The following is a 56,849-nucleotide window of genomic DNA, read 5'->3' on the forward strand; positions in this document are numbered from 1 at the left end:
TCCCAATCGAGCACATCGATGCAAGCCGACGCCCTGTGCGCTCACCGATAGTGGCGGCAGCGCCCGTACCCACCCGCCGACGACCCGGGGGTGATACGGCGCCCCAATCGCCCCGCTGCGGGCCACCGCCACAAGGAGAAACACCATGTCCAAGCCCTACAACCGCCTGAACAAGGACGATGCGGTCGTCCTGCTGATCGACCACCAGTCCGGCCTGATCTCGCTGGTGCAGGACTTCACCCCCAGCGACTTCAAGAACAACGTGCTGGCCCTGGGCGACGTCGCCAAGTTCTTCGGCCTGCCGACCATCCTCACCACCAGCTTCGAGCAGGGCCCCAACGGCCCGCTGGTGCCCGAGCTGAAGGCCCAGTTCCCCGACGCGCCCTACATTGCCCGCCCCGGCCAGATCAACGCCTGGGACAACGCGGACTTCGTCGCCGCCGTGAAGAAGACCGGGCGCAAGCAACTGGTCATCGCCGGCGTGGTGACCGACGTGTGCGTGACCTTCCCGGCGCTGTCGGCCATTGCCGAAGGCTTCGAGGTGTTCGTGGTGACCGATGCCTCGGGCACCTTCGACAAGACCGTGCAGCAGGCCGCCTGGGCGCGCATGAACGCCGCCGGCGTACAGCTGATGAACTGGTTCAGCGTCGCCTGCGAACTGCACCGTGACTGGCGCAACGACATCGAAGGGCTGGGCAACCTGCTCTCCGAGCACATCCCCAACTACCGCAACCTGATGACCAGCTACTTCACTCTGATCGGCAAGTAAGCCGCGACGGGCGCGGGGCCGGGTGCTCGATGCCCCGGCTCATGCGCGCCCCGCTCTGCTCCCGCAGGCGCGCCAGCCGCCATTGGCTGGGCGGCGTGCCCACATGACGGACGAACACCCGGGCGAAGTGCGCCTGGTCGGTGAAACCGCAGGCCTGGGCCACCTCGGCAACGGTGCGCTCGCCCAGCAGCAACTGCCGGGCACGGTCCAGCCGCGCGCGGGTCAGCCACTGGTGGGGCGACAGCCCCGTGCTGCCCTGGAAGGCGCGGGAGAAATGACAACGCGACAGGCCGCACTCACGGGCCAGCCAGGCCACCGTCAGCGAACGGTCGAGGTGGGCCGCGATCAGCTCCTTGGCCCGTTGCAGCTGCCAGGGCGCCAGGTGGATCGCCGTGCGGGGGCGGTCCTGCTCCTGTGTCTCCATGGCCCCTCCTCCCTTTTTCTGCGGACGCCGAAGCCCCATCCGGAAGGGATGGAGGGCGGCGCGCAATCGTGGAAGCCATGATGCCGCCCGGCCCTGCGGGCGAAAACGAAACCATGGGGAGCCAGGCGGACAACGAGGGGCGTAATTCGGACATGCCCCGGGTGAGGCCACTAGCCGAACTGGTGGCGGTACTGCGCGGGAGTGAGCCCGAGGCGCTCAGTGAACAGCTCGCGCATACAGCGCACGCTGCCGAAGCCACTGCGGAAGGCGATGGTCTTGAGCGGCAGGTCGGTGCTTTCCAGCAGGTGCCGGGCGTGGTCGATGCGCGCGTCGTGGATGAACGCGGTGGGGGTCATGCCCACCTCGCGGGTGAACAACCGGGCGAAGTGGCGGCTGCTGAGCCCGGCGACCCCGGCCAGCGCCTCGACGTTGAGGTCTTCCGCCAGGTGTTCCAGCACATGGCGCTGGGCACGGGCGATGGGGGTGTCCTCCCGCGCCACCTCCGCCAGCAGTGGGCTGAACTGGGCCTGGCCGCCCTGGCGCTTCATGGCTACCAGCAGCACCTTGGCCACGTCCACGGCGATCTTGCGGCCGTGGTCGTCGGCGAGGATCGCCAGGGCCATGTCGATGCCGGCGGTGATGCCGCCGGAGGTCACCAGCTCCCCGTCCTGCAGGTAGATCCGGTCCACCTCGACCTGGGCCCGGGGGAAGCGCCGCGCCAGACGTTCGGTGTAGTTCCAGTGGGTGGTGACGCGACGCTCGTCCAGCAGCCCGGCCTCACCGAGGATGAACGCACCGGTGCAGATGGAGCCGTGCCGGGGCGTGCGCGCCACGGTTTCGCGCAGCCAGGGCAGCATCTCCGGCTGGTCGAAGTTGTAGGCGCCGGGACCACCGGGGACCAGCAGCAGGTCCAGCTCGCGGGGCGCATCGTCCAGCAGGTGGTCCGCCACCAGGCGCATGCCGTTGGAGGCCCGCACGATGGCCTCGCGGGTGCTGACGGTGAACACCCGGTACTGCTGCTCGGGCGGCAGGTAGCGGTTGGCGATGGAGAACACCTCGACCGGGCCGGAGACATCCAGCATCAGCACGTCGGGGTACACGAGGACAGCGACATTCTTCATGTTCTTTTCGGGGGAGCGTGTGCGACACAAGGAGCGAAAGCATACCTGCCCCGCGTGTTGCCGGCCTCCCCCGGTGTGGCCGCGCCGTGCCCTGCGTCACGGCACGCCCCCCGCTAGGCGCCGGGCGCCTGTCGATAGGCCAGCACCTGGACCTCCACCGCGTAGCCGCCCAGGGCACTGCCCACACAGGCACGGACCGGCTTCGGACCTGCCGCCAGCCAGGCGTCATAGACCTCGTTGAAGGTGTCGAAGTCGCGGTAGTCGGCCAGCCAGGCCTGCACCCGCACCAGGTCCCGGCGACCGAGGCCGGCCTCCGCCAGCAAGGCGTCGATGCGCGCCAGGGTCTGGCGCGCCTGGGCGCGGATGTCCAGCGTCGGGTCGTCGGCACAGATGCCCGCCGTCTCGAAGAACGGCCCGTAGGCAACGGCCTGGGCCATGCGCGGGCCCTCGTGGAATCGCGTGATCATGCAAGGCTCCCTGAAAAAAACGCACCGGGCGGCGCGGCGAGCGGCGTCGTCCGGTGCAAAGGACGACCGCAAAGGGTCGTCACCTGACGGTTCAGTTGAGGTCGTTGATGCAGACCACCTTGGGCTGCGTCATGTCCTCGTAGGCGAAGCGCACGCCCTCGCGGCCCAGGCTGCCGTACTTGAAGCCGCCGAAGGGCATGGCGTCGAAGCGGTAGTCGGAGGAGTCGTTGATCATCACGCCGCCGGCCTCGATGCGCCGGGCCGCCCAGAGGGCGCGACGCAGGTCGCGGGTGAAGATGCCGGCGTGCAGGCTGTACTCCGGTTCGTTGGCCAGTGCCACGGCCTCCTCCAGGGTTTCGAAAGGCTCCAGCACCACCACGGGCGCGAACACCTCCTGGCGCCACAGGCGGCTGCGATGGTCCACCCCTTCCAGCACCGTGGGGTGATACAGCGCGCCCTCGCGGCGTTGGCCGCACAGCAGGGTCGCTCCCTCGGCGAGGGCCTCGGCCACCACCTGTTCGGTGGTGCGGGCGGCCTGCTCGGTGATCATCGGGCCCATGTCGCTCTCGGCGCGGGCCGGGTCACCCACCACCAGCGCGCGGGTACGGGCGACGAAGCGCTCACGGAACTCGGCGTAGATCGAGGCCTGCACCAGCAGGCGCTGGGTGCCGATGCAGTTCTGCCCGGCGGCCCAGAACGCACCGGAGACACAGGATTCGACGGTGGCTTCCAGCTCGCAGTCGTCCAGCACCAGGACCGGTGCGTTGCCGCCCAGGTCCATCGCCAGCTTCTTGAGGCCGGCGTTGCGGGCGATGTGCTCGCCGGTGACGAAGCCACCGGTGAAGGAAATCATCCGCACCTCCCGGGCCGAGGTCAGCGCCTTGCCCAGTTCCGCGCCGCCGGTGGCGATGGTCACCACGGCCTCCGGCAGGCCCGCTTGGCGCAGGCAATCCACCAGCTTGCAGGCCGACAGCGGAGCCAGTTCGGACGGCTTGAGCAGCACGCCATTGCCCCCGGCGATGGCCGGCCCGAGCTTGTGCGCCACCAGGTTGAGCGGGTCGTTGTAGGGGGTGATGGCGACGATCAGCCCCAGGGGTTCACGGGTGAACCAGCCCTGGCGGGACTCGGAGCCCTCGTAGGATTCGAAGGGCACCACCTCGCCGGCATTGCGCCGCGCCTCCTCGGCGGAAAGCTTGAGGGTGTTGATGCAGCGCTTCACCTCCTTCTGGGCCTGGCGCAGGGTCTTGCCAGCCTCGGCGACGATCAGCGCGGCGAAGGCGGCGGCCTCCTGCTCCACCCGGCGGGCGGCCTCCTCCAGGATGGCGGCGCGACGGTGCCGGGGCAGCGCTGCGCACTGGCGTACACCCTCGCGGGCACTGGCCAGCAGGGCCGGCACATCGGCGGCGCCCAGGCAGGGCACGCTGCCGACGAGGCTGCCGTCGAAGGGGTTGTGGACGTCGATGCCGGAGGGCTCGACAGCGGTGGCCAAGGCCAGGGACGAAACGGTCATGGGCAGGCTCCTGGGCTTACGGACGGCCGTGGGTGGCATGGAGGGCGACGATGTCGGAGAGCAGCGCGAAGGCGGTCTCGATACGGCCGGCACCCGGTCCGGACACGGTGACCGCGCCCAGCAGTTCGGTGTTGAAGGCCACCGCGTTGGTGGCGCCGCTGATCCCGGCCAGCGGGTGGCCGAGATCCAGCTTGCGGGCCTCCACCCGCGCAGCCACCGAGCCATCGGCCTGGCGCTGGGCAGAGCCGATGAGCTTCCAGCGAGCCCCCTCCTCCCGGGCCTGGGCCAGGTCCGCCGGGGTCAGGGCGCTGATGCCGCTGCAGGCGACGTCGCTCACCGAGAGGTGGGCATCCAGCAGCTCGTTGGCGAGGATCACCACCTTCAGGCGCACGTCGTGGCCTTCCACGTCCGCCGTCGGGTCGGCTTCGGCGTAACCCAGTGCCTGGGCCTTGGCCACCGCCTCGTCGAAGCCGAGGCCTTCCTCCATGCGGGTCAGCACGTAGTTGGAGGTGCCGTTGAGGATGCCCTCGAAGCCGACCATGCCGGCTCCCGCCAGGGTCTGTCGTGCCATGCGGATCACCGGGGTGCCGCTCATCACCGCGCCCTCGTACTCGAAGGCCACGCCGTTGCGCTTGGCCAGGGCCTTGAGCTCGGCGCCATGCAGGGCAATCGGCCCCTTGTTGGTGGTGACCACGTGCTTGCCGCTCTCCAGGGCCCAGCGGCAGAAGGTGGCGGCGGGTTCGCCGTCCACCGGGTTGGTGAAGGTGGCCTCGGCGATCAGGTCCGCGCCGGACTGCTTGATCACGGCCTCGTTGAAGGCCTCGGCGGTGCCGCCCGGCAGGCTGGCAAGCGCCCCCTGGGTGGCGGGCAGGTTGGCGAGTTGGGCGGCGTCGAGGCCGTTGCGGTCGATGATGGAGCCGAGGAACAGGTCGGTGACCCCGACGATCTTCAGGCTGAAGCCCAGCTCGCGCTGCCAGGCCCCGTTGCGCTCGGCCACCAGGCGGGCCAGGCCACGGTTCACTCCACCAAAGCCCACGAGGGCGATCTTGTATTCGGTCATCAGGTGCCTCCAATCCGGCGTTTGCTCGATGGGGTCAGCCTAAGAGCCGGCCTGTGGCAGTTGAATAGGCCAATCTGCTGTATTCATTGGGCGTTCTGCACAGTGCCGGAGCGGCCCCACGGCCCGCCCCCAGGGGCTGCGGCGGCGTGCACCGGGCGCAGACGAAAAGGCCCCGGCACGTGTGGCGTGCCGGGGCCCGGGTCGTGGAGCGAGGGGGGTCAGATGACGGCGGAAAGCACGAACGAGGTGACGGTATTGGCCACGCCGGGGATCCCGGCGATCTGCCGCCAGACGCCATGGACGCGATCCGGCGTAGCGGCCTCGACCCGCAGCATCAGGTCGAACTCGCCACTCATCACGTCGCACTGGGTCACCTCGGGAATGGCCCGCAGGTCCCGCAGCACCTCTTCACCGCGCATGCGGTCATGGCGGTAGACGAAGATCACTGCGCTGATCAGCGCCGCTGCACGCCGCCCCTCGCCCACCTTGAGGGTGTAGCCCTGGATGACCCCGTCGCGCTCCAGGCGCTCGATGCGCTGGCGCACCGCGTTGCGCGACAGGTTCACCTTGGTGCCCAGCTCGGCGTGGGCGATCCGCGCGTTGGCGGTCAGCTCGGCCAGTATCCGCTCGTCCAGCGGGTCGAGGATGCGTTTCATCGCGGTCGCGTCCTCAGGCCCTGGCCAGGGCCTGGCGCAGGCCCTCCAGGTCCGTGCGGGCATGGCAGCGGGCGTGGGCGCGCGGCGCCGCCCGGGCCGGCAGCGGTGCCGGCCAGGCGCCCAGGCGGGCCAGCAGCGCGGCGGACTTCTCCGGCGCGATCTGGCCGAGGGTGACCATCGGGGTCACCACGCTGCGCCGGTAAAGCCGCGCGGCCAGGACGCCGGTGGCGGTGTGCGGGTCAATGGACAGGCCGGTGTCGCGGAACAGCGCGACGATCTCCGCCTCGGTCTGGGCGTCGTCCACGGCGTAGGAGTCGATCAGCATCCGCGCCTGCAGCCAGGGCGCGTTGGCGATGCTCAGTTCGCCACTCGCCTCCAGGTGCTCCATCAACCGGCGCACGGCCTGGTCGTCATGGTCATAGAGCTCCCAGACCAGCCGCTCGACGTTGGAGAACACCGAAAAATCCATGGCCGGCGACAGCGTCGAGCGGGCCTCGCAGGTGCCATAGCGGTTGCGGTGGATGAACTGGTGCAAGGCGTCGTTGCGGTTGGTGGAGACAATGATCTGGTTCACCGGCAGCCCCATCTTCTGCGCCACGTAACCGGCATAGACCTCGGCGAAGCTGGCGGCAGGAATGCTGAAGCCGATGGGACGCTGGCCGCCGCCCAACTGCAGCGCAGCGTGGAAGTAGAAGACGATCTGCGCCAGCACGCCGACCCAATTGGAGGAGTTGAAGCCGATGGCCAGGTGCTCGCTGGGCCATTGGCTGAAGAGCCGCGACACCAGGCGCTGGCAGTCGTCGAAACTGCCCGCCACGGCGATGCCCTGCACCCGCGCGGACTCGGCCGCCTGCAACGCCACCAGGCGATCGCCTGGCACGCCCTGCTCGGGATAGAGCATCACCACCCGGCTGCGCGGGCACTCGCCGAAGGCGGCAACCGCCGCCAGGCCGGTGTCGCCGTTGGTGGCGCCGAGCACCAGGGCTTCACGCCCTTCCCGTTCGAGGAAGTGACGGGCCAGGCGCGCGTGCAGCTGGGCGGCGAAATCCTTCGAGGAGCGGGTGGGCCCATGGAACAGCTCGAGCACCCATTCGTTGCGGTCCACCTGGCGCAAGGGAGCGATGGCGCGGTGGCCGAACCCCTGGTAGCAGGCCTTGAGCAGCCCGCGCAGGTCGTCCTCGGCGATGGCCTGGCCGACGAAGGGGGCGATCACCCGCCAGGCCAGCTCCTCGAAGGGCAGCCAGGACCAGGTGGCGATCTCCTGCACGCTGAACACCGGCAGGCTAGCCGGCACGAACAGGCCGCCGTCGGGGGCCAGCCCCGACAGCACGACGCTGCGGAAATCCGCGCGCACCGAGGCGCTGCGGGTACTCACGTAATGCATGTTCACTCCAAGCTCAGGTGGAACGGTGGGCCTGGGCCACCAGCCAGGTGGCGAAGGCCTGGGCGTCCGGATGCAGGTCGGTGCCGGAGCCGCTGACCAGGTAGAAGGATTCGCTGGCCTCGATGCGGCAGTCGAACAGCTCCACCAGGCGTCCTTCGCGCAGCAGGTCCTCGACCATGGAGGAGCGCGCCAGGGCGATGCCCTGCCCCAGCTCGGCCAGGCGCAGGGTCGACACCAGGGTGTCGAACTGCGGGCCGGTGGCGTAGTCGACGTCATCGGCGCCGGCGCGCTGCAACCAGTAGCCCCAGCCCTCCTCGTAGCCCAGCACGTGCAGCAGCGGGTGGCGGGCCACGTCGCGCGGCTCGCGCAGCGGGCCCTGGGCCAGCAGCTCCGGCGCGCACACCGGGAACAGCGTGTCCCAGGTCAGCCGCTGGGAGACCAGCCCCGGCCATTGGCCGTGGCCCCAGCGGATCTCCACGTCGTCCTCGCCGTCCAGCTCCTTCACCCAGAGGTTGCTGATGTAGCGGATGTCCAGCTGCGGGTGGGCGCGGCGGAAGTCCGCCAGCCGGGGCGCCAGCCAGAAGTGCAGGAACGACAGGCTGCCACGGACCTTGATCGGCCGGCGCTTGTGCTGGCCGAAGATCTCGTTGGTGCCCACCGCCAGCCGGGTGATGGCGTCCTGCACCACCGGCAGGTAGGACTGGCCTTCCTCGGTCAGCCCGAGGCCTCGGGGCAGGCGCTTGAACAGCGCCACCCCGAGGTGGCTTTCCAGCTGCCGGATCTGCTGGCTGACCGCACCCTGGGTAAGGTGCAGCTCCTCCGCCGCGTGGGTGAAGTTGAGGTACCGCGCCGAGACTTCGAAGGCGCGCAGCCAGTTCAGGGGAGGCAGGGCTTTCGGGTGCATGGTCGGGACCTCGGGACGGCGCAATGGGAAGGCGTGGTTCAGGCCGCCCCCGGTACCCTTGCCGGGGCAACGGGCGAAGCCTGGCGCCGTTCGCGCAGCTTGCAGGTCACCCAGTAGACGAAGTAGCACCAGGCAATGAACGGCACGCCGAAGTAGAGCGCAACTCGCTGGGCCGGATCAAAGGCAATCCCGATGCACGCCAGGGCACAGCACAACAACGCGCCCAGCGGCACCCAGGGGTAGCCACGCACGCGGAAGCCCAGGTCCTCCAGCCGGCCGCCGTTGGCCAGGTAGTGGCGCCGGAAGGCCATCTGGCTGGCGGCGATGCTCATCCACACCACCACCACGGCCAGGCCGGAGATGGACACCAGGGCGAGGTAGACCGTGTCCGGCGCGAACACGCTGCTGAGCAGCGAGGCGATGCTGCCGGCCATGCTCACGACGATGGCGTTGAACGGCGTACCCATGCGGCTGAGGGTGGCGAAGCGCTTGGGCATGTGGCCCTGGTCGCTGAGGGTCCAGAGCATCCGCGAGGCGGCGTAGAGCCCGGAGTTGGCGGCCGAGAGCAGCGCGCTGATGATCACGAAGTTCATGATGTCCGCCGAGTAGGGAATGCCGATGGACTCGAACACCGTGACGAAGGGGCTCTCCACCAGGCCGGCCTGCTCCCGGGGCAGCAACGTCGCCAGGACGAAGATGGTGCCGACGAAGAACAGCGCCAGGCGAACCACGGTGGTGCGGATCGCCTTCGGTACGTTGCGCTTGGGGTCGCGGGTCTCGCCCGCGGCTATGCCGATCAGCTCGGTACCGGAGAAGGCGAACGCGACCGCCAGCAGGGTCATGGCGATGGACCAGAAACCGGTGGGGAACAGCCCTTCGCGGGTGAAGTTGGCCAGGCCCGCGCTCTGCACGTGGCGGGTCTCGAAGACACCGAAGATGGCGCCGGCACCGACCACCAGGAAGGCCAGCACGGCCAGCACCTTGACCAGTGACAGCCAGAACTCGGTCTCGGCGAACAGCCGCACCGACACCACGTTGCTGATGAAGACGGTCAGGGCGAACAGCGCGCTCCAGATCCACACCGGGGTGTCCGGGAACCAGCGCACCATGAGGATGCCGGCGGCGGTGAACTCCGAGCCGATGGCCACCGCCCAGGTCAGCCAGTAGAGCCAGGCCACGGTGTAGCCGGTGCCCGCTCCGAGGTAGCGGGAGGCGTAGCTGCTGAACGAGCCGGTCTCGGGCATGTGCACGGCCAGCTCGCCCAGGCACATCATCACCATGTACACCATCACCGCGCCGATGACGTAGGCGATGACCGCGCCCAGCGGCCCCGCCTGGTTGACCGTGTAGCCGGAGGTGAGGAACAGGCCGGTGCCGATCACCCCGCCCAGCGCCAGCATGACGATGTGGCGGGTCTGCATGTCCTGTTTGAAATCAGGCCCCGATGTCGCTTTGTCGTTTGTTGTATGTAGGGACATAAGTTGAATCTCATGAAAGTGTGCGGACAAGGACGTTTCTGCGAACAACTTCAAGGCAGAACCAAACTGTTTGCCGTCAGGTTTTTCTTGTTATTCCTTTTCATGAAGGACTCGCTGACTCTCCGGCCAGGAGTGGGGCGAATGTCAGAGTTCCACCTCGGTGCGACATCCGGTCAGTGAAGGTTCGCCCTAGCGAGGTGCCACGGCGGCGAGTTCGGCGCGAACGCCGGCGAATGCGTGCTGCAGGTCGGCCAGCAGGTCCTCGGTCTCCTCGATGCCGACGGAAACCCGTACCAGCCCTTCGGAGATGCCCAGGGCCAGGCGCTCCTCCAGGGTGTTCTCCACGTGGCTGGTGGTGCGCGCGGGACCGTAGATGGTCTCCACCGCGCCGAGGTTGCCGGCCCGGTGGGCGTAGCGCAGGCGTGGCAGCAGGCGGGTCACGGTGTCCATGCCGCCCCGCAGGACGAAGCTGACGATGGCGCCGAAGCCGCGCATCTGCCCACGGGCGATGGCGTGCCCGGGGTGGCTGGGCAGGCCCGGGTAGTTCACCGCTTCCACCAGGGGCTCGGTGAGCAGGTACTCAGCCAGGGCCTGGGCACTGCGCTGCTGCTGGCGCAGGCGCAGGGCCAGGGTCTTGATGCCGCGGATGATCAGGAAGGCGGAGAAGGCATCCAGCGCGGCACCGTTGATCTCGCGGTAGTGCCGGACGCTGGCCATCAGGTGCTCGGCGCCGCAGGCGATGCCACCCAGGGCGTCACCGTGGCCGGAGAGGAACTTGGTGGCGCTGTGCACCACCACGTCCACCCCCAGGGCCAGCGGGTTCTGGTTGAGCGGCGTGGCGAAGGTGTTGTCGGCCACCACCAGGGCGCCGACGCGCTTGGCCGCTGCCACCAGGCGGCGGATGTCCAGCACCTTCAGGGTCGGGTTGGTGGGCGCCTCCAGGTACAGCAGGTCGCAGCCACGGGCGATCTCCGCCTCGATGGCCTGGGTGTCGAGGGTGTCGCAGAGCACCACGTCCACGCCCATGCGCGGGAGGAACTCTTCGAAGATCTTGTTGGTGCCGCCGTAGCTGTCGCGGGTCGAGACCACGCGCTTGCCCTGGCAGAGGAAGGTGTGCAGCACCGCGCTGATGGCGGCCATGCCGCTGCTGAAGGCGACCGCCGATTCCGCCTGCTCCAGTTCGCAGAGCTTGGCCTCCAGGGTGGTCACCGTCGGGTTGCCCATGCGGCTGTAGATGTAGCCTTCGCGCTTGCCCAGGGCGACGTCGTACCAGTGGTCGACGTCCTGGTAGCCATAGGCGGCGCTGAAGACGATGGGCGTCTGGGTGGCGTTGTAGGGGTGGCCATCCTGCTCGCCCGCCCACACCACCTGGGTTCCGATACCCGCGATGGCGTCGCGGGGGCTTTCTAGGTTCTTGCTCATTTCCATTCCCGATCCGGCTAGACAAGGTCAGCAGCAGTGCTGTGTGCCGGCGAATATAGGGAATGGGCCACCCCCTGAAAAACGATGTTATCCGGGCCTGAGACCCGCTTTTTTTAATGGCTCCACGCCCGCCCCCCGGAATGAAAAAGCCCCGCACGAGGGCGGGGCCTGGAGGCACGTCCTGGCCTCAGAAGGCGAAGCAGGAGCAGCCGAAGGCACCCCAGAAGGCGGTGAAGTCGCTCACCGGCACCTTCGACTGGCGGGCCCGCTCGTGGCTGTGGGCGTGGACGCTGCAGGCGCCGGCGCACTGATGCACGGCGGCGACCGTCGGCGCGCCCGGCCGCCAGTGGCCCGGAACACGGGCCACCGGGGACCAGTCCGGCAGCACCGGCAGTTGCGGCGGGCCGAGTCGGTCGAACTCGGCGGCGGCGTGCACGACCTTGCCGTCGACGACGGTGAGGACCGATTCCAGCCACTTGATCTGCTCGTCCTCGATGCTGAAGAAGTCCGCCGAGAGGGCCACCAGGTCCGCCAGCTGGCCCACCTTGATCTGCCCCTTCTTGCCCTGCTCGCTGGAGAACCAGGCACTGCCCTGGGTGAACAGCTGCAGCGCGGTTTCCCGGGGCAGGCCCTGGGGCTGGAGGGCCAGGCCGCCGACGGTCTTGCCGCTGACCAGCCAGTACAGCGAGGTCCAGGGGTTGTAGCTGGAGACGCGGGTGGCGTCGGTGCCGGCACCCACCGGAATGCCCTCGGCGAGCATGCGCTGGATCGGCGGGGKCTTCTCGGCGGCCTGGGCGCCGTAGCGCTCGACGAAGTACTCGCCCTGGAAGGCCATGCGGTCCTGGATGGCGATGCCGCCGCCCAGCGCCCGCACCCGCTCGATGTTGCGCGGGCTGATGGTTTCGGCGTGGTCGAAGAACCACGGCAGGCCATTGAAGGGGATGTCGCGGTCGACCTTCTCGAACACGTCGAGCATGCGCGAGATGGACTCGTCGTAGGTGGCGTGCAGGCGGAACGGCCAGCGCTGCTCCACCAGGTGGCGCACCACCGGCTCCAGCTCGGCCTCCATGCTGGCGGCGAGGTCCGGGCGCGGTTCGAGGAAGTCCTCGAAGTCGGCGGCGGAGAACACCAGCATTTCCCCGGCGCCGTTGTGGCGGAAGAAGTCGCTGCCCTGGCCGTACTTCACCGAGCCGGTCCAGCGCTTGAAGTCGTCCAGCTCTTCCTTCGGTTTCTGGGTGAACAGGTTGTAGGCGATGCGCACGGTGAGCTGGCCGTCGCGGGCCAGTTGCTCGATCACCTGGTAGTCGTCCGGGTAGTTCTGGAAGCCGCCGCCGGCGTCGATGGCGCTGGTGACGCCAAGGCGGTTCAGCTCGCGCATGAACTGGCGGGTGGAGTTGACCTGGTACTCCAGCGGCAGCTTGGGCCCCTTGGCCAGGGTGGCGTAGAGGATCATCGCGTTGGGCCGGGCGATGAGCATGCCGGTGGGTTCGCCGTTGCCGTCGCGGACGATCTCGCCGCCGGGCGGGTTGGGTGTGTTGCGGTCGTAGCCGACCACCCGCAGCGCCGCGCGGTTGAGCAGTGCGCGGTCGTAGAGGTGGAGGATGAACACCGGCGTGTCGGGCGCCGCGCGGTTGATCTCCTCCAGGGTCGGCATGCGCCGCTCGGCGAACTGGAATTCGTTCCAGCCGCCCACCACCCGCACCCACTGCGGCGAGGGCGTGCGGTCGGCCTGGTCCTTGAGCATGCGCAGGGCATCGGCCAGCGAGGGCACGCCCTCCCAGCGCAGCTCCAGGTTGTAGTTGAGGCCGCCCCGGATCAGGTGCAGGTGGGAGTCGTTGAGCCCGGGGATGACGGTGCGGCGGTTGAGGTCGACCACCTGGGTGGCGGGCCCGCGCAGGGGCATCACCTCCGCTTCGCTGCCGACCGCGACGAAGCGCCCGTCGCGGATGGCCACGGCGCTGGCGGTGGGTTTCTCGCGGTCCACGGTGTGGAACCGGCCGTTGTGGAGGATCAGATCGGGATGCATGGGGGAAGCTCCTTTGCCTTCGCCCGCGAACACCGGGAGCGCGGGCCACAGCGCGCCAGCGGCGCCGAGGATGGACGAGGCGGCAAGAAACCGCCGCCGGCCATTGGGGGTGGATTCATCGGTCATGGGGACCTCCGGGGCCGGGGCCTTCCAGCCAGGGCGCGAGCCAGCGGGTCACGCGCGGCATGAACAGGTAGACCACCAGCAGGACGATGCTGAGGGTGATCACCACGTTGCTCGGCAGGTAGCCACCCAGCCAGGGCCAGGCAGCGAATGCCGGCTGCCAGGCCCAGGGCACCAGCAGGCTGAGCGGCAGGATCACCAGGAAGCTGACGCAGGCCTGCTTCCAGCGTGGGGGCGGTGGCTGTTCGGCGCTGGCCGGGGCGAACCAGAACTCCCGCGCCGGGTTCAGCTCCAGGGCCTCGTCCTCCAGCAGCAGCGGCGAGATTTCCGCCACCAGCTGGCGTCGGGTCTCGGAACCGAGCCAGTCCTGCAGGCACTCCGGCCCGGTGAAGCGCAGCACGCTGGTGAACAGCGGCACGCCCTGCTCATGGCTGCGGATCACGTCCACCCCGAGGTGCCCGGGGTAGCCCTGGGCGACACCGACGATGCGCCGCAGCCAGGCTTCGTACTGCGTGGCATGGGCGGCATGGACGCGATGGCGGATGAGCAGGGTGACCGGGTCATCGGCCCCCTGCCCTTCACCGGGCCGGAGGGCGCTCATTGCAGGTGCCGCCGCAGCTCGACCCCGGCCTGGCGCAGCGCGGTGTGCACCGTCGGCACGTGGGCCAGGGGGTTGAGCAGGCCGTAGTCGTGGATCATGCCGTTGTAGCGCACGGCGGTGACCTCGACGCCCGCCGCGTCCAGATGGCGGGCATAGGCCTCGCCCTCGTCGCGCAGCACATCGAACTCGGCGGTCTGCACCAGTGCCGGCGGCAGGCCCTTGAGCTGTTCGGCGCTGGCGCGCAGCGGCGAGGCATGGATGTCGGCGCGCTGCTGGGCGTCGGTGGTGTAGTTGTCCCAGAACCATTTCATCATCGGCTGGGTGAGGAAGTAGCCCTGGGCGAACTGGATGTAGGACGCGTTATCGAAGCGGGCATCGGTCACCGGCCACAGCAGCAGCTGGAAGCGCAGTTCAGGCGCCCCCTGCTCCTTGGCCTTGAGCGCCACCACGGCGGCCATGTTGCCGCCGACGCTGTTGCCGGCCACCGCCAGGCGACTGCCGTCCACGCCCAGCTCCTTGCCATGCTCGGCGACCCAGCGGGTGGCGGCATAGGCCTGGTCGATGGCGGTGGGGAAGCGGGCCTCGGGCGATGGGGTGTAGCCGACGTAGACGGCCACGGCGCCGGAGTTCACCACCAGGTCGCGGATCAGCCGTGCGTGGGTCGGGTAGTCGCCCAGCACCCAGCCGCCGCCGTGGAAGTACATGAACACCGGGGGCGTGCCCTTGGCGTCGGTGGGCCGTACCACGGTCAGCTTCAGGGGCTGGCCGTTGGCCTGGATGGCCTTCTCCTCCACCTTGATGCCGGAGAGGTCGACCTTCACCGAGTTCTGCGCGCCCACCAGCACGGCGCGGGCGTCCTGCGGGCTGAGGGTTTCCAGCGGTTTGCCGCCGCCCTTCTCCAGGGCTTCGAGAAAGGTCCGGGTGTTGTGTTCCACGCCGCTGTAGTCAGCGGCCTGGGCCTGGCCGACGGCCAGGGCGATCAATGCGCTCAGCAAGGCTATGCGGGGCATGTTGTCTGCTCCTTCAGTCGACCAGGGTGAGGGTCACGTCGATGTTGTTGCGCGTGGCGTTGGAGTATGGACAGACGATGTGCGCCCGCTCCACCAGGGTGCGCGCGGCCTCGGCATCGAGCCCCGGCAGGCTGATGCGCAGCTCGGCCTCGATGCCGAAGCCATTGGGAATGGCACCGATGCCGACCACGCCCTCGATGGACACGTCGGCGGGGATGGCCAGCTTGTCGCGGGCAGCGACGAACTTCATCGCCCCCAGGAAGCACGCCGAGTAGCCGGCGGCGAACAGCTGCTCGGGGTTGGTCCCGACGCCGCCGGCGCCGCCCAGCTCGCGGGGCGTGGTGAGGGCGACGTCGAGCACGCCATCGGAGGAGATGGCGCGACCGTCACGGCCACCGGTGGCCTCGGCGGAGGCGCGGTAGAGAACCTGTTCGATGCGCATCTCAGTGACCTTCCGAGGCATTGAACATGGTCTTGGCGTAGATCAGGCCGAGGCCGTAGGCGCCGCCGTTGGCGATGGCGGTCTTCACGGTCTGGTCGTAGGTCTCGCCACGGGCCCAGTCACGCTGCAGTTCCAGCAGGTATTGCAGGGCGGTCATCGGGCGGGCGCCCAGCTGCACCATGCGCTGGATGGCCATCTCGTGGGCTTCGCTGGAAACGTCGCCGCAGGCGTCGGTGATGACGTACACCTCGAAGCCCTGGTCCAGCGCGGACAGGGCCGGGCCGACGATGCACACTGAGGTCCACAGGCCGGCGAGGACGATCCTCGGCTTGCCGATGCGGTTCACTTCCACGGCGATGCGCGGGTCTTCCCAGGTGTTCATGGTGGTGCGGTCGATCACCTGATGATCCGGGAACACCGACTTGATCTCGTCGAAGATCGGGCCGGAGAAGCTCTTCTCCGCGACGGTGGTAAGAATTGTGTCCACCCCGAACTCACGGGCGGCCTTGGACACCAGCGCGGCGTTGTTGCGCAGGGTCACCGCGTCGATGGACTTGGTGGCGAAGGCCATCTGCGACTGGTGGTCGATGAGGATCAGCGTGTGGTTCTTCGGGTCCAGCAGGGTCTTGCCGGGGGCGGCGATGGCGACGGCCATGGGGGTTCTCCAGGGAGGGATGAATGGAGACTCAAGCTTCCCCCAGGCCGTTTCCCGGGAATTGAAGGCGCGTGCTCGGGTTGCAACGGTGTGCGGTTTTGTTTGAAAGGGCCGGGCCAGAGCGGCTGCACGCGTTCATCGAGCACTTGCGACCCGGCGGCGTCGTACCGAGCCCGCTGCGTAGGCATTCAGCCCGCAGGCATGACAGACATGCGGAATAGCCTTCGGGGTTCTTTCTGATGACCTAGCCTTGGCCAGGTGCCGTCGAAAAGCCCCCGCATTCGGCTGACAGGCCAGTGCGACGGACATTCCGCAGGAGTAACGGCGAACGCAGGGCGCGCCCGGGACCGTCACCGGTCAATCCTGGCCCCGCCTGTTTCGGTTAGCCTTCGCCGCTTGTTTTTTGCACACGACGGCGTGGATCGCACGGCCCGGCCCCTGTCCGGCGCCACCAGAACCGCGCTGCCTGCCGGGAGACCCTGATGCTTGAACACACCCTGGAGATTCACGGTTTCATCAGCTTCACGCTGGCGATCATGCTGCTGTTCGCCGGCAAGGCCGTCTGCTCGCGCTATGAACTGCTGCGCCGCTACAGCATTCCCGAGCCGGTGATCGGCGGGCTGATCTGCGCCCTGGTGGTGGCCATCCTGTACTGGGCGCTGGACACCCAGGTCAGTTTCGACCTCAAGGTCCGGGACTGGCTGCTGCTCTACTTCTTCGCCGGCATCGGCCTGAAGTCCGACGTCCGCACCCTGCTCAAGGGCGGCCGGCCGCTGCTGGTGCTCACCGCGCTCGCCAGCCTGTTCATCATCCTGCAGAACCTGCTGGGCCTGGGGATGGCCGGCCTGTTCGGGCTCGACCCGAAGGCCGGGCTGATGACGGGGTCCATCTCGCTGATCGGCGGGGTCGGCACCACGCTGGCCTGGACGGACACCTTCATCCGCGACCTGGGCATCGGCAACGCGCTGGAGATCGGTGTTGCCAGCAACACCGTGGGCCTGATCGCGGCGTGCGTCATCGGCGGCCCCATCGCCAACTACCTGATCCGCCGCGATCGCCTGGCCACCTCTCCGGACCATGACCTGGCCATCGGCGCCACCTACGAAGACACCTCCCAGGTGAGCGTGAGCTACTACGACATCCTCTGGGCCTGGATGTGGCTCAACCTCGCCATGATGCTCGGCTACGGCCTGGACCAGTTGCTGACCTCGGCCGGCCTGCGCCTGCCCATGTTCGTCAGCGCGCTGATGGCGGGGATCATCCTGCGCAACGGCCTGCAATGGCTGAGCCCGCGCCGCATCCAGAGCTGGGCGGGGGCCGGGCGCGGCATGTCGCTGATCTCCGATATCTGCCTGGGCATGTTCCTCACCATGGCCCTGATGAGCCTCAAGCTCTGGGAACTGCACGGCATGCTCGGCTTCATCCTCAGCACGCTCGGCCTGCAGGTGGTGCTCTCCATCCTGTTCACCGTGTGGGTGGTCTACCGCCTGCTGGGCAGGAACTACGAGGCCAGCGTCATCTGCGCCGGCTTCGGCGGCATCAGCCTGGGCTCCACCGCCACGGCCATCGTCAACATGAGCGCGGTGACCAAGCAGTACGGCGCCGCGCCCCAGGCCTTCCTGGTGGTGCCGCTGGTGTGCGGGTTCTTCATCGACCTCATCAACGCACTGGCCATCGGCTTCTTCGTCGGCCTCTGACCCGGGGCCGCCCGGAATCCCCTGGGCTGGCCGGGGGATTCGAGCGGGGCTGAAGCTTGCGAGCCGCCGTTTCCGGCACTACATCGCCAGGTGATACACCCGCAGGCGGTGGCCGTCCGGGTCGAGGCCGGTGAAGGTGTAGCCGAAGTCCATGGCCAGCGGTGCCTGGACGATCTCCACGCCCTGCTCGCGCCAGCGCTGGTGCAGGCGGTCCACGTCTTCGTCGCTGTCGACATGGACGCACAGCTCGCTGCCGCCGCCGCGCACGGTGGTGGCCGGCTCGACGCCGGTACGGCCCCAGAGGCCGAGCTTGAAGCCATTGGGGAAGACGAAAAGGGCGAAGGTCGGGGATTGCTCGACGATGTCCCCCGTCAGCAGGCGCCGGTAGAAATCGGCGCTGCGGGCCGGGTCGTCGACGTACAGGTTGAGCAGGCTGGGGGCGATCATGGGTGGGGCTCCTTGTGTGGAGCGACGGGCGTCGTCACTCGATGCGCACAGGCTAGGCCCCTCCCCTGTCAGTTTCTGGCAGCAGCCTCACTGCTCGGCGATGCCTTCCTGCGCGCGCCACTCACGCAGCAGCACCTGGCGCCGGCGCGGGTAGCGCTGGCCGAGGTCCTGCAGGGCCTCCACCCGGTCGAGGCGGAAGTGCCGCGTGGCCTGGCGCAGCTCGCACCAGGCCACCAGCACGCGGGCCTGCTCGAAGTAGCCCAGGGCGAACGGCCAGACCACCCGCTGCGAGGCCTGCCCGTCGGCATCGCGGTAGCCGAGCTGCACCCGATGCTCCCGTCGGATGGCATCGCGGACCTGCTCCAGCAGCGCGTCGGGCACGTCGCTGGCCGGCGCCGGGCCGATCAGCAGGGTGCTGGTTTCCAGTTCCTCGCGCAGGGCCGGTGGCAGCACGGCGCCGACCTTGGCCAGCACGTCCCGCGCCGCCCCCATCAAACGGCGGTCGCCACGTCGGCCGACCCAGCGCATGCCCAGCACCAGGGCTTCGATCTCCTCCAGGGAGAACATCAGCGGCGGCAGCTCGAAGCCGGGGCGCAGCACGTAGCCCAGCCCCGCGCCACCTTCGATGTGGGCGCCCTGTTGCTGGAGGGTGGCGATGTCGCGGTAGAGGGTGCGCAGGCTGATGCCCAGCTCGTCGGCCAGCACGTGACCGGCCACCGGGTAGCGGTGACGCCGCAGTATCTGCAACAGGTCGAGCAGGCGCTGGCTACGGGACATGCAGCGCTCCTTCGGCGACCTGCCCCTTGAACAACGCGCGGACATGCCCGGCGAGCGCGAGCTGCAGGGGATGGGACGAGCGAACCCTGGCGTTGGCCCCCAGTGCCACCGCCGCTTCCAGCTCGCGCTCGGCCCCGGCCTCGTCACCGCTGAACAGTGCCTGCAAGGCTCGGCAGCGGGCCGGCAGGGTCGGTGAGTACCAGGCCACCTCGCGGTTGTTCAGCACGGCGTCCAGGCCGTCGGCACGGCCACTGGCCATGGCCTGGCTGAAGGCCAGCTCGCCCCGCAGCAGGGCCACCACTGCCGCGCACTCGGTACGCGCCTGGGGGTGCGCGGCGAGCAACGCCTCCAGCTGGGCCTGCATGGCCGTCGCCGCCGCCCAATCACCGGCCGCCTGCGCGCGGTCCAGGCGGTAGGCCAGCGCCACCAGCGGCATGGGCATCGGCTGCTGCTCCAGGCTCGCCAGGTCCGCCTCGGGCAGGGCCTCGGCGGGCACACCGGCCACGCTGAGGGCCAGCAGGCGGGCGTAGGCGAACGCCGGGCCGGACTCGTCGGCGCCCCGCCAGGCCATGAACAGGCGAGCGCCATCGCTGGGCATGGGGCGCAGGGTGGGTACCAGGTTGGCCAGGCCCATGCTCAGGTTGCTGCTAGCCATGCCGAGGGCGATGCCGAAGGCCGGCGGCGAGTCGATGCAGAGCAGCGCGACCAGGGCCGCGAGCGCCGCCAGCAGCAGGTTGGCGCCGGGCCCGAGGGCGATCATGCGCAGGCGCGCACGGGGACCGCGCGGTGGCACGGCGTCGGCACAGAACACGTAGCCCCCCAGCCCGCGCAGGCGCTTCTGACGGGACCAGCGCACCCGCAGGCCACGGCGCATCGGCTGGATTTCCACCGCCAGCACCCGCACCAGCAACACCGTCAAGCCATCCCAGCGGGCGCCCAGCCAGTGGCCGCCCTCATGCACGCACAGCGCCAGGGCGAGGTGCGCGAGGGTGAGCGCCACGGCGGCAATGGGGCCGCCGCCCAGGGCGATGCCGGAAACGATCCCGGTCACCATGGCGCCGCCTAGGGTCAAGGCGGCCTGCAGCAGCTTCATCAGCCATTCGAACACCTGGGCCAATCGCGTCGGCATTGTCACGGGGAAGCCTCAGCGCGCCGGCGCATCAAAGGGTTGTCGACGCTCCGGCTGCACCGCGTGCAGGTACACGGTGTAGGTGTCGGCGGGATGGGGCACGCCAGCCAGGTCCAGGGCATGGGCGATGTTGCCCCGGTGGTAGGTGCCGTGGTTGAGCACGTGGAAGAGCATTTCCTGGCGGCTCATGCGCCCGGCCTGGCCGTCGGTGAAGCGGAAGGTGATCTCGCCATCGGCCGGGTCCTCGGCCTGGGCGGCGTACCACTGGCCGGACGCCAGGAGCCGCTCGCGCAGCACCGCGTAGGGCGGCACGGCCTGGCTGTTGGTGGCCGGGTGCGGCTCGGCCACGCCGCTCAGGCGGGCGCGGAACAGGTCTTCGACGATGACCATGTGGTTGAGCTGCTGCAGGGTGAAGGCCAGCGAATCGGCAAAGCGGCTGGCATCGATCAGGGCGATGGCGTCCAGGGTGCGCCGGTCCGCCCAGCATTTGTAGTGAAAGGCCTGAGCCAACATCCGTGTACCTCGCAGTCGCTGGGGAACGCGGAGGCCGCTCGCCCCCGCCAAGGTGCGGCAGTAGAGCGGAAATCCGCGCCCTCTGCCACCACCCCGTTCACGCCTGCGAGGTCCTGTGCGCCCTACCCGCCTGCCATGGAGCGGCGCACCTGGCCACGGGGCTCGCTGAGCAGGCCCTTGACCACCGCGACACACCCCACCAGCAGGACGAAGGTGAACGGCAGGCCGGTGGACACCGCCATCGCCTGCAATGCCGCCAGGCCGCCGCCGACCAGCAGGACGATGGCCAGCACGCCCTGCAGTACGACCCAGAACACCCGCTGCACCACCGGTGCATTGAGCTTGCCGCCGGCGGTGATGGTGTCGATCACCAGGGAGCCGGAATCGGACGAGGTGATGAAGAACAGCAGCGCCAGGACGATGCCGACGAAGGAAGTGATCGCACTCCAGGGCAGGTGCGCGAGCATCACGAACAGCTTCAGCTCCAGGGCCGCCTCCTGCACCCCGGCGAGGCCGCTGAACACCTGGTGCAGCGCGGCGCCGCCGAAGGAACTCATCCAGAACACCGACACCAGCGAAGGCACCAGCAGCACCGCGATGAGGAATTCACGCACGGTGCGCCCCCGGCTGATGCGGGCGATGAACATGCCGACGAAGGGCGACCAGCTCACCCACCAGGCCCAGTAGAAGGCCGTCCAGCCCTGGCTGAAGGCGGCATCGCTGCGCTCCAGCGGGTTGGACAGCGCCGGCAGGTACTGCAGGTAGGCGCCGAGGTTGTCCAGGGTGCCGGCCAGCAGCACGCGGGTGGGCCCGGCGAGGACCACGAAGAACAGCAGCGCCACGGCCAGGACCATGGTCAGCTCGGACATGCGCTTGATGCCCTTGTTCACCCCGGCGGCCACCGAGGACAGGGTCACCAGGGTGATGGCCACGATCAGCACCACCTTGGCGGTGAGCGAGGCGCCGGTGCCGAAAAGGAAGTCGATGCCCGCCGCCGCCTGTTCCGCGCCCAGGCCCAGGGAGGTGACCAGGCCGAACAGCGTGGCGAACACCGCGAGGATGTCGATCACGTGCCCCGGCCAGCCCCACACCCGCTCACCGAGCAGGGGGTGGAAGATCGAACGGATCGACAGCGGCAGCCCCTTGTTGAAGGAAAACAGCGCCAGGGCCAGCGCTACGATGGCGTAGATCGCCCAGGGGTGCAGGCCCCAGTGGAAGATGCTCGCCGCCATGCTCAGGCGCGCGGCCTCGGCGGGGTTGCCCGGCGCACCGGCCAACGGTGCCCAGTCGATGCGCGCCCCGCCCTCGCCCAACTGCGGGCCGGCCAGGGCGGTCTGGTAGTGGGAGATGGGTTCGGCGACGCCGTAGAACATCAGCCCGATGCCCATGCCGGCGGCGAACAGCATGGAAAACCAGCTGCCGTAGGAGTAGTCCGGCCGGGCCTGGGTGCCACCGAGGCGCACCCGCCCCAGGGGCGAGACCACCAGGGCCAGGCACAGCACCACGAACACGTTCGCCGCACCGAGGAAGAAGCCGTTGAGGCGACCGGTGAGCAGGTCGCGCAGGCCGGTGAACAGCGGTTCCACCGCCTCGCGGAATACCAGCGTCAGCACCACGAAGAGCAGCACGGTGAGCGCCGAGGTGAGGAACACCGCGCCGTGGATGTCGAACGGCACCAGCCAGTGCCCACGGAGATTGTCCTGGCCGACGCGGTAGCCGGTGAGGATCGGGTTGGCGTCACCCGAAGGTGGCGGGATGTCGCTCGACGCGGTGTCGGTTCGGTGGGACGCGGTGGCGTGGCTCAAGGGGCTGCTCCGTGGTCGTCGGCCGTGGGCTCGGTCAAGGCCGTCCAACCTAGCAAAGCGCGTTGCCGGGCCAGGGCCGACAAGCGGCATGCAACCAACCAGAAGCGACACCCTGGCAGGAAGCCGGGCGATCAACAGCCACGTTCGCCCGGCCGGAAACGCCACCGCCGGCAGGGTGCCGGCGGTGGAAGGTACGAACTGGAAGGGCTCAGGCCTTGAAGCGCCCCACCAGCCCATGCAGCTGCTCGGAGAGCTGGGCCAGCTCGTGGGAGTCGCGCCGCGCCGATTGCGCGAGGTTCTCCACCAGCAGCGCATCGTCCTGGATCTGCGCGATGTGGCGGTTGATGTCCTCGGCCACGTGGTGCTGCTCCTCGGCCGCCGTGGCGATCTGGGTGTTCTGGTCGCGGATGTGGTCCACCGCGCCACGGATCTGCTCGAAGCTCTTGCTGGCGAGGTCGATGCGCTCGACGCTGGCGCGGGACATCTCCAGGCTGTTCTGCATCTGCCGGGTCACGTCCTGGGTGCGCCGGGCGAGGCCACCCAGCAGGCTGTCGATCTCGCCGGTGGACACGGCGGTGCGCTGCGCCAGGGCCCGCACCTCGTCCGCCACCACGGCGAAGCCGCGCCCCTGCTCGCCGGCCCGCGCGGCCTCGATGGCGGCGTTGAGCGCCAGCAGGTTGGTCTGCTCGGCGATGGAGCGGATGGTGTCGAGGATGGCGTTGATGTTCTGGCTGTCCTTCTCCAGCTCCTGGAGGGATTCGGCGGACTGCTTCAGGTTCTCGCTCAGGCGCAGCACGCTTTCGGTGGCGCCTTCGATCTGGGTCTGCCCGGTGTGCACCTGGCGCTGGCCGTCGTCGGCGGAGGTGGCCGCCGCGCTGCAGGAGCGGGCCACTTCGTTGGCGGTGGCCACCATCTCGTTGAAGGCGGTGGAGACCATCTCCACGGCGCCACGCTGACGCTCGGCGACATCGTTCATCTCGCGGGCCACGCGGGTGCTGCCCTCGGAGGTGTGCCGCAGGGCCGCCGAGGCCTCGACGATGCGCTGCACCAGCTGGCGGATGGCGCCGAGGAACTGGTTGAACCAGCCCGCCAGCACGGCGGTTTCATCCTTGCCGGTGACCGAGAGGCTGCGGGTCAGGTCGCCCTCGCCCTGGGCGATGCCTTCCAGGCCATCGGCCACGCTGCGGATCGGGTTGACGATGAGGTTGGCGAACACCGCGCCGACCACCGCGAACAGCACGGCGAGCACCGCCACGATGATGCCGATCTGCCAGGCCAGGGCGTTGGCCTTGGCCATCACCTCGCCGTGTTCGATCAGGCCGATGAAGTGCCAGCCGAGCCCCTGGGAGGCCCAGACGTTGGCCATGTAGCGCTTGCCGTTGAGCTCTACCTGCACCAGGCCCTGGGCATTGGCCAGCTTGGCGTAACCCTCGCCAAGGTCGTTCAGGGACTTGAAGTTGTGCGCCGAGTCGCTCGGGTCGACCAGCACGTTGCCGCTCTCCTCCACCAGCATCAGGTAGCCGGTCTCGCCGATGCGGATCTGCTTGACCAGGTCGGTGAGCTGCTTGAGGGAGACGTCCAGCCCCACCACGCCGGCCAGGTTGCCCTGGGCATCGTTGACGGAGCGCACGGTGCCGATCAGCACCGCATCGTCGGGCGCCCAGTAGTAGGCAGCGGTGCGTACCGTGCGGCCGGGGTTGGCCAGCGCGGTCTTGTACCAGGGGCGGACGCGGGGGTCGTAGCTCTTCAGCCCCGGGTCGGCCGGCCAGATGGCGTAGCCGCCGTCGACCCGCCCATAGGACAGGTAGGCGGTGGTCGGGTGCGCCTTGGCGAAGCGGTCGAAGAAGGCTTCCAGCTTCTTGTTGGTCTCCGGCAGCGGGATGTTGGGCGCATCGGCGGAGCTGTAGTTCTTCAGCACCGGCGCGGCCACCACCTGGGGCAGCGCGGCCATGTAGTCCACGTTCTCGCTGATGCCCTTGAAGAACATGCCCATGGCGTTGTCGATCTGGCGGATCTCGCGGTTGCTGCCATCGAGGAAGTCCGCCTCGGCCTGGGACCGCAGGTTGTAGATCACCACCACGGCGACCAGCAGGATGGGCACGCACGCGATGGCCGCGAAGGCCCAGGTCAGCTTCTGCTTGATGTTCATTCCAAGTGCTCTCGAGAGTGGGTGTTCGCCACGTGCGGTACGGCGCGTCGCGGAGGGGAACACCCCGGCTATCGGCGCTGCCCTCGCCTCCTTGAGGTCGCATGTCGTCCGTGACAAAACGATGTCGTTTACCGACGACTACCGCTGGAGCATAGGAGGAAATGGCGGGGTTTCCACGGTGGCGCTCAGGACGCTTCCTCACGACGAAGACGCTGTAGAAACGTCTCGGCATCTGCAGCCCAATCACTCTGGGAATGCTGCTCTGGGTACAGATAAACGCCGTAGAGCGCACTTGCACGACAGGGAAGCCGCGAGTAGTCCCAGGCCTTGTCGTCGGAAAAAACAAAACCCTCGGTCAGCTCTGCCAACGCGCCGGCGTACAGACCATGAGCCAGCTGGATCAGCGCAGACGCCCCAAAATACCGGCTGAGGCGCCAGTAGTAACCGAGGGACAGGCTGTCCTCAATGCACGAAGTCAATGCCATGGCAGGCGGGTGCTCGGCACACAGCCCACGCCAATACTCACGCTCAACATCGTCGACACGTTCCATCGACAGAGAAAACGCACTTCCATCTCGCTCATCGCAAACCAGCAACTGCTGCCCCACGTTCATGACGGACGCATGAGTAGGCGCGACCTGTGCAAGCAAGGGCTCTCCACCCTCCCAGACAGTAGCGGTCAACGTCCGTATGGCGGGAAGCCCCAGGAGCGCGAGCCGCTCGCGGACACGTCGAGCACCCAACTCCAATAACTCCTCCAGGCAGGGCCGGTAGGGCGAGCCCGGATAAACCTCGAATGAGACAGCCATGAATGCTCCCAGGAACACGAACGCAGACGAAACCGTTACCCCTGCGGCACGGTCCCCGGCCGCAGGTAGGCGAACATGTGCGCGACGTAGTCGGCCTTGCCCAGCGCCACGCCGTGGTGACGAAGGATGGCGTAGGCGGTGATGGCGTGGAAGTAGAACTGCGGCAGGGCCCAGTCCCGGGCGTACTGCTCGGCGCCCATGTCGAAGACCATGCCGTTGGGCAGCTCCAGGGCGACGGGCGCGTCCATCCGGCCATCCAGCGCAGCAGGTTCCAGTGCAGCCAGTTCGGCCAGGGCATCGCGCAGGCACGCCTGGGCCTGCTCCAGCGTGCCGGGGTGGTCATGGGCGGCCCAGGCCTGGCGACGGCGTTCCAGCCAGCCTTCCGGGATCGACTGGCCGCGCAGCCGGTAGCAGGGTTCCAGCGCCTGGAAGGCAGCGAAGCGCACCTGGGCAGCCAGCGGGTACATGTCGGGGGCCAGCTTCAGCGCCAGCCAGGCGTCGGCGTCCTCGCCGTGCTCACGGGCATGAAGGGAGGCCTTTTCCAGCCATTGGGCCAGGCTGTTCAGCTGGTTCGAGAAGGTCGGGACGAGCAGGTGCGTCAGTGACATGGCGAACTCCTGGTGCAGGGGTTCGCCACTCTACGACGCCCGCGCTGCCCCTGACCATCAGGCAGGGGCAACGGCTCAGAAGGCGCGCACCACCTGGGCCCAGACCCGCGGCGTGCGTTCCACGTCGCTCTCGGCTTCGGCGTTGCCCAGCTTCCAGGCCGCCACGGCGTTGACCTGCCAGCCATGGGCCGCCCACAGGGCGCCGAAGCCGGCGCCGGAGAGGCTGCGGTGGTTGTCGTCCGAGGTCCAGGTGTCCTTGTTCAGGCGCACTTCGCCGTGGTCGACGAAGGTGGACAGCTGCCAGGCCTCGGTGAGGGCGTAGCGCAGCTCGACGTTGGCCAGCCAGCCCTGGTCGCCGGAGGCCTCCCCCTGGGGGTAGGCGCGAACGCCGTAGGCGCCGCCCAGGTAGAGCTTCTCGGAGCTGTCCAGGTTGCCATCGGCCCACTGGCCCTGGAGCTGGGTGTAGAGGCTGAAGCGGTCGCTGAGGCGCTGCAGGCGCACCAGGCTGGGGTTGAGCTTGTGGAAGCGTCCACGGGTGCCGGCGGTGGCGTCGTCGGTGCGCTGGGCCTGGGCGCCGTCGAGGGTCAGGCTGCCCTGGCTCCAGCCGAGGGCGAAGCTGTTGACCCCGCCGCCGAGCAGGTCGTCACGGCTGTTGCCGTTGAGCGTCAGGGTGACGACGCGGGCGTGCTTGTCGCTCTTCTCGTCGAACAGGTCGATGTCGTCCTTCAGGCGCTTGTCGTCGAACTGCAGTTGGGTGAACAGGCTGAAGTCCCGCGAGCGCACCAGCGGCTGGATGGCGTAGACGCTGGCGATGCGCGCGTTGCCGTGGGCGCGCAGGTCGTCGAAGTCCTTGCCCAGCTCGTAGTCCATGTCCGAGTAGGCGACGCCGAACTGGGTGGCCCAAGGGCCGAGCGGCAACTGGTAGGCCACGCGGCCGTAGTGCTGGTCCTGGTCGCTGCCCATGGCCCGCAGGCTGAGGCGGTCGCCAAGGTTGAGCGGGTTGTTCAGGTTCAGGGTGCCGCCCAGGCGGTACTGGCCGACGAAGCGGTTGCCGTAGTTGTCCATATCCACCGAGCCGGTGACCAGGGGCGCCTGCTGCAGGCCCACCAGCAGGTCGGTGGTGCCGGTGCGGGCGCCGGGGCGCAGGGTGGACTTCACCTCCACGCCGGGGGTGTCCTGCAGCAGCAGCAGGCTGCGTTCCAGCGGCTGGCCTTGTACCGCGTCGCCGGCCTTCAGCGCGGACAGCGGCGCCAGGGCGCTGCCGCCCAGGCCCATCGGGTTGTCCACCTTGATCTCGCCGTAGCGCCCTTCCAGCACGGCGATCTTCACCACGCCGCCGTCGATCTCCTGGGCCGGCAGGTAGGCGCGCGCCAGGGGGTAGCCCTGCTCGCGGTATCGCCGGGTGATACGGTTGGCGGCAGCCTGCAGCTGGCCGACGCTGAGCTCCTTGCCGGGCAGGTCCGCCAAGAGGCCCAGCAGCTCCTCGCTGCCCAGCGCGCTGTTGCCTTCCAGGGTGAAGCCGTTGACCTGCAGGCGCGGGCCGGCGTCCGCCGCCGGGTCGGCGGGTGCGTCCGGCAGGTTGAGCGGCAGGGACTGCCGGGGGCTGAGCTGCAGGGGTTGCTGGTCGAGGCCCTGCTGCACCTGGCCGGCATCCGGCGCGGTGGCGGCGGAGACGGACAGGCTGATCAGTGAGGCGGCAAGGCCGGCCAGCACGGGTGTCGAACGCATCTTCAGATTCCTTCGGGAAGACGAATGCCGTTGTTGACGAGGTTGAGCTGCGCGCCGAACTCGGCCGGTGCGAAGAGTGCCGGGGTGACCACCACCAGGGGCCGCTCGGTTTCGCTGCCAGGCTGTTTGCCGGTCATCTGCGCCACCTGCACGCGCGGATCGCTGACGGTGCTGGAAGGCAGGGTCCCGGTGACGGTGAGCAGGCCGTCGACATAGCTGATGTCGTAGTTGGCCAGGCCACTGCCCAGGGCGTTGCTGGCGACGATGGCGTAGTTGCCGGCCGCAGCCCCTGCCCCAGCACCGCTGCTGGCCAGGCTGACACCGCTGACCTGGTCCCCCGCCACCAGCCCGGCGGTGGTGAAGCCGCTGAGGTTCGCCACCTGGCCGGCGGTCTTGCTGGCGTCGCTGGCGGTGATGGTCAGCGCGGCCTTGTCGATGGTCAGGGTGCCGTTGCCGTAGGTGATGTCGTAGTTGCCCAGCCCACTGCCCTGGGCGTTGCTGGCAACGATGGCGTAGTTGCCGACGCCAGCATTGAAGACGGAGCCCAGGCTGGTGAGATCCACGCCACTGACCTGGTCGCCCGCAATCAGGCCCGAGGTGGTGAAGCCGCTCAGCGAAGCAGTTTGGCCGTAGGTCTTGCTGGCGTTGCTGGCGGTGATGGTCAGCGCGGCCTTGTCGATGGTCAGGGTGCCGGCGAGCATCTCGATGTCATAGCCGAACTGGCTGGAATAGAGTCCGCTCGCGCGCAGGTTGGCGCCGCTGTAGGTGCCGGCGTTGGCGCTGTTGGCGGTGTAGAGGGCGCTGCCGGAAACCAGGGCCGGGTCGTAGCCGATGGGGTACACCAGGGCGCCGGTGCTGCTGGTGGCGCCGCCGTCGTAGGTCTTGCTGGCGTTGCCGACGTTGACGCTGAGGGCGGTCATGAAGCTGCGCAGCAGCGGCGCGCTGTGGCCTTCGTACATGCGCCAGGTGGCGCCCGTGCCACCGGCATCATCGATGCTCCAGCCGGCCGCCAAGAAGGGCGTCAGGCTGGTGAGCTGGGCGCTGGTCAACCCGGAGATGCCGCTGCCGTTGCCGGCCCCGGCGCCCTGGGCCAGGCCGCTGGTGGTGGTGTTCCAGAAGCTGCCGGTGGCGGTGCCGACATTGCTGCCCACCAGGCCGCCGACCGCGCCGACGCTGGAGCTGGCCGTACCCGTGGAATAGACACGCAGCAGGCTGCCGTCGTTGAACCCGACCAGGCCGCCTGCCGTGGCGCTGCCCTGGGCGCTGCCGGTGGCGTAGCTGTCGCGGATGGTGCCGGTGCTGGCGTTGCTGCCGGCCAGGCCGCCGCCATTCAGGCCGCCGCTGGCACTGCCCGTGGCCAGGGACTCGCTGAGGGTCCCGGCGTTGGTGCCGACCAGGGCGCCGACGTTGCCCGTGCCGGTGACGGCGGTGTCGCTGCTGACCCGCTCGACCACCCCGGCGGCGGCGTTGTAGCCCACCAGGGCACCGGTGTAGCTGCCACCGGCCACGCTGCCACCCACCAGGTTGAGGTTGCCGACGTAGCCGGCGTTGTAGCCGAACAGGCCGCTGTAGGTGCTGCCGGGACGGTTGATGGCCAGGCCGCTGATGCGATGCCCCTGCCCGTCGAACCGGCCGGTGAAGGGGGTGGCCAGGCTGCCGATGGAGAGGAAGCCGGTGCCGCTGTTCCACAGCGCGCTGCTGGAGGCATTGATGTCGTTCGCCAGGACGAAGCGGCTGCCCGCCAGGCTGGTGGAGGCCAGGCCCTGCAGGCCATAGACATCGGCGATGCGGTACGGCGTGGCGAGGCTGCCGTCACCGCCCAGGGCGCGTACGAAGGTGGCACCGGGGCTGAGGCGGAAGTCGGTGACGCTGAAGCTGGGCAGGCTAGCGGCCACCTGGCTCCAGGTGCCGCCGGTGAGATTCAGCACACCGAGGTTGACGCCCCCGTTGCTGGTCGCGGTGCCGGCAGCAGAGAGGGTCAGGCTGCCGTTGGCGGCGTCGATGCCATCCCCCAGCAGGACGTTGCCGCCATTGCTGGTGCTGAGGGTCAGCCCGGCGTTGTCGCCCCAGGTCAGGCGGTCGGCCACGTTGAGGTTGCCGCCTGCCGACAGCTGGCGGGTGCCGCTGATGCCGAAGGCACCGCCGCTGTCGAGGCTGAGCAGGCCGCCGGAGCCGAGGTGGGTGTCCAGGCTGTAGTTGGCAGCGCTGGCAGCCAGGTAGAGGCCGTAGCCGCTGCTGGTGAGGGCTGAGAAGTCGCTGGGCGAGAGAAACGCCAGGTCGGCATCGGCATAACTGCCGCGCGCGGCCAGGTAGCGGCTGCGGGTCGCCGAGAGGCTGCCCTGCCCCGTGGCCAGGCGCGCGGCGGAGCTGTAGACGTCCAGCCCCTGGATGCCGTTGATGCCGATCACGTCGCCGAAGCCGGCGCCGGTGTCGGCGTTGCCATCCAGGTAGGCGATGGCGCCGTTGGCATCCAGACCACTGGCATCGCTGAGGATGTAGTAGTAGCCGTCCGCCCCGCTGCTGCCGCTGCCGATGGCCACGCCGCCGGATACGGCGGTCAGCGTCGCGCCCGCCAGGGCCGTGCTGCCGCCATTGCTGAAGGCCTTGCCGCTGATGGCGATGGGCGTGGTGCTGTAGCGCCAGGTGAAGTACGGGTAGAGGTTGGCGCCGGTGCCCCAGATGGACGAGGAGAAGCCGGACGGCAGCCCACCCTGGAGCTGCGCGGTGGTACGCCCGGTGATGCCGTTCACCAGGCCACCGGACGCGGCCTGCGACTGGCCACTGGTCTGGGTGTTCCAGTAGGCGTTGCTGATGGCGCCGTTGGTGCCGTTGTTGTAGCCGACGAAGCCACCCAGCTGGGTGCCGCCGGCGACGTAGCCGGTGGAGTAGCTGTTGCTGATGGTGCCGTTGATGAAATTGACCCCGGCGAAGCCGCCGATGTTGCTCGCAGAGCCCTGACCGATCACCGCGCCGGTGGCGTAGGAGTCGGTGATGCTGCCTTCGTTGTGCCCGACGAAGCCGCCGACCGGCCCCGATGACGCCCTCACCGTGCCGGTGGCGTAGGACTGGCTGATGGAGCCGCCATCGCCGCTGTAGCCGTTGGCGCCCACCAGCCCACCGACATAGCCGAGGTTGGCGGTCGTGTTGGTGCCGGTGACGTTGCCGGTGGCATAGGAGCGGGTGATGCTGCCGCCGTTGACGTTGAAGCCGACCAGGCCACCGACCTGGTAGCCGGCCCCGGTGACATTGCCGGTGGCGGAGGCATCGGCGATGGCGCCGCTGTCGTTGGTGCCCACCAGCCCGCCGGTGTTGGCTTCGCCGGTGCCGGTGCCGCTGACCGTGGTGCTGGCCGACGCGTTGCCGAGGGTGCCGCCCTGCATGTAGCCGACCAGGGCACCGACGTTGTCTCTGCCGGTGACGTTGCCGCCCACCAGCTTGACGTTGGCCAGGGTCGCGCCGGAGGTGTAGCCGAACAGGCCGACATAGTCGGTGGCCGCGCGGTTGATGGCCAGGCCGCTGATGCTGTGGCCCTGCCCGTCGAAGCTGCCGGTGAATTGCTGTGCGTTGCTGCCGACCGGGCGGAAACCCGACGCGCCCCATACCTCGCCGTAGTAGCCGCCGCTGGCGGCCATGGCGCTGGCCAGGCTCAGGTCGGTGCCCAGGCGGTAATTGGCTGTCAGGTCCAGCCCCATCAGTTGCAGGGCGTGGGGGGTGAAGAGGGTCGTGGAGTATTCGTTGCGCAGCATCGGCCGGGTATCGCCTTCGAACATCACCCACATGTTGGTGAAGTCGAAGCCGGTGTAGGCCGACTGGTTGCGCACGGCGCTGGTCAGGCCGGTACCGCCACCCAGGGAGCTGGACTGGCCGGTGCTGTTGATGTCCCAGTAGCTGGTGTTGACGGTGATGGTGGGCAGGTAGCCGCCACCGATCAGGCCGCCCGTGGTGGTGTAGCCGGTGACCTTGCCGCTGGCGTAGGTGTTGGTCAGCGTCGCGCTGGAGATCACCTCGCCCAGCAGCCCACCCGCAAACGCACTGGTGTTGCTGACCGTGGCGGTGACCGAGCCGGTGGCATAGGAGTCGGCCATGGCAATGCTCTGCACGCTGCCCGCCAGCCCGCCCACCACGGTCAGGCCGGTCACGTCGGCGGCTGAGGACGAGTAGCGGATGATGCCGTTGTTCACCGTGCCGGCCAGGCCGCCGACGAAGGCCCCGGAGCCGGACACGCTGCCGGTCATGTGGACGTTGCTGAGGGTGCCGCCAAGGGTGGCGGCGATACCGCCGACGTTCATCTGGCCGGTGATGCGGGCATTCGACAGGGTCAGGTCACGGACGTTGCCGCTCACGGTGCGGAACAGCCCGACGTCGCTCTCCGACCCGCGGTTGATGGTCAGCTTGTCGATGCTGTGGCCAAGGCCGGCGAAGTTGGTGCTCGCCCCATCCAGCGGGTTGAAGCCGGCGCCACCGTTCCAGCCCGCGGTGGCGCTGGCGTCGATGTCGTTGCCCAGGGCGTAGAAGCCCGTGCTGGTGATGTTCTGCAACGCGCCGATGTCATGGATCAGGACGTAGCCGGTGCCCGCCAGGCTGAGGCTGGCATTGCTGCCGGACAGGGTCACGCGGGCGCCCTTGTTCAGGCTGTAGCTGCCGCTGTAGGACATGGACAGCCCGGCGTTGTTGCCGGTGGCGGTGATGTCCTTGTTGATGATGATGCTGCCGGCGGCGTTGAGCGCCAGCACGGTGTTGGCGTTCCAGCTGATGGGCGCGTCCACGGTGATGTTGCCGGCCTGGCTGCCGCCGACGCCGGTGGTCACCGTCACCCCGGTGCTGGCCAGGGCGTTGGTGAGGGTGGTGACGTTGAGCACGCTGTCGTTGGCGTTGCCGTTGAAGCCACCCATGCCGGAGCTTGTGCCGTTGGAAATGGTCACGTTGTAGGGGTCGATCAGCCACTCGCCGGTCTTGCCTTTGGGCGCCAGGGTGGTGACCTTCACGTCGTCGGCGATCTGCACGTGGGCACCGCTGGTCTCGATGAAACCGCCGTTGCCGCCGTTGGGCGCGCTGGCGTCGAGGGTGCCGGCCACCTTGACCACGCCGCCGTCGAAGTCGCCCATGAGCATGATCTTGCCGTCCTTCTGGCCCAGGGTGCGGGCCTCGATGACGCCGGTGTTGTTGACCACGGTCTTGAGCAGCGCATCGCCCGCGTCGGCGGTGAGCAGCACCTTGCCGCCGTCGGCGCGGATCAGCTTGTGGTTCTCCACCAGCGCATCCGCTGCCGCCTCGTCCACCTGGACCTTGAGCAGGCCGTCACCGGCGAAGTCCAGGGTCATGGCATTGCCGGCCGCCAGGGCCACGCTGCCCTGCTGGGCGACGATCACCCCCTGGTTGCTGACGGTGCCCCCCAGCAGCGCCACGGCGCCGCCGTCGGCTGCGGTGAGGGTGCCCTGGTTGACCACGGCCGCCGGCGTGCCGTCGCCCTTGAAGCGGTAGTGGCCGCGTTCGAAATCCTGCGGGTCGATGTCCAGGGTCGAGGCCACCAGGCCGCCGACCTGGACCTGGGCACCGCTGCCGAACAACACGCCGTTGGGGTTGACCAGGAACACCCGGCCGTTGGCATCCAGCTGGCCCATGATCTTCGAACCGTCGCTACCCACCACGCGGTTGAGGGCGATGGCGTCACTGCCGGGCTGGTTGAAGGTCACCCGCTTGCCGGCGCCGATGTCGAAGCTCTGCCAGTTGATCGCCAGCTTGTTGCTGGACTGGTCGATGACCATCTGCTGGGCGTTGGGCTGGCTGATGGCACCGCTGCCGGAAACCACCTGGCCACCGGTGGGCAGGTCGGCCGCCAGCGCCGCCACCGGAGCCAGCAGCGCGCACGCCAGGACCGCGCCGGACCCCGCCTTGCGCCGCCGGGCATGCTCATCGGCGACACACCAGGCACGCAGACGGGGATTCCAGACCAGCGAGAAGGCTCGATTCATGGCAGCAGTCCTTTGACGGCAAGAAAGGGCTCGGGAAAACCGCCGCTGTATACCACGCCGACTTTTGTGTAGGAATTGGCTGTCAGAAATTTTTTACAGCGAGTACTTTTGACGTCAACTGATTGACTCGAACGTCAGTGTCTCGTCCGCCATGACCCGGTTGCGCCCGGCCTGCTTGGCCTGGTAGAGCAAGGCGTCCGCGCGCTTGAGCACGTCCGGCACGCTGCGCCCGCCCTGGGGTGCCCAGTGCACCACGCCGAGGGACACGGTGATCTGGCCAACGGGCGCAATCGGCGTGGCCTCCTGTCGGGCGCGGAAACGCTCGGCCACCTCCACCGCCGTGCGCAGGGGTGCGTCGGGCAGCAGCAGGATGAACTCCTCGCCACCGACACGGCACGGCAGATCCCGCTCCCGGCAGCTCTGGCGCAACAGCTCGGCGAACTGGCGCAGCACGTCGTCACCCGTGTCGTGGCCGAAGGTGTCGTTGACCCGCTTGAAGTGGTCGATGTCCAGGCTGATGACGGAGAACGGCGTGCCCAGTCGCTGCCAGGCCAGCAAGCGCTCCTCCATGGCGCGCCGGTTGGCCAGCCCGGTGAGGGGGTCGCTCTTGGCCTGCAGGTCCAGTTGGCCGAGCTTGGCGCGGGTCACTTCCAGGCCCGCCAGCAGGGCCCGCTTGATCATCCAGGCCTCGGCATACCAGGCCTTCACCCGCAGGGCCTTCTCCGCCCGCTCCGGTTGCGCCGCACTCTCGGCCAGTTGCCGCAGGGGGCGGCTGATGCGCGCGGAGATCCAGAGAATCAGCCCCACGCCCAGCAGGCTCATGGGCAGCAGCCCGGCCAGCAGGCGCATCATCAGTTCCTCCAGCGCCGCCTGGGCTGCAGCCAGGGGCTGCTGCGCCACCACGCCCCAGCCACTCAACGGCACGCTGGCGTAGCCGGCGAGCATCTCCACGCCCCGTGTGTTGACGGCCTGCATGGCGCCGCTCTCGCCCTTGAGCACCGCGTCGACGATGGGGTTGGCACCCAGGCGCTCGCCAACGCGGCTGGCGTCGGGGTGGAACAGCACCTTGCGGTCCGGGTCCACCAGGTAGACGTTGGAGGCGTCGTGGTGGAAGTGCTGGCTGACAAGCGAATCCAGGGCATTGGGCTTGCCCAGGTAGATGGTGCCGCCGATCAGCCCCAGGTACTGGCCGTCGCGCCCCCAGATGGGGTGGGAGACGAAGACGATGAGGTTGCCCGCCAAGGAGCGGAATGCCGGGCTGACCATGGCCCGGCGCTGCTGCAGGGCCTCCCGCGAGCGCAGGGCCTGGCCGTTGATGCCCAGGCTGTCCGGCTTGGAGGCCACCACGGTGCCCTCGGCGTTGGCCACCAGCACGGTGTTGAAGCTGTGGTCCTGCATCAGCAGGCGCTCGGCCTCCAGCGCCATCTGATTCGTGTCGCCCGGCACGTTGCCCAGCAGGGTGGCGCTGAAGCGCAGGCGCTCCAGGTCACCGGCCAGGTTCTCGTTGATGCTGGCGGCGAGCTTGGCCGCATAGGCACGGTTGGCCTCCAGGGCGTTCTGCACCAGCGCCTGGCGCTGGATGCCATAGGTCACCAGCAGGTTGTTGGCGAGCGTCGCCAGGGTCGCGGTGAGGGCGAACAGCAGGATGAGGCTGCGCAGGTTGAGCTTGGGGGGCGGCCCGAACGGCATGGGTCATGTCCCGATGGGCGATCACTCGAAGGGGACTGCGATCCGTGCAGCAGGTCCTTGGGGCAATCGCATCGTAAAGGTGGGCAAGCGGGCTTTGGACGAGGCCATCACAGGCCCGGTAAAAGCCCGGAAAACGTGTGGATTTTACGCTTCGGCCAAGGCGAAACCAAGGCCGAAACAGCGCAATGCCATCACCCACGTGCCACGGGAGCCGGCGCTGCCGCTGCGCTCGGCGCCGGGCCGGCAGGCCGGAGGCGGGACACACCGAACAGCACCAGGGCCAACCCCGCCACCTGGTAGAGCGACACCGCCTCGCCCAGCACCGCCCAGGACGCGAGGATGGTCAATACCGGCCCCAGGTTGCCCACTGCAGCCGTCTGGGTCGCGCCCATGCGCTGGATCGCCAGGGCCATCCAGTAGATCGGCAGCACCGTCGAGAGCAGCGCCATGAGCGCGGCATAGAGCCACACCTGCGCCGGCAGGTGCGTCAACTGGGTGATATCGGCCGTGATTGCGTAGTGCACCAGCACCATCAGCGCCGAGGCGCTCCCGGCCAGGCCGGCCAGGCGCATCGAGCCCAGGCGCCGCAGCATCATCCCCGCCCCCAGGTAATAGAGGGCGTAGGTCACCGCGCTGGCGAACACCCAGGCCGAGCCCACCAGCACCTGGCTGCCCAGGGTCGAGGTGCTCACGTCGTGGAACAGCGCCACCCCCAGCCCGGCATAGCAGATGCCCATGGCCAGCAAGGTGCGGCTGCCGGGGCGCTCGCGCAGGGCAACCATCTGGAACAGCATCACCAGGGTCGGGTAGGTGAACAGGATGAGTCGCTCCAGGCCGGCGCTAATGGACTCCAGCCCATAGAAGTCGAACAGGCTGGAGAGGTAGTAGCCCACCAGCCCCAGCAGCAGGATGCGCCCTCCATCGGCGGGTGACAGGCGTGCCTCGCCCGTCCCGCGGCTCAGCCACAGCAGCCAGGCGAACAGCGGCAGCGCCAGCCCCATGCGCAGCGCCAGCACGGTGATCGCATCCACCGAGGCGGCGGCGTAGGACAGCTTGACGAAGATCGCCTTGAGGCTGAAGCCCGCCGCCGAGAGCACGGCGAACAGGCTGCCGTTGCGCAGGCCGCGCTGGTACAGGGAAAACAGAGCGTTCATGAGGCAGGCCATCAGCAGGTAGAGCCTTATTCTGGACAGAACGCGAGAGGGCTAGAATCGGTTTTTCCAGAACCACCCCTTATGGAAATCAGAACGCCATGCACTTCGACCTGTCCGACCTGCGCCTGCTGAGCGCCATCGCCGCCACCGGCAGCCTGAGCAAGGCGGCGGCCACCTTCCCCGTGGCGGTCTCTGCGGCGAGCACCCGGTTGCGCCAGTTCGAATCCCGCTGCGGCATCACCCTCTTCACCCGCCGCGCCGACGGCATGACGCCCACCCCCTCGGGCCGCCTGGTGCTGGAGCGTTGCCACGCGCTGCTCAACGAAGCCCAGGGGCTCAAGGTGCTGCTGGAGGAACTGGCCGGCCAGCAGCGCGTCGTCGTCCACCTGGCCGCCACCACCGTGGCCAACAGCTCCTTTCTGCCGGGCGCCCTCGGCCCCTTCCTGGCGGACTACCCCGAGGTGGACCTGCAGCTCACCGAGCAGACCAGCCGCGACGTGCTGCGGGGCGTGCAGGCTGGCGACATCGACATCGGCGTGTACGACGGCAACCTGCCCACCGGCGGGCTGATCTCCCTGCCCTTCCGCGACGACCGCCTGGTGATGCTGGTGCCTGCCGGCCACGCCCTCGCGCCGCTGCGCAGCGCCCACCTGCGGGACACCCTGGGCTACCCCTTCGTGTGCCTGCCGGCGGAGCGCTCCATGCAGCGCTTCGTCGAGGAAATGGCCCGGCAGAACGGCCTGCCGCTGATGGTCCGGGTCCGCGCACCGAGCTTCGACGCCATCGCCCAGCTGGTGGCCCAGGGCGCCGGCATCGCCATGCTTCCGGAAGCCGCCGCCCACCGCCTGACCCAGGAGCTGCCGGTGGCCATCGTCACCCTGGAGGACACCTGGGCCACCCGCGAGCTGCGCCTGTGCATCCGTGGCACCGATGGCCTCGGCTCCCACGCCCGGCAGTTGCTCGGCTACCTGTCGCCGGGGTGAGGCGCAGTTGCCCCGGGTGGGCTTTTCTGCTGGGATGCCGCCTCACTTTCAACGGAGCATCCCCATGGCGACCTATCGCGAGCTGTTCGACATCGGCCAGTCCTACACCGAGTTCGTCGGCAGCGGCCTACCGGCCGAGACCGCCGCAGCCGCCGCCATCGCCCAGCGCCTCGAAGACCAGGGGCCGGCCGCCCCGCTGCTGCAACGCATCGAGCAGATCGAACGCCGCTACCACCTGCTGGTGGTGGGCGAGATGTGGTGCCCGGACTGCCAGATCAACGTCACCGTGCTGGACGACCTGTGCCGCCGCCAGCCGCGCATCGACCTCGCGGTGATCACCAGGGGCCGCGCCGAAGACGACCTCAAGACCCGTCTGGGCCTGGAGCGCATCGCCATTCCCCTGGTGGTGGTGCTGGACGAGGCCTTCGAGCCCGCCGGGCTGTTCATCGAGCGGCCACGCCTCGTCCGCGAGGGTGACGAGGCCGTGCTGCGCGCCTACAAGGCCGGCGAACACCTCGACGCCACCCTGGCCGACGTGCTCGAACTCATCGAACAGGCCGAGCAGCGCTAGGCCCTCGCGCCTGCTCGCCGTCACCGCCACGGCGAACAGGCATCGCGGAATCGAATTGTCCGGCCGCTTCGTGGTCAACTCCTCTGACCCGGCCATCCTCGCTGCTGCCCCTCGGAATCCTGACATGGACGCTACCCCCTTCCCCGCCGCCCCCGGGCCGATGAGCCAGCAGGTGCGCCAGCACGACTGGTCCCGCACCCCGCTCGGCCCCATCGAGCACTGGCCCGAGGCGCTGCGCATCAGCGTCGACACCATCCTGTCCTCGCACTTCCCCTGCTGCCTGGTATGGGGGCCGCAGCGCATCTCCATCTACAACGACGGTTTCGTGCCCATCCTCGGCAACAAGCACGAGCCGCTCGGCCGGCCCTTCGACGACATCTGGCGCGAAGCCTGGGACAGCATCGGCCCCATCGCCGAGCGGGCCTACCAGGGCCAGGCCACCTTCATCGAGGATTTCCCCGTGGAGCTGGACCGCCACGGGCGACCGGAGATGAGCTATTTCACCTTCTGCTACAGCCCGCTGCGGGACGCCGACGGCCGGGTGCTGGGCATGCTCGACACGGTGATCGAGACCACCTCCCGGGTCACCGCCGAGCGCCAGTTGCGCCAGCTCACCCACAACCTGGAGCGCCAGGTGGCCGAGCGCACCCGCGACCGCAACCGCCTGTGGAACCTCTCGCCGGACATCATGCTGGTGTCGCGCCAGGACCTGGTGATCACCGCCGCCAACCCCGCCACGCAGAACATCCTCGGCTGGAGCGAAGCCGAGCTGGTGGGCAGCAACTGCCTGGACCTGGTGCACCCCGACGACCTCGCCGACGCCTGGGCCGCCATCCACAGCCTGGTCCAGGGCGAGCCCCTGCGGGACTACGCCAGCCGCATGCGCCATCGCGATGGCAGCTACCGCTGGATCAACTGGTCCTCCTCCTCCGGCGACGGCTTCATCAGCGCCATCGGCCGCGACACCACCGAGGAACGCGCCCGCGCCGACGCCCTGCGCCAGGCCGAGGAGCAACTGCGCCAGAGCCAGAAGATGGAGGCCGTGGGCCAGCTCACCGGCGGCCTCGCCCATGACTTCAACAACCTCCTCGCCGGCATCAGCGGCAGCCTGGAGCTGCTGCGCCTGCGCATCGCCCAGGGACGCACCGAGGACCTGAACCGCTACATCGACATCGCCCGCAGCGCCGCCGAACGCGCCGCCACCCTCACCCACCGCCTGCTCGCCTTCTCCCGCCGCCAAGCCCTCGATCCGCGCCCCACCGACGTCAACCAACTGGTCGCGACGCTGCACGAACTGATCAGCCGGACCATGGGCCCGAACATCGAGGTGGAGTGCGTCGACGGCCCGGACCTGTGGACGGTGCTGGTGGACCCGAACCAGCTGGAAAGCGCCCTGCTCAACATCTGCATCAACGCCCGCGACGCCATGCCCAACGGCGGCCGCCTGTGCATCGGCAGCAATAATGTCGTGCTCGGTGCCCAGGCTGCCGGCGAGCGCGGGCTGGAACCGGGGGACTACCTGGTGCTGATGGTCAGCGACACCGGCAGCGGCATGAGCGAGGACGTCATCAGCCGAGCCTTCGAACCCTTCTTCACCACCAAGCCGGTGGGCCAGGGCACCGGCCTCGGGCTCTCGATGGTGTACGGCTTCGCCCGGCAATCCGGCGGGCAGGTGCGCATCGCCTCCACCCTCGGCCAGGGCACCAGCCTCAGCCTCTACCTGCCCCGCCACCACGGCGAGGCAGAGCCCGCACCAACACCCCGCCCGGTTGAAATCCCCCGCGCCGAGCAGCGCACCACCGTACTGGTGGTGGACGACGAAGCGCCCCTGCGCCAGCTGATGCGCGAAGTGCTGGAAGACCTTGGCTACCAGATGCTCGAAGCCGCGGACGGCCCCGGGGCCCTCGCCCTGCTGGCCGGCGAGCGGGGGGTCGACCTGCTGCTGGCCGACGTCGGCTTGCCGGGGGGCCTGAACGGCCTGGAACTGGCCCGCCGCGCCCGCCTGCAACGCCCGGACCTGAAAGTGCTGTTCATCACCGGCTACGCCCAGAACGCCCCGTTCGGCAACGAACCCCTGCCCCCGGGTATGGAGGTCATGGCCAAGCCCTACGCCATCGACGCCCTGGCCAACCGCATCCGCCTGCTGCTCAAGGCCCCGCCATCCGGCCAGGCCCCCGCCGAAGCCGGCCTGCGGGCGGTCTAGGGCCCGGCTATTTGGCGTCCTCCCCGGCCAGGCACGCTGCGAACAGACGCTGCAGCGGCTGGCGGCGCTGGGCGTGGCGCGTGAGCAGGATGATCTGCCGGTGGAAGGTCAGCGGGCCGAGGCGGACCACGCGGATGGCGGCGTCGCGCTCCAGCCACAGGCCCGCTTCGGGGATCAGCGCGATGCCGAGGCCGGCCTCGACCATGCGCACGATGGCGTCCAGCTCGTCCAGTTCCAGCGCCACCTTCACGTCCAGCCGCTGCTGGCGCAGGAAGCGGGTGACCAGGCGCCCGCCGAAGGAGGTGCGGTCATAGCGCACCAGCGGCTGCTCGGCCAGCAGGCGCAGCGGGTCGTCGCCCTCCAGGCCGCGCGGCACCACCAGCACGAAGGCTTCCTCCCGTAGCACCTCGGCATGCAGTTCCTTGGGCAGTTCGAATGGCGGGCGGATGAGGATGGCCAGGTCCAGGTCGCCGGCATCCACCTGGCTCAGCAGGTTCAGCGAAACGCCGGGCACCAGCTTCGGCTCCACCGCCGGGGCGCGCTCCCGCAGGCGCAGCAGCGCGTCCGCCAGCAGCCCGGTCTGGGCGGTGGCGATGGCACCGATGCGCAGTTCCCCGGCATGGGCGCCCGCCTCGTCCGTGACCGCCATGCGGGCGAATAGGTCGAGCATCTCCCGCGCCAGGGGCAGCGCCCGCTCACCGGCCGCGTTGAGCAGCGCCTGGCGGCCGGTGCGGTCGAACAGGCGCACGCCCAGCGCTTCTTCCAGGTTGCGGATCTGCGCGCTGACGGCGGACTGGGTCAGGCCGATGTGCATGCCGGCAGCGGCGAAGGTGCCATGGCGGGCCACGGCGACGAAGGTGCGGATCTCTCGCAGCATGGGGTCCCTCATTGATCGAAAACGTTCGTGCTCGACACAAATAATCCTGGCTTTGCATCGAAATCTCCATCTCTAGAATGAAGACACGATCAAAGGAGCACAGCATGCAACTCGCCCCCTTCCACCTCGCAATCCCCGTTCACGACCTGCCCGCCGCTCGGCATTTCTATGGCGAGGTGTTCGGCCTCGCCGAAGGCCGCTCCAGCGCGCAGTGGGTGGACTTCGACTTCTTCGGTCACCAGTTGGTGATCCACGAACACCCGCCGACCGCCAGCCAGCTCGCCGCCCACACCAACCCGGTGGACGGCCACGACGTGCCGGTGCCGCACTTCGGCGTGGTGCTCGCCTGGGAGGACTGGGAAGCCCTGGCCGAGCGGCTGCAACGCCTCGGCACGCGCTTCGTGATCGAGCCCTACGTGCGCTTCAAGGGCCAGGTGGGCGAGCAGGCGACGCTGTTCCTGCTCGACCCGTGCGGCAACGCGCTGGAGTTCAAGGCATTCCGGGACATCGGCCAGCTGTTCGCCAAGTGAAGGGGCTCAGCCCGCCTCGGGGTGCACCAGCGCCCGGTACTGCCCGGGGGTGGAGCCGGTCCACTTGCGGAACGCCTTGTAGAAGGCGCTGGCGTCGGCGAAGCCGAGCTCGAAGGCCAGCTCGGTGAAGTTGACTTCGCCCGCGTCCAGCCGGGCGACCGCCAGGTCGCGGCGCACCTGGTCCTTCAGCGCCTGGTAGGACTGTCCTTCCTGGGTGAGCTTGCGCCGCAGGGTGGAGGGCGCCATGTAGAAGTGCCCGGAGAGTGCCTCCAGGTCCGGCCAGCGCTCGGGGCGCAGGCTGCGCAGGTAGGCCTTGATGCGGGCGGCCAGGCTCTGGGGGTCGCGGTAGCGCACCAGGATGTTGGCCGGCGCACCGGCGAGGAAGCGCCGCAGGTCCGCCTCGTTGCGGCGCACCGGCTGGGCCAGGCAGTCGGCGTTGAACACCAGGCGCGTGGTGTCGCGGCCGAAGCGCAGGTGCGGGGTGAACATCACCCGGTAGTCCTCGATGTAGGCCGGTTGCGGCCCCCGCAGCTCGATGCCGAGGATCGGCAGGCGCCGCCCGGCCAGCCAGCAGAGCAGGCCGTGGACCATGAGGAACAGGGTGAAGCAGGCGAAGGCCCGAGGCGGCGCGCCGCTGTCGTCAAGGACGATCTCCGCCAGGCTGCCGCGCCGCGCCAGGCGGGGCTGCAGGTCGTCCAGCACCAGGGCGAGGAAGGTCAGGCTGGCCTGCAGCGCGTCCCCCAGGGTGGCGGCCTGCAGGGCGGTCCGGCTCATGTGGGCGAAGCTGCCGGACTTGAGCCGGCGGCTGTCCATGCCGAAGAACTCGTCATCCATCACCCGGGCGATCAGCAGCCACAGCTGGGCGTACTGCCTGGAGGCGACCCGGCCGTAGGGCCGGGCCATCTGCTCGGTGGGAATGCCGGCCTGCTCCAGCAGTGCGGCGACGTCGCCCCCCTGCTGGCGAAGCACCTGCAGCGCTTCGTCAACGAGGCGGACGGAGATGGTGCCTTTCTCGGCAGACGTTCCTGTCATGGCGTTCCGGGGGTCATGGCGATTACGGGCGCCCAGTGTAGGAGATGGAAGGCGGGATAAGGAGCCGCGCAAGACGCGGCTCCCTGGGGCGCTAGCGGATCGCCGTCACCTTGCCGTCCCGGGGCGGCGTCAGTTCCTCGATGCTGATCTCGCGCATGCGGAACTTCTGGATCTTGCCGGTCACCGTCATGGGGAACTCGTCCACGAAACGGAAGTGCCGGGGCACCTTGAAGTGCGCGATGCGAGCCTTGGCCCAGGCCTTCAGCTCCTCCTCGCCGGCGCTGTGGCCGGGGGGGAACTTGATCCAGGCGACGATCTCCTCGCCGTACTTGCTGCAGGGAATGCCGATCACCTGCACATCGGCCACGGCCGGGTGGGTGAAGAAGAACTCCTCCAGCTCGCGGGGGTAAATGTTCTCGCCGCCGCGGATGATCATGTCCTTGCTGCGCCCGACGATGCGCACGTAGCCGTCGTCGTCCATGGCCGCCAGGTCGCCGGTGTGCATCCAGCGGCCCGGGTCGATGGCGTCGGCAGTGGCCTGGGGGTTGTTCCAGTAGCCGAGCATCACGCTGTAGCCCCGGGTGCACAGCTCGCCGATGGTGCCGCGCGGCACGATGCGGCCATCGGCGTCGACGATCTTGCTCTCCAGCTGCGGCTGGGTGCGGCCGACGGTGGTGACGCGCAGTTCCAGCCCGTCATCCGGGCCGGTCTGCAGGGACACCGGGCTGGTCTCGGTCATCCCGTAGGCGATCTGCACCTCGCTCATGTGCATTTCGCCGATGACCCGGCGCATCACCTCGATGGGGCAGGTGGCGCCGGCCATGATGCCGGTGCGCAGGCTGGAGAGGTCGAATTCGTGCCGCTGCGGGTGGTCCAGCTCGGCGATGAACATGGTCGGCACGCCGTACAGTGCGGTGGCCTTCTCCTCCGCCACGGCGCGCAGGGCGGTGAGCGGGTCGAAGGCGTCGCCGGGGTAGATCATGGTGGCGCCGTGGGTCACGCAGCCCAGGTTGCCCATTACCATGCCGAAGCAGTGGTACAGCGGCACCGGAATCACCAGGCGGTCGTGCTCGGTGAGCCCCAGGCTCTCGCCGACCATGTAGCCGTTGTTGAGGATGTTGTAGTGGCTGAGGGTGGCGCCCTTGGGGAAGCCGGTGGTGCCGGAGGTGTACTGGATGTTGATGGGGTCGTCGAACTGCAGGCTGGCCTGGCGCTCGGCCAGCTCGGCCGGGGTGGTCTCCCCTGCCCGCTGCTGCAGGTCGGCCCAGGCGAGGAAGCCGGCCGGCGGTTCGGCGGCCAGGCTGATCACCCCGCGCAGTTCGGGCAGCGCCTCGCTGGCGAGCTGGCCGATGGCTGCGCTGGTCAGCTCCGGCACCAGGCCCTGGAGCATGGCGTGGTAGTCGGAGGTCTTGAAGGCGTCGGCGCAGATCACCCAGCGGCAGCCGGACTGGCGCAGGGCATACTCCAGCTCGCTGCTGCGATAGGCCGGGTTGATGTTGACGAGGATGGCGCCGACCTTGGCGCTGGCGAACTGGGTGATGCACCACTCGGCGCAGTTGGGCGCCCAGATGCCGAGCCGGTCGCCGCTCTGGATACCCAGGGCCATCAGCGCGCGGGCATGGACCTCCACCGCCTCGGCCAGGCTGCGCCAGCTGTAGCGCAGCCCCTGGTGGCGCACCACCAGCGCTTCGCGTTCGGGGAATCGGGCGACCGTGGCGTCGAATGCCGCGCCGATGGTCATGGCGAGCAGGGGCTTGTCCTGGCGCCCCCGGGTATAGCTCGGTTGATGCATGGCTGTCCCTTCTTGTCGTTGTGGTGGGATCGGGTCGTTCCGAGTGGCCTCCGATTCGGGCAGGGAGGCCGATTACCTTTACGTAAACGTCAATCTGGGTAAAGGGTTTTGTTCTGTCCAGTGACCCATTGGTCGTAGATGGCGTGGAATGACGCGTGCGAACGCCTACGGCAGACCCGCCCCGCTCCCGGGCACAAGCCCGGGCCACGGGGGGAGTCACCGGCCTAGCGCACGAATACCTGGGTGGTGGTGATGGCCATGTCACCGCCCGGCAGCTTGATGTTCTTCACCTTCTCCAGGCTGTCCGGATCGAAGACGGCGATGTCGTTGAAGGTTCCGGCCAGGTAGAGCTTGCTGCCCTGGGTGTTGAAGGCGATGCAGTAGTAGGAGTGATCCAGGTTGGCGGCCTTGATCAGCTTCTGCTGCTTGATGTCGTACTTGGCCAGGCGGTTGAGCACGCCGAACATCTGGTTCGGGTCCTTCGGCGAACGCAGGCCGGTGAAATACAGCTCGGTCAGCGGCGCGAAGTCCTCCACGGTGGGCTTGCCGGTCTTCAGGTCGATGCTCACGTAGCCGTAGACGAAGTCGGCGGTGGCCGGGTCCTGCTTCTCGTCCTTGAACTTGGTGGTGGTGTAGAGCATCGAGAACTCGTGCAGCGGGGTCTGGTGCGGCCAGAAGTACAGCACGTCGGGCGGGCCGTAGTTGGGGCGCTTCCAGTTGCGACCGGGCACGGCGACTTCGTAGTGGCCGGTCTTCACGTCCATCTTGTAGATGTCGGGCCCGGCGATATACAGGGTGCCGTCATCGGCGGCGCGCATGATGTACAGCTGGCGCGGCACCGGGAAGCTGCGCACGGGCTGGGCGTCCAGGCCGGCGGCGGTGTCGAACACCTCCAGGCGCGGCTGCTGGACCTCGTAGTGGTCGCTGGCCATGCGGGTCGGGTTGACCACGCTGTACAGCTCCTTGCCGTCTGGACTGAGGGCGAAGGCGAACATGGAGCGGGCCTTCTCGTCCGGTTTGCGCGAGAGCTTGGCGTGGAACACCGCGCGGCAGCTGTCGAGGTCGATGCCGTAGAGGTCGCCGAAGTGGTTGTTGAGCAGGTAGGCGGTCTTGCGGTCCGGCGACACCATGGCGGTGCCCGGTCCGAAGGCGTCGGGCAGGCGGCAGGTCTTGTAGAGGCTGTCGCTGGCCAGGTCGAGCACGTGCAGGTTGTTCGGGTAGTTGGTGGCGATCATGTATTCCTGGCCGGCCTTGAGTGCCAGGCCGGCGTTGTCGGCGGCCAGGGCCTGGCCACCCAGGGCGAGCCCGGCGGCAACGGCCAGGCTGGCGAACGCATTGAGCTTCATCGGGTTTTCCCTCGTGTTCGAGTGGCCGGTCATTTGTCTTTGGGGAAGACGGTGCCGAGGTTGCGCCAGTCCTGCGAGGAGTCCTGCGCGCTGGCGTTCCAGTCCTGGTAGGTGGTCATCATGTCCGGCACCTGGGCCGGCCACCAGCAGGGGTCGGAGCAGCCGTAGAGGTCGGCCTCCATGGGCTGGCACAGGGAGCTGACGCCCCCGAAGGCATCCACTTCCCAGCCCGGGTCGGTGGTCGCCGTGCAACCGGCGACGGCACTCATGGCAACGACTTCTTCCAGGCGGTCTTCGGCTGCGGCCTGTTCGAGCAGGTGCGCTTTCTGGTTCAGCGGCTTGAGGTGTTTCATGTCAGTGCGCCTTCCGCGGAGTGATGGTGCGGCTGATGAAGGCCGGGTTGCCGGCCAGGATGCGGCTGTAGACCTCGATGCCGAAGTCCACCCAGTCGCGCATCAGTTCGCAGTAGTGATAGGTCGGGTGCGTGGGATCGCCGTAGCGGGCGTAGCTCTCGTGGTAACAGCCGCCGGAACAGAGGTTGCGGATGCGGCAGCTGTCGCAGCCGGTGCCGGTGCGGTCCAGGCGCTGGGAGAGGAAGTCGTTGAGCTCGGCCTGCTTCACCGCGCCGTGCACGTTGCCGAAGGTCGGCAGGCTGGAGCCGGTGAAGCGGTGGCAGAGGTTCAGCTCGCCCTTGTGGTCCACCGCCAGCATCTTCAGCCCGGCCCCGCAGGGCAGCGCCTTCTTCTGGCCCTCGTGGATGTCGGTGATCAGCTGGTGCAGGTTGGAGAAGCCGATGTTGCGGTTCTCCAGCGCCGCCTCCAGGTAGCGCCGGCCCAGGGCCTTCATGTTGGCGAACACCTGCACCAGCTCGTCCGCCGTGAGGTTGAAGCTGCTGATGTCACCGGAGGTGACCGGGGCGAACCCCACCTCGGCGAAGCCCAGTTCGTTGAACAGGTGGTCCCAGATGGTCTCCACGTCGGTGACGCCGGTGGTCAGCGTCACCCGCGCGCCCACCGGGCGGCTGGTGTAGCGCGACAGCAGCATCTCCACCTTGCGCCGGACCACGTCGTAGGTGCCCTGCCCGCCCACGGTGATGCGGTTGCGGTCGTGCACCGTCTTCGGCCCGTCGATGCTGATGGACAGCCCGAAGCGGTGGGCATTCAGCCAGTCGATGATCTCCTCGGTGAGCAGCGTGGCGTTGGTGGTCATGACGAACTCCACCTGCTTGCCCGCGGCGGCGAAGCGGCGCTCGCAGTAGCCCACCATGTGCTCGATCAGCGGGCGGTTGGAGAGCGGCTCACCACCGAAGAACACCACGCTGTAGCGGGCCTCGTTGGGGGACTCGCGTAGCAGCATCTCCACCGAGGCCTCGGCCGTTTCCACGGCCATCTTCTTGCCGGCCGAGGGCTTGTCGAGGTCTTCCTTGTAGCAGTAGGTGCAGCTCAGGTTGCAGCCGGTGTTGACGTTCAGCACCACGGTGTTGAGGGCGGTGCGGTCGACCTTCTTCAGGCCGATCTCCGGCGTCAGCGGCGAGCCGTCGCTCACCACCTCCAGCGCGATCAGCTCGCGCAGGGTCTCGTCGATCTCGGCCCCGGCGAAGCGCCCGCCCAAGCGTTGCACCAGCTCCTCGGGCGAGCAGCCCTGCTGGCGCAGGGCGTCGATGATGCCCCCGGTCAGCGCGTCGGTGGCGAACAGCGAGCTGCTGGGGATGTGGAACAGCATGCGGTCGGTGTTGACCTGCACCTCGTGCAGGTTGCGTTCGACCAGATTCAAGATTGCGCCCATGGCGACCTCCTGGAATTCGTCCCGATTCGTTTCGAATCCGGGCGGGGCTACCGCCCTGCCCGGTCCTTCCCACTCAGGGCAATGGCGGGTTGTTCCAGCGCTGGACGGTGACGATCAGGTGGCCTTCGCCCTTCTGCCCGCCCTCCTCCAGCTCGGCGATCACCTTCAGGTTGCCGGCGTTGTTGGTCATCATCTTGCGTTCCGGGTTGGGGCCGGCACCGCCGGGCACGAAGACGCCATCCTTCTGCATCACCCCGGCGAACTTCACGTCCTCGTCTTCCTTGGCCCGCTCATCGAACGGTTCCACCGACCATTTCGCCGGCAGGTAGCCGATGCGGTAGGCCTTGCCGGCAGCGTCGGTGCCCCAGGCCTCGGCCTCGAAGCGGCCCTGGACCTTGGGCGTGGAGCCGCCGTTCTCGCCGATGCGGGCGATGGAGAACGCGGGCACCACCTTGACCTCGGCGATGTCCTTGTAGACCGCCAGGGTCACGCCCTTCAGCGCGCCGACGGAGACCTCACGCAGGCCGGGGGCAGCATCGGCGGCCGCCTTCACCTTCACCCGCACCTGGTCCGGGGTGCTGTCCAGCACCTTCACCACCTCCAGCCCGGCCCCCAGTTGCGGCGCGCCCGAGAGGCCGCTGCCCACCAGGGTCAGCTCGGCTTCGCTGCCGGCCTTGACCTGCGCCGGCTGCACCGCCAGGAGCCGGGCCTTGCCCTGCTTCGCGGCGCTGAAGTCGAGGCCACGCTCGTCGTGCTCGCTCTCGAACATGCGGCCGGTCATCTGCCCGTCGAGGGCGGCGAAGACCTGGCGCAGGGTGGTGTCGCCCACCTTCACGTTGCCGCGCCATTCGTAGCCGTTGTAGAGGATCGCCGAGCCGCTGCCGGTGAACGGCGAGCCGTCGGCGTACTGGCCCTTCACGTCCACCTTGAAGGTGTCGGCGCCATCGGCGGTCACGGTCATCACGCCGCGCACATCACCCTTGGCGAGCATGTGGCCGCTGAAGCTCCACTGGCCCGGCAGCACGTCGGCCTTGGGCCGGGCCTTCTGCCAGTCGGTCCAGGCCTGGCTGTCCAGCGGGAAGCGCTTGGCCAGGTCGGGCACGGTCTGCTTGAGGGCGATGTCCAGCCAGTCGCGGTCGCGGGACTGGGCCTGGTATTCGAGGGACGGCCACTGGCCGAGGTGGAAGTTGACCAGGTGCTCCCACTCCTTCGCCGGGCGCCGCTGCAGGGCGACACGGGCACCGGAGTGGCAGCGGCCGCACATCTGGCTGAGGTGATCGTCGAACTGCTCGACGGTGTTCAGCCGACGCTCCATGGCGTAGCGCACGCCGTCGGTCTCACTGGGCGCCAGGCCCTGCTTGTCGGCCAGGTACTTGACCAGGGTGCGACGGTCCTCGTCGCTGATCTTCAGGCCGTGCATCACCTGCATGCGGGCGATGCTCATCAGCCAGCCTTCGGGCGTCTTGCGCTGGTGGCTGATGCGGCTGTAGGTGTCGTTGCCCTCGGGGATGTGACACCCCATGCACTTGGACTGGAGGAGCGCCGGCCCCTCTTCCGCCCCATGGGCCTGGGCACACAGCAAGGCTGCCAGGGTCAGCACCAGGCTGCCCGCTTGCCGCCGGAGTCGAGTCGTCTTCAAGGTCAGACCTCCACGGTTTTGTTCTTATGGGTCGCGCCGAACCGGGCGGCACAACTGTCGCAGCCGATACAGGATGTGTGCCACTTCCAATAAACCCTTCTGAATCAATGCCTTGAGCGCGCAACGCGGCTTCATCGGGGCTGTGGCGAAACACCGCACGCGTCTAATTTCGAGACAGGCTGTTCCAGCCTGAGACGCCGCCACGGTGACACCCGAGCGCAGCGGGCGCGGCTGTTGCACGGGTTGTCTCACGCCGTCTCAAAGTGCAACAGCCCCAATGCGCCGGCGCCCACCTCATCGGCGCCGCAGGTCACGGCAGACGGCGCCTGGCGCCCTCGCGCGCAGCTTGGCATGGCGGTTGCCCCATGGCGGTTCACCTCCTTCCCTGACAACAAGAGAGCGACCCCATGTCCGACCAGCTGCCCCTCCTGCCGGCCACCTGCGCCTTCCTCGACCGCCCGCTGAAGATGCTCATCGGCGACCAGTGGCAGGACGCCACCAGCGGCGCCACCCTGGACTTCCGCAACCCGGCCACGGGTGACGTCATCGGCCACGTGCCTTCGGCCGACGCGGACGACGTGGACCGCGCCGTGCGCGCCGCCCGCCAGGCTTTCGATGACTCCGCCTGGAGCCGCATGCGCCCCCGCGAGCGGCAGAACCTGCTGTGGCGCCTGGCCGACCTGATGCAGCGCGATGCCCAGCAACTGGCGGAGCTGGAATGCCTCAACAACGGCAAGAGCGCGGCGGTGGCGCAGGTGATGGACGTGCAACTGGCCATCGACTTCCTCCGCTACATGGCCGGCTGGGCCACCAAGATCGAAGGCAGCAGCGTCGACGTTTCCCTGCCGCTGATGCCGGACGACCAGTTCCACGGTTTCATCCGCCGCGAAGCCGTTGGCGTGGTGGGCGCCATCGTCGCCTGGAACTTCCCCCTGCTGCTGGCCTGCTGGAAGCTCGGCCCGGCCCTGGCCACCGGCTGCACCGTGGTGCTCAAGCCGGCGGACGAAACGCCGGTCACCGCCCTCAAGCTGGCCGAACTGGTGCTGGAGGCGGGCTACCCCGCCGGCGTGTTCAACGTGGTGACCGGCACCGGCCTGAACGCCGGCGCCGCCCTCACCCGCCACCCGGGCGTGGACAAGCTGACCTTCACCGGCTCCACCGAGGTCGGCAAGCAGATCGGCAAGGCCGCCATGGACAACATGACCCGCGTCACCCTGGAGCTGGGTGGCAAGTCGCCCACCCTGGTACTGGCCGACGCCAACCTGCAGGACGCCGCCGCCGGCGCCGCCACGGCGATCTTCTTCAACCAGGGCCAGGTGTGCTGTGCCGGCTCGCGCCTGTACGTGCAGCGCAAGCACTTCGACAACGTGGTGGCCGACATCGCCGGCATCGCCAACGGCATGAAACTGGGCAACGGGCTGGACCCGAGCGTGCAGATGGGCCCGCTGATCTCCGCCCGCCAGCAGGACCGCGTGACCGGCTACATCAACCTCGGCCGCGAGCTGGGGGCCTCGGTCGTCTGCGGCGGCGAAGGCTTCGGGCCGGGGTATTTCGTCAAGCCGACGGTGATCGCCGACGTCGACCAGAAGCACCGCCTGGTGCAGGAAGAGATCTTCGGCCCGGTGCTGGTGGCCATGCCCTTCGACGACCTCGACGAAGCCGTGCGCCTGGCCAACGACAACCCCTACGGCCTCGGTGCCAGCATCTGGTCCAACGACCTGGGCGCCGTGCATAGGATGATCCCGCGCATCAAGTCCGGCTCCGTGTGGGTCAACTGCCACAGCGCACTGGACCCGGCCCTGCCCTTCGGCGGCTACAAGATGTCGGGGCTCGGCCGCGAGATGGGCGCAGCCGCCATCGAGCACTACACCGAACTCAAGTCGGTGCTGATGCGGTTGTAAGCGCAACGCCGGCCCCAACGCAGGGGCCGGCACAAGACCGGGCAGGCGGCCGGCCCGCCCATCTCGTTCAGCGTGCTAGCGCAGACCGCCAAAGCGCCGGTAGAAACCCTCACTGGCGTCGGGCAGCGGGCCGTCGGCGGTTTCCAGGTTGGCGTTCAGCCATTCCTCGGCCTTGGCGTAGATCAGGCGGTAGATGTTGCGGCACAGCTGGCGGGCCGAGCGGCCTTCCCAGTCGCTGGGCAGCAGTTCGTCCGGCAGTTGCGGGTCGCGCAGCAGCAGGCGGCGGTATTCGTGGATCAGCAGCGTGCGGGCCAGCAGGCAGTCCTCCGGATCCAGGCTTTCCTGCTCGCGCAGTGCCTGCCAGAGCGGGCGGAACAGCTGGATGAACTCGCGGTAGTGCTCGCCCAACTCATCCAGCCGCCAGCTCTCGCGCACCTGCATACGCAGGGCCTTGGAGGCCAACACATCCTGGGCACTGGTCTCGAAGACGATGCTGTCCTCCAGGGCGTCCAGCTCCTGCAGGGTGGTGGTGAGGTCCACGCGGTCGCAGCGGGGGTTGGCCAGCACGGTCGGCGCGATGGCGCCGAAGCCCTGCCACTCCAGCTCCTCGCGCACCTGCTTGCGCTTCTCCTGGGGCAGCTGCGACAGCACCACCAGGTGCCAGGAGCCATCCCAGGCCGGGATGCCGGAGCTGTAGACGCGCTTGAAGGCCTTCTCGAAACGCCGACGGCCAGTGCCGGTGAGGCTGTAGTAGCTGCGCCGCCCGACCTTCTCGGCACTCAGCCAGCCGTCCTTGGTGAGGCGGAAGATCGAGGTGCGGATCAGCCGCTCGTTGATGCCAATGGGCTCCAGCATCTGGATCAGGCTGCCCAGCCAGACGGTGCCGCCGTGGGGTTCGATGGCATCCCCGTAGAGGGTCATGATCAGCGAACTGGCGCGAATGGGGGTCTGCTGCTGGAAGCGGGTGATGAGCTGGTCCAGGGGCGCGAGGGAGGTCATGGGCATACGGGGTCGTGAAGGGATGCCGACTATACCCGCACGCTTCACGATGGGGCCACAGGCGTTACGGGGCCACAGACCGAACCCATCAGCGTGCCTCGCCCTTGGGCCGCAGACCCGGGTCGCTCATGCGCGGCCGGCCGGGCTCCACCTCGGCCAGCGGCTCGCAGGGCTCGAGCGCCGCCAGGCAGCGCTGGGCCAGGCGCTGGTACTCGCGGGTGCCGGCCTGTTTCCAGGCCACCTCGTCATCGCTCAGCACACGGCGCACCTGGGCCGGAGAGCCCATCACCAGGGACTGCGCATCGCAGGTGAAACCCGCCTTGACGAAGGCCGTGGCGGAAACGAAGGAACGCGCGCCGATGTGCGCGCCATCCATCACCACCGCATTCATGCCCACCAAGGCGTCTTCGCCGATCTGGCAGCCGTGCAACACCGCGCCGTGGCCGATGTGGCCGTTGCGCGCCACCACCGTGTCGCTGCCGGGGAAGCCATGCATCACGCAGGTGTCCTGGATGTTGGCGCCCTCCTCCAGAACGATGCGCCCGAAGTCGCCGCGCAGGCTGGCCAGCGGGCCGACGTAGCAGTGCGGGCCGATGATCACGTCACCGATCAGCACCGCGCTCGGGTGCACATAGGCAGTGGGGTGCACCACCGGAACCAGTCCATCCAGGCTGTAGCAGGCCATGGGCGTTTCTCCTTCTCAGGCTCAAGCCTTATTCGATTCAAAAATACACAGCTCTTGTATCACATGGAAACACCTTCAAAAAAGCACCGGAATCACGACCAATCAGCCACTCAACGCTAAATAAAGGCCGATAAGCCCTGTAGCAGGCCCTTCACAACCACCAAGCCGCGATCTTTTAAGACACATTTTCTATTTTTAGATTTGTTGTTTTGTATCGCTTTATGCCTATACTGCCGCCACAACGGATGGCGACCCGTCGCGAACGCCCGGGTCACGCGCCATCTCACCAACAAGAGCGGCATGCCTGAGCCGCGCGTGCACCAGAGGACGTTCGTCATGCCTCGTACCCTTGCTGTCCTGCCGCCCGAACTGGGTGTCCGCCTGATCACCCTGCAGCGCCCCGAGGCGCTGAATGCGCTGAACACCGAGCTGCTCGGCGAACTGGCTGCCGAGCTGGACCTGGCCGAGCAGGACGCCGACACCCGCGCGGTGGTGATCACCGGCAGCCGCAGGGCCTTCGCCGCCGGTGCCGACATCCAGGAGATGGCCGAGCGCGACCTGGTGGGCATCCTCAACGACCCGCGCCAGGCCCACTGGCAGCGCATCGCCCGCTTCGGCAAACCGCTGGTGGCCGCCGTCAACGGCTTCTGCCTCGGTGGCGGCTGCGAGCTGGCCATGCACGCCGACATCCTCATCGCCGGTGAAGACGCCCGCTTCGGCCAGCCAGAAATCAACCTCGGGATCATGCCCGGCGCCGGCGGCACCCAGCGCCTGCTGCGCGCCGTGGGCAAGTCCCTGGCCATGCAGATGGTGCTCACCGGCGAAGCCATCGACGCCCGCCACGCCCTGCGCGCCGGGCTGGTCAGCGAGGTGACCCAACCCGAGTTCACCGTCGAGCGCGCCCTCGCCATCGCCCGGCTGATCGCCCAGAAGGCGCCACTGGCCGTGCGCCTGGCCAAGGAGGCCGTGCTCAAGGCCGAGGACACCGACCTCGCCAGCGGCCTGCGCTTCGAGCGCCATGCCTTCACCCTGCTGGCCGGCACCCGCGACCGCGACGAAGGCATCCGTGCCTTCCAGGAAAAGCGCCGCCCCGACTTCACCGGCCAGTGACCGCTGGCCGCCCTCTCCCGCCGCCCTGGAGCGCCCGAGACATGACCTTCGAACACATCCTCTTTTCCATCGAGGCGGGTGTCGCCACCCTCAGCCTCAACCGACCCGAGCAGCTCAACAGCTTCAACGCCCAGATGCATGGCGAAGTCCGCGAGGCCCTCAAGCAAGTGCGCCAGGACCCGGCGGTGCGTGTGCTGCTGCTGACGGGCGAAGGCCGTGGCTTCTGCGCCGGCCAGGACCTGGCCGACCGCAACGTCGCCCCCGGCAGCGAGGCGCCGGACCTGGGGGCCTCCATCGAGCAGTTCTACAACCCGCTGATCCGCACCCTGCGCGACCTGCCCATGCCGGTGGTCTGCGCCGTCAACGGCGTCGCCGCCGGGGCCGGGGCCAACATCCCCCTGGCCTGCGACCTGGTCCTGGCCGCCCGCTCCGCCAGCTTCATCCAGGCCTTCTGCAAGATCGGCCTGATCCCCGATTCCGGCGGCACCTGGACCCTGCCGCGCCTGGTGGGCATGGCCCGCGCCAAGGCCCTGGCCCTGCTGGGCGAGCGCCTGAGCGCCGAGCAGGCCGAGCAGTGGGGGCTGATCCACCGCGTGGTGGACGATGCCGCCCTGCGTGACGAGGCCCTCAAGCTCGCCCGCCACCTGGCCACCCAGCCGACCTACGGCCTGGCGCTGATCAAGCGCAGCCTCAATGCCAGCCTGGACAACAGCTTCGACCAGCAGCTGGAACTGGAGCGCGACCTGCAGCGCCTGGCCGGCCGCAGCGAGGACTACCGTGAAGGCGTCAGCGCCTTCATGGCCAAACGCACCCCGGTCTTCAAAGGACGCTGAACCCATGCCCGCCCTGCCCCAAACGTCCCTCGTCGCCGTGATCGGCGCCGGTGCCATGGGCGCCGGCATCGCCCAGGTGGCGGCCCAGGCCGGCCACCCGGTCCGGCTCTACGACAACCGACCCGGCGCCGCCGCCCAGGCCGTGGACGGCATCGACCACCAGCTCGGCCGCCTGGTGGAGAAAGGCAAGCTGGATGCCGCCGAGCGCCAGGCCATCGTCGCCCGCCTGCAACCGGCGGAGACGCTGGAAGCCCTGGCCGACGCACGCCTGGTGATCGAAGCCATCGTCGAGAACCTGGAGATCAAGCGCGCCCTGCTACAGCAGTTGGAGGCGCTGTGCAGCCCCACCTGCATCCTCGCCAGCAACACCTCCTCGCTGTCCATCACCGCCCTGGCCGCCGGGCTCGCCCACCCGGGGCGGGTGATCGGCCTGCACTTCTTCAACCCGGCACCGCTGATGGCCCTGGTGGAGATCATCTCGGGCCTGGCCAGCGACCCGGCCCTGGCCGACGCCCTGTACGCCACCGCGCGTGCCTGGGGCAAGCAGCCGGTGCACACCCGCTCCACCCCCGGCTTCATCGTCAACCGGGTGGCCCGGCCCTTCTATGCGGAAAGCCTGCGCCTGCTGCAGGAAGGTGCCGCCGACTGCGCCACCCTCGACGCCCTGATGCGCGAGGCCGGCGGCTTCCGCATGGGCGCCTTCGAACTCACCGACCTGATCGGCCACGACGTCAACTACGCCGTCACCTGCTCGGTGTTCGACGCCTACTACGGCGACTTCCGCTTCCAGCCCTCGCTGATCCAGAAGGAGCTGGTGGACGCCGGCCGCCTCGGGCGCAAGAGCGGCCGTGGCTTCTATGACTACACCGAAGGCGCCCAGCGCCCGACGCCCGCCGCGCTCTCCAGCGAGCAGACCGTGAACGGCTGCGTGGTGGAAGGCCACCTGGGCGTGGCCGAGCCGCTGGTGGCGCGCCTGCAGGCCGCCGGCCTGGCGGTGACCCGCCGCGACGGCGCCGGCCTGCTGCGGGTCGGCGATGCCGTGCTGGCCCTCTCCGACGGCCGCCTGGCCAGCCAGCGCGCACGCGAGGACGGCCTGGCCAACCTGGTGCTGCTGGACCTGGCGCTGGACTACGCCGAGGCCAGCCGCCTGGGCATCACCTGGGCCGCCGGCACCTCCGCCCTCGCCCGCGACCAGGCCGTGGCACTGCTGCAGCGCGCCGGCATCACCGCCACGCCGCTGGCCGACATCCCCGGCCTGGCCGTGCTGCGCACCGTCGCCATGCTGGCCAACGAAGGCGCCGATGCAGTGCTGCAGGGCGTCGGCTCGGCGGCGGACATCGACCTGGCCATGCGCGCCGGCGTCAATTACCCCAAGGGCCCGCTGGCCTGGGCCGACGCCATCGGCCTGGCGGCGCTGCTGCGCACCCTGGACAACCTGCAGGCGGCCTACGGCGAGGCGCGTTATCGCCCGTCGCTGCTGCTGCGCCGCCACGTCGCCGAAGGGAGGACCTTCCATGACCAACCATGAAGCCCTGTCCCTGGCCGAGGCCTGCGGCAGCGCCCTGTTCGAGCGCGACACCGCCAGCCAGGCCATGGGCATGCGCCTGCTCTCCGTCGCACCCGGCCGGGCGCAGATGGGCATGACCGTCCGCGCCGACATGGTCCAGGGCCACGGCACCTGCCACGGCGGCTACCTCTTCGCCCTGGCCGACTCGGCCTTCGCCTTCGCCTGCAACAGCTACAACGAAGCCACCGTGGCCATCGGCTGCAGCATCGACTACGTGGCCCCGGCGCGCCTGGGCGACACCCTCACCGCCCAGGCCAGCGAGCAGAGCCGCAGCGGGCGCACCGGCAACTACGACGTGCGCATCGAGAACCAGAACGGGCAGCTGATCGCCCTGTTCCACGGCAAATCCTACAAAGTGCGCGGCACAGTGCTCGCGCAGGAGACCCCTGATGAGTGATGTCCAGATGAACGACGCCCTGATCATCGACGCCGTGCGCACCCCCATCGGCCGCTACGCCGGGGCGCTG

Annotated in this window: 47 protein-coding genes and 2 pseudogenes (1 of these 49 running past the window's edge); 12 read left to right on the forward strand and 37 right to left on the reverse strand. The window is 68.9% G+C overall.

What is annotated here, in order from left to right:
* Positions 1-145 precede the first annotated feature (145 nt).
* On the forward strand, positions 146-769 hold the full coding sequence (gene ycaC / locus SZ55_RS07965) for an isochorismate family cysteine hydrolase YcaC (protein WP_044403880.1): 624 nt from the start codon (positions 146-148) through the stop codon (positions 767-769).
* On the opposite strand, the gene SZ55_RS07970 is transcribed toward ycaC, so the two are convergent.
* The 15 genes from SZ55_RS07970 to SZ55_RS08040 form a co-directional block, all read right to left on the reverse strand.
* Positions 750-1,193 carry a helix-turn-helix domain-containing protein gene (locus SZ55_RS07970; protein ID WP_052807555.1) on the reverse strand — a complete coding sequence of 148 codons (444 nt, stop codon included), beginning with the start codon at positions 1,191-1,193 and terminating at the stop codon, positions 750-752. The two genes, ycaC and SZ55_RS07970, sit on opposite strands and share 20 nt — an antisense overlap.
* 170 nt (positions 1,194-1,363) lie before the next feature.
* Positions 1,364-2,314 carry a GlxA family transcriptional regulator gene (locus SZ55_RS07975; RefSeq protein WP_044403882.1) on the reverse strand — a complete coding sequence of 317 codons (951 nt, stop codon included), beginning with the start codon at positions 2,312-2,314 and terminating at the stop codon, positions 1,364-1,366.
* Between the two features lie 113 nt (positions 2,315-2,427).
* A complete protein-coding gene (locus tag SZ55_RS07980) occupies positions 2,428-2,781 on the reverse strand; it encodes a RidA family protein (RefSeq protein ID WP_044403885.1) in 354 nt (117 codons plus the stop codon).
* Between the two features lie 91 nt (positions 2,782-2,872).
* Positions 2,873-4,291, reverse strand: a complete 1,419-nt coding sequence (locus SZ55_RS07985; RefSeq protein WP_044403888.1) for an aldehyde dehydrogenase family protein — start codon at positions 4,289-4,291, stop codon at positions 2,873-2,875.
* A 16-nt stretch (positions 4,292-4,307) separates the two neighbouring features.
* Positions 4,308-5,351 (reverse strand): homoserine dehydrogenase, encoded by a 1,044-nt coding sequence (locus SZ55_RS07990; protein ID WP_044403891.1) that lies wholly within the window; start codon positions 5,349-5,351, stop codon positions 4,308-4,310.
* A 218-nt stretch (positions 5,352-5,569) separates the two neighbouring features.
* Positions 5,570-6,007, reverse strand: a complete 438-nt coding sequence (locus tag SZ55_RS07995) for an Lrp/AsnC family transcriptional regulator (protein ID WP_044403893.1) — start codon at positions 6,005-6,007, stop codon at positions 5,570-5,572.
* A gap of 13 nt (positions 6,008-6,020) precedes the next feature.
* Positions 6,021-7,391 carry a pyridoxal-phosphate dependent enzyme gene (locus SZ55_RS08000; protein ID WP_044403895.1) on the reverse strand — a complete coding sequence of 457 codons (1,371 nt, stop codon included), beginning with the start codon at positions 7,389-7,391 and terminating at the stop codon, positions 6,021-6,023.
* A 13-nt stretch (positions 7,392-7,404) separates the two neighbouring features.
* Positions 7,405-8,295, reverse strand: a complete 891-nt coding sequence (locus tag SZ55_RS08005) for a LysR substrate-binding domain-containing protein (RefSeq protein WP_044403897.1) — start codon at positions 8,293-8,295, stop codon at positions 7,405-7,407.
* Positions 8,296-8,333: 38 nt separating this feature from the next.
* On the reverse strand, positions 8,334-9,716 hold the full coding sequence (locus tag SZ55_RS08010) for an amino acid permease (protein ID WP_142009708.1): 1,383 nt from the start codon (positions 9,714-9,716) through the stop codon (positions 8,334-8,336).
* 246 nt (positions 9,717-9,962) lie between these two features.
* Positions 9,963-11,195, reverse strand: a complete 1,233-nt coding sequence (locus SZ55_RS08015; RefSeq protein ID WP_044403901.1) for a cystathionine gamma-synthase family protein — start codon at positions 11,193-11,195, stop codon at positions 9,963-9,965.
* Positions 11,196-11,382: 187 nt separating this feature from the next.
* A complete protein-coding gene (locus SZ55_RS08020; RefSeq protein ID WP_044403902.1) occupies positions 11,383-13,221 on the reverse strand; it encodes an amidohydrolase in 1,839 nt (612 codons plus the stop codon).
* Positions 13,222-13,336: 115 nt separating this feature from the next.
* On the reverse strand, positions 13,337-13,945 hold the full coding sequence (locus SZ55_RS08025) for an antibiotic biosynthesis monooxygenase (RefSeq protein ID WP_044403904.1): 609 nt from the start codon (positions 13,943-13,945) through the stop codon (positions 13,337-13,339).
* A complete protein-coding gene (locus SZ55_RS08030; protein ID WP_044403906.1) occupies positions 13,942-14,955 on the reverse strand; it encodes an alpha/beta hydrolase in 1,014 nt (337 codons plus the stop codon). Before SZ55_RS08030 ends, SZ55_RS08025 begins: the two co-directional genes overlap by 4 nt.
* 13 nt (positions 14,956-14,968) lie before the next feature.
* A complete protein-coding gene (locus SZ55_RS08035) occupies positions 14,969-15,397 on the reverse strand; it encodes an organic hydroperoxide resistance protein (protein WP_044403908.1) in 429 nt (142 codons plus the stop codon).
* A gap of 1 nt (position 15,398) precedes the next feature.
* A complete protein-coding gene (locus SZ55_RS08040; RefSeq protein ID WP_044403910.1) occupies positions 15,399-16,052 on the reverse strand; it encodes a hydrolase in 654 nt (217 codons plus the stop codon).
* Positions 16,053-16,534: 482 nt separating this feature from the next.
* Between SZ55_RS08040 and gltS the strand changes: the two genes are divergently transcribed.
* Positions 16,535-17,749 carry a sodium/glutamate symporter gene (gltS, locus tag SZ55_RS08045; protein WP_044403912.1) on the forward strand — a complete coding sequence of 405 codons (1,215 nt, stop codon included), beginning with the start codon at positions 16,535-16,537 and terminating at the stop codon, positions 17,747-17,749.
* A gap of 78 nt (positions 17,750-17,827) precedes the next feature.
* On the opposite strand, the gene SZ55_RS08050 is transcribed toward gltS, so the two are convergent.
* From SZ55_RS08050 to SZ55_RS08105, 13 genes and pseudogenes are all read right to left on the reverse strand, one after another.
* Positions 17,828-18,196, reverse strand: a complete 369-nt coding sequence (locus SZ55_RS08050) for a VOC family protein (RefSeq protein WP_044403914.1) — start codon at positions 18,194-18,196, stop codon at positions 17,828-17,830.
* A gap of 87 nt (positions 18,197-18,283) precedes the next feature.
* Positions 18,284-18,973 (reverse strand): helix-turn-helix transcriptional regulator, encoded by a 690-nt coding sequence (locus tag SZ55_RS08055; RefSeq protein WP_044403917.1) that lies wholly within the window; start codon positions 18,971-18,973, stop codon positions 18,284-18,286.
* Positions 18,963-20,102 carry a site-2 protease family protein gene (locus SZ55_RS08060; RefSeq protein WP_044403920.1) on the reverse strand — a complete coding sequence of 380 codons (1,140 nt, stop codon included), beginning with the start codon at positions 20,100-20,102 and terminating at the stop codon, positions 18,963-18,965. Before SZ55_RS08060 ends, SZ55_RS08055 begins: the two co-directional genes overlap by 11 nt.
* 15 nt (positions 20,103-20,117) lie before the next feature.
* The gene (locus SZ55_RS08065) at positions 20,118-20,615 is read right to left on the reverse strand and encodes a DinB family protein (protein WP_044403922.1); all 498 of its coding nucleotides are present in this window, start codon (positions 20,613-20,615) and stop codon (positions 20,118-20,120) included.
* Positions 20,616-20,737: 122 nt separating this feature from the next.
* Complete coding sequence (locus SZ55_RS08070) at positions 20,738-22,420, reverse strand: BCCT family transporter (protein ID WP_044403924.1); 1,683 nt, start codon at positions 22,418-22,420, stop codon at positions 20,738-20,740.
* 208 nt (positions 22,421-22,628) lie between these two features.
* Positions 22,629-23,135: pseudogene (locus SZ55_RS29030) on the reverse strand (methyl-accepting chemotaxis protein); the annotation flags it as partial.
* A gap of 348 nt (positions 23,136-23,483) precedes the next feature.
* Positions 23,484-24,569: pseudogene (locus SZ55_RS29035) on the reverse strand (cache domain-containing protein); the annotation flags it as partial.
* 185 nt (positions 24,570-24,754) lie between these two features.
* Entirely contained in the window at positions 24,755-25,378 is a 624-nt protein-coding gene (locus tag SZ55_RS08080; RefSeq protein ID WP_044403928.1) for a hypothetical protein, read from the reverse strand.
* A 35-nt stretch (positions 25,379-25,413) separates the two neighbouring features.
* Positions 25,414-25,986, reverse strand: a complete 573-nt coding sequence (locus SZ55_RS08085) for a DUF1993 domain-containing protein (protein ID WP_044403931.1) — start codon at positions 25,984-25,986, stop codon at positions 25,414-25,416.
* Positions 25,987-26,061: 75 nt separating this feature from the next.
* Positions 26,062-27,714, reverse strand: a complete 1,653-nt coding sequence (locus SZ55_RS08090; RefSeq protein ID WP_044403935.1) for a ShlB/FhaC/HecB family hemolysin secretion/activation protein — start codon at positions 27,712-27,714, stop codon at positions 26,062-26,064.
* Between the two features lie 2 nt (positions 27,715-27,716).
* Positions 27,717-33,686, reverse strand: a complete 5,970-nt coding sequence (locus tag SZ55_RS28270; protein ID WP_052807557.1) for a two-partner secretion domain-containing protein — start codon at positions 33,684-33,686, stop codon at positions 27,717-27,719.
* Between the two features lie 114 nt (positions 33,687-33,800).
* The gene (locus tag SZ55_RS08100) at positions 33,801-35,375 is read right to left on the reverse strand and encodes a sensor domain-containing diguanylate cyclase (protein WP_044403937.1); all 1,575 of its coding nucleotides are present in this window, start codon (positions 35,373-35,375) and stop codon (positions 33,801-33,803) included.
* Between the two features lie 191 nt (positions 35,376-35,566).
* Complete coding sequence (locus SZ55_RS08105; protein ID WP_044404125.1) at positions 35,567-36,529, reverse strand: DMT family transporter; 963 nt, start codon at positions 36,527-36,529, stop codon at positions 35,567-35,569.
* Positions 36,530-36,627: 98 nt separating this feature from the next.
* Here SZ55_RS08105 and SZ55_RS08110 point away from each other — a divergent pair, with 98 nt between their 5' ends.
* The 3 genes from SZ55_RS08110 (at position 36,628) to SZ55_RS08120 (ending at position 40,286) form a co-directional block, all read left to right on the forward strand.
* Positions 36,628-37,512 carry a LysR family transcriptional regulator gene (locus SZ55_RS08110; RefSeq protein WP_044403939.1) on the forward strand — a complete coding sequence of 295 codons (885 nt, stop codon included), beginning with the start codon at positions 36,628-36,630 and terminating at the stop codon, positions 37,510-37,512.
* Positions 37,513-37,576: 64 nt separating this feature from the next.
* Positions 37,577-38,083 carry a thioredoxin family protein gene (locus SZ55_RS08115; protein WP_044403941.1) on the forward strand — a complete coding sequence of 169 codons (507 nt, stop codon included), beginning with the start codon at positions 37,577-37,579 and terminating at the stop codon, positions 38,081-38,083.
* A gap of 124 nt (positions 38,084-38,207) precedes the next feature.
* Positions 38,208-40,286, forward strand: a complete 2,079-nt coding sequence (locus tag SZ55_RS08120; RefSeq protein WP_044403944.1) for a hybrid sensor histidine kinase/response regulator — start codon at positions 38,208-38,210, stop codon at positions 40,284-40,286.
* 7 nt (positions 40,287-40,293) lie between these two features.
* Here the strand turns inward: SZ55_RS08120 and SZ55_RS08125 are convergent, their stop codons facing one another.
* The gene (locus tag SZ55_RS08125) at positions 40,294-41,163 is read right to left on the reverse strand and encodes a LysR family transcriptional regulator (protein ID WP_044403947.1); all 870 of its coding nucleotides are present in this window, start codon (positions 41,161-41,163) and stop codon (positions 40,294-40,296) included.
* 104 nt (positions 41,164-41,267) lie between these two features.
* On the opposite strand from SZ55_RS08125, the gene SZ55_RS08130 reads away from it, so the two are divergent.
* Positions 41,268-41,693, forward strand: coding sequence for a VOC family protein (locus SZ55_RS08130; protein WP_044403949.1), 426 nt, complete (start codon positions 41,268-41,270; stop codon positions 41,691-41,693).
* Positions 41,694-41,699: 6 nt separating this feature from the next.
* Here SZ55_RS08130 and SZ55_RS08135 read toward each other — a convergent pair whose 3' ends face one another.
* The 6 genes from SZ55_RS08135 to peaA all read right to left on the reverse strand — a co-directional run bounded on the left by SZ55_RS08135 (position 41,700) and on the right by peaA (position 49,287).
* Complete coding sequence (locus SZ55_RS08135; RefSeq protein WP_044403951.1) at positions 41,700-42,725, reverse strand: AraC family transcriptional regulator; 1,026 nt, start codon at positions 42,723-42,725, stop codon at positions 41,700-41,702.
* A 91-nt stretch (positions 42,726-42,816) separates the two neighbouring features.
* Positions 42,817-44,517: an AMP-binding protein gene (locus SZ55_RS08140; protein WP_044403954.1), complete on the reverse strand. Its 1,701-nt coding sequence runs from the start codon at positions 44,515-44,517 to the stop codon at positions 42,817-42,819.
* A 224-nt stretch (positions 44,518-44,741) separates the two neighbouring features.
* Positions 44,742-45,863, reverse strand: coding sequence for a quinohemoprotein amine dehydrogenase subunit beta (gene peaD, locus SZ55_RS08145; protein ID WP_044403957.1), 1,122 nt, complete (start codon positions 45,861-45,863; stop codon positions 44,742-44,744).
* Between the two features lie 29 nt (positions 45,864-45,892).
* The gene (gene qhpC, locus SZ55_RS08150) at positions 45,893-46,216 is read right to left on the reverse strand and encodes a quinohemoprotein amine dehydrogenase subunit gamma (protein ID WP_044403960.1); all 324 of its coding nucleotides are present in this window, start codon (positions 46,214-46,216) and stop codon (positions 45,893-45,895) included.
* Position 46,217: 1 nt separating this feature from the next.
* A complete protein-coding gene (gene peaB, locus SZ55_RS08155) occupies positions 46,218-47,648 on the reverse strand; it encodes a quinohemoprotein amine dehydrogenase maturation protein (RefSeq protein ID WP_044403964.1) in 1,431 nt (476 codons plus the stop codon).
* A gap of 73 nt (positions 47,649-47,721) precedes the next feature.
* Complete coding sequence (gene peaA / locus SZ55_RS08160) at positions 47,722-49,287, reverse strand: quinohemoprotein amine dehydrogenase subunit alpha (protein WP_044403967.1); 1,566 nt, start codon at positions 49,285-49,287, stop codon at positions 47,722-47,724.
* Positions 49,288-49,694: 407 nt separating this feature from the next.
* On the opposite strand from peaA, the gene SZ55_RS08165 reads away from it, so the two are divergent.
* A complete protein-coding gene (locus SZ55_RS08165) occupies positions 49,695-51,188 on the forward strand; it encodes an aldehyde dehydrogenase family protein (protein ID WP_044403970.1) in 1,494 nt (497 codons plus the stop codon).
* A 75-nt stretch (positions 51,189-51,263) separates the two neighbouring features.
* Here SZ55_RS08165 and paaX read toward each other — a convergent pair whose 3' ends face one another.
* Together paaX and paaY are read right to left on the reverse strand one after the other, a co-directional pair.
* Complete coding sequence (paaX, locus tag SZ55_RS08170; RefSeq protein ID WP_044404127.1) at positions 51,264-52,187, reverse strand: phenylacetic acid degradation operon negative regulatory protein PaaX; 924 nt, start codon at positions 52,185-52,187, stop codon at positions 51,264-51,266.
* An 88-nt stretch (positions 52,188-52,275) separates the two neighbouring features.
* Positions 52,276-52,872 carry a phenylacetic acid degradation protein PaaY gene (gene paaY, locus SZ55_RS08175; RefSeq protein WP_044403973.1) on the reverse strand — a complete coding sequence of 199 codons (597 nt, stop codon included), beginning with the start codon at positions 52,870-52,872 and terminating at the stop codon, positions 52,276-52,278.
* 336 nt (positions 52,873-53,208) lie between these two features.
* Here paaY and paaF point away from each other — a divergent pair, with 336 nt between their 5' ends.
* The 5 genes in view from paaF to pcaF are tightly spaced (at most 41 nt apart) and all read left to right on the forward strand, a layout consistent with a single transcriptional unit that may run on beyond the window.
* Positions 53,209-53,982, forward strand: coding sequence for a 2,3-dehydroadipyl-CoA hydratase PaaF (paaF, locus tag SZ55_RS08180; protein WP_044403976.1), 774 nt, complete (start codon positions 53,209-53,211; stop codon positions 53,980-53,982).
* Between the two features lie 41 nt (positions 53,983-54,023).
* Entirely contained in the window at positions 54,024-54,815 is a 792-nt protein-coding gene (gene paaG / locus SZ55_RS08185; RefSeq protein ID WP_044403980.1) for a 2-(1,2-epoxy-1,2-dihydrophenyl)acetyl-CoA isomerase PaaG, read from the forward strand.
* Positions 54,816-54,819: 4 nt separating this feature from the next.
* The gene (paaH, locus tag SZ55_RS08190) at positions 54,820-56,343 is read left to right on the forward strand and encodes a 3-hydroxyacyl-CoA dehydrogenase PaaH (protein WP_044403983.1); all 1,524 of its coding nucleotides are present in this window, start codon (positions 54,820-54,822) and stop codon (positions 56,341-56,343) included.
* A complete protein-coding gene (gene paaI, locus SZ55_RS08195) occupies positions 56,330-56,779 on the forward strand; it encodes a hydroxyphenylacetyl-CoA thioesterase PaaI (RefSeq protein ID WP_044403985.1) in 450 nt (149 codons plus the stop codon). The genes paaH and paaI overlap by 14 nt, the downstream gene beginning before the upstream one ends.
* Before the next feature lie 7 nt (positions 56,780-56,786).
* A protein-coding gene (gene pcaF, locus SZ55_RS08200) for a 3-oxoadipyl-CoA thiolase (RefSeq protein ID WP_201774863.1) crosses the window boundary here: on the forward strand, positions 56,787-56,849 show its start. Its footprint extends 1,143 nt past the window's final position; 63 of the gene's 1,206 nt are visible here — the first part of the coding sequence; its start codon is at positions 56,787-56,789; its stop codon lies off the right edge, out of view.

The sequence above is a fragment of the Pseudomonas sp. FeS53a genome, from assembly GCF_000931385.1.
Taxonomy (GTDB): domain Bacteria; phylum Pseudomonadota; class Gammaproteobacteria; order Pseudomonadales; family Pseudomonadaceae; genus Metapseudomonas; species Metapseudomonas otitidis.

Excerpts from the sequence above, each read along its gene's own strand:
- SZ55_RS08120 (WP_044403944.1), top strand. The coding sequence starts at position 38,208 with ATGGACGCTACCCCCTTCCCCGCCGCCCCCGGGCCGATGAGCCAGCAG.
- SZ55_RS08080 (WP_044403928.1), bottom strand. The coding sequence starts at position 25,378 with ATGGCTGTCTCATTCGAGGTTTATCCGGGCTCGCCCTACCGGCCCTGC.
- SZ55_RS08110 (WP_044403939.1), top strand. The coding sequence starts at position 36,628 with ATGCACTTCGACCTGTCCGACCTGCGCCTGCTGAGCGCCATCGCCGCC.
- SZ55_RS08065 (WP_044403922.1), bottom strand. The coding sequence starts at position 20,615 with ATGTTGGCTCAGGCCTTTCACTACAAATGCTGGGCGGACCGGCGCACC.
- peaD (WP_044403957.1), bottom strand. The coding sequence starts at position 45,863 with ATGAAGCTCAATGCGTTCGCCAGCCTGGCCGTTGCCGCCGGGCTCGCC.
- SZ55_RS08000 (WP_044403895.1), bottom strand. The coding sequence starts at position 7,391 with ATGCATTACGTGAGTACCCGCAGCGCCTCGGTGCGCGCGGATTTCCGC.
- qhpC (WP_044403960.1), bottom strand. The coding sequence starts at position 46,216 with ATGAAACACCTCAAGCCGCTGAACCAGAAAGCGCACCTGCTCGAACAG.
- paaI (WP_044403985.1), top strand. The coding sequence starts at position 56,330 with ATGACCAACCATGAAGCCCTGTCCCTGGCCGAGGCCTGCGGCAGCGCC.
- SZ55_RS08085 (WP_044403931.1), bottom strand. The coding sequence starts at position 25,986 with ATGTCACTGACGCACCTGCTCGTCCCGACCTTCTCGAACCAGCTGAAC.
- SZ55_RS08130 (WP_044403949.1), top strand. The coding sequence starts at position 41,268 with ATGCAACTCGCCCCCTTCCACCTCGCAATCCCCGTTCACGACCTGCCC.
- SZ55_RS08140 (WP_044403954.1), bottom strand. The coding sequence starts at position 44,517 with ATGCATCAACCGAGCTATACCCGGGGGCGCCAGGACAAGCCCCTGCTC.
- SZ55_RS08030 (WP_044403906.1), bottom strand. The coding sequence starts at position 14,955 with ATGCCCCGCATAGCCTTGCTGAGCGCATTGATCGCCCTGGCCGTCGGC.
- paaF (WP_044403976.1), top strand. The coding sequence starts at position 53,209 with ATGCCTCGTACCCTTGCTGTCCTGCCGCCCGAACTGGGTGTCCGCCTG.
- peaB (WP_044403964.1), bottom strand. The coding sequence starts at position 47,648 with ATGGGCGCAATCTTGAATCTGGTCGAACGCAACCTGCACGAGGTGCAG.
- SZ55_RS08105 (WP_044404125.1), bottom strand. The coding sequence starts at position 36,529 with ATGAACGCTCTGTTTTCCCTGTACCAGCGCGGCCTGCGCAACGGCAGC.
- SZ55_RS08025 (WP_044403904.1), bottom strand. The coding sequence starts at position 13,945 with ATGAGCGCCCTCCGGCCCGGTGAAGGGCAGGGGGCCGATGACCCGGTC.
- paaY (WP_044403973.1), bottom strand. The coding sequence starts at position 52,872 with ATGGCCTGCTACAGCCTGGATGGACTGGTTCCGGTGGTGCACCCCACT.
- SZ55_RS28270 (WP_052807557.1), bottom strand. The coding sequence starts at position 33,686 with ATGAATCGAGCCTTCTCGCTGGTCTGGAATCCCCGTCTGCGTGCCTGG.
- SZ55_RS07985 (WP_044403888.1), bottom strand. The coding sequence starts at position 4,291 with ATGACCGTTTCGTCCCTGGCCTTGGCCACCGCTGTCGAGCCCTCCGGC.
- SZ55_RS08035 (WP_044403908.1), bottom strand. The coding sequence starts at position 15,397 with ATGCGCATCGAACAGGTTCTCTACCGCGCCTCCGCCGAGGCCACCGGT.
- SZ55_RS08100 (WP_044403937.1), bottom strand. The coding sequence starts at position 35,375 with ATGCCGTTCGGGCCGCCCCCCAAGCTCAACCTGCGCAGCCTCATCCTG.
- SZ55_RS08060 (WP_044403920.1), bottom strand. The coding sequence starts at position 20,102 with ATGCCGACGCGATTGGCCCAGGTGTTCGAATGGCTGATGAAGCTGCTG.
- SZ55_RS08040 (WP_044403910.1), bottom strand. The coding sequence starts at position 16,052 with ATGGCCGTCGCCATCGCCGCCCCCGGCAAGACCCTGCTGGACCCGAAG.
- SZ55_RS08005 (WP_044403897.1), bottom strand. The coding sequence starts at position 8,295 with ATGCACCCGAAAGCCCTGCCTCCCCTGAACTGGCTGCGCGCCTTCGAA.
- SZ55_RS08015 (WP_044403901.1), bottom strand. The coding sequence starts at position 11,195 with ATGAGCAAGAACCTAGAAAGCCCCCGCGACGCCATCGCGGGTATCGGA.
- SZ55_RS08125 (WP_044403947.1), bottom strand. The coding sequence starts at position 41,163 with ATGCTGCGAGAGATCCGCACCTTCGTCGCCGTGGCCCGCCATGGCACC.
- paaH (WP_044403983.1), top strand. The coding sequence starts at position 54,820 with ATGCCCGCCCTGCCCCAAACGTCCCTCGTCGCCGTGATCGGCGCCGGT.
- SZ55_RS08115 (WP_044403941.1), top strand. The coding sequence starts at position 37,577 with ATGGCGACCTATCGCGAGCTGTTCGACATCGGCCAGTCCTACACCGAG.
- SZ55_RS07990 (WP_044403891.1), bottom strand. The coding sequence starts at position 5,351 with ATGACCGAATACAAGATCGCCCTCGTGGGCTTTGGTGGAGTGAACCGT.
- SZ55_RS08165 (WP_044403970.1), top strand. The coding sequence starts at position 49,695 with ATGTCCGACCAGCTGCCCCTCCTGCCGGCCACCTGCGCCTTCCTCGAC.
- paaX (WP_044404127.1), bottom strand. The coding sequence starts at position 52,187 with ATGACCTCCCTCGCGCCCCTGGACCAGCTCATCACCCGCTTCCAGCAG.
- gltS (WP_044403912.1), top strand. The coding sequence starts at position 16,535 with ATGCTTGAACACACCCTGGAGATTCACGGTTTCATCAGCTTCACGCTG.
- SZ55_RS07970 (WP_052807555.1), bottom strand. The coding sequence starts at position 1,193 with ATGGAGACACAGGAGCAGGACCGCCCCCGCACGGCGATCCACCTGGCG.
- paaG (WP_044403980.1), top strand. The coding sequence starts at position 54,024 with ATGACCTTCGAACACATCCTCTTTTCCATCGAGGCGGGTGTCGCCACC.
- SZ55_RS07980 (WP_044403885.1), bottom strand. The coding sequence starts at position 2,781 with ATGATCACGCGATTCCACGAGGGCCCGCGCATGGCCCAGGCCGTTGCC.
- ycaC (WP_044403880.1), top strand. The coding sequence starts at position 146 with ATGTCCAAGCCCTACAACCGCCTGAACAAGGACGATGCGGTCGTCCTG.
- SZ55_RS08050 (WP_044403914.1), bottom strand. The coding sequence starts at position 18,196 with ATGATCGCCCCCAGCCTGCTCAACCTGTACGTCGACGACCCGGCCCGC.
- SZ55_RS07995 (WP_044403893.1), bottom strand. The coding sequence starts at position 6,007 with ATGAAACGCATCCTCGACCCGCTGGACGAGCGGATACTGGCCGAGCTG.
- SZ55_RS08055 (WP_044403917.1), bottom strand. The coding sequence starts at position 18,973 with ATGTCCCGTAGCCAGCGCCTGCTCGACCTGTTGCAGATACTGCGGCGT.
- SZ55_RS08135 (WP_044403951.1), bottom strand. The coding sequence starts at position 42,725 with ATGACAGGAACGTCTGCCGAGAAAGGCACCATCTCCGTCCGCCTCGTT.
- SZ55_RS07975 (WP_044403882.1), bottom strand. The coding sequence starts at position 2,314 with ATGAAGAATGTCGCTGTCCTCGTGTACCCCGACGTGCTGATGCTGGAT.
- SZ55_RS08090 (WP_044403935.1), bottom strand. The coding sequence starts at position 27,714 with ATGCGTTCGACACCCGTGCTGGCCGGCCTTGCCGCCTCACTGATCAGC.
- SZ55_RS08010 (WP_142009708.1), bottom strand. The coding sequence starts at position 9,716 with ATGCAGACCCGCCACATCGTCATGCTGGCGCTGGGCGGGGTGATCGGC.